The organism is Flavobacterium notoginsengisoli (assembly GCF_042686225.1).
Lineage (GTDB): Bacteria > Bacteroidota > Bacteroidia > Flavobacteriales > Flavobacteriaceae > Flavobacterium > Flavobacterium notoginsengisoli.
Genome location: NZ_JBHUOT010000014.1, coordinates 57,672 through 115,342, shown reverse-complemented (window position 1 = coordinate 115,342; position 57,671 = coordinate 57,672). Strand labels below are relative to the sequence as shown.

The 57,671-nt window shown below is 33.6% G+C and carries 46 protein-coding genes and 1 tRNA gene (2 of these 47 cut by a window edge); 21 read left to right on the top strand and 26 right to left on the bottom strand.

The features are described from left to right. The 12 genes from ACFS3A_RS24455 to ACFS3A_RS24400 form a co-directional block, all read right to left on the bottom strand. Positions 1–164, bottom strand: partial view of an HAD family hydrolase gene (locus tag ACFS3A_RS24455; RefSeq protein WP_379828175.1) — the 5' end (the start) only. Its footprint begins 484 nt before the window's first position; 164 of the gene's 648 nt are visible here — the first part of the coding sequence; it begins with the start codon at positions 162–164; the stop codon falls past the left edge of the window. Positions 165–170: 6 nt separating this feature from the next. Further along, a complete protein-coding gene (locus ACFS3A_RS24450; protein WP_379828174.1) occupies positions 171–1,379 on the bottom strand; it encodes a BaiN/RdsA family NAD(P)/FAD-dependent oxidoreductase in 1,209 nt (402 codons plus the stop codon). A gap of 84 nt (positions 1,380–1,463) precedes the next feature. Continuing rightward, complete coding sequence (locus ACFS3A_RS24445) at positions 1,464–2,141, bottom strand: glycerophosphodiester phosphodiesterase (RefSeq protein ID WP_379828173.1); 678 nt, start codon at positions 2,139–2,141, stop codon at positions 1,464–1,466. A gap of 190 nt (positions 2,142–2,331) precedes the next feature. Continuing rightward, positions 2,332–3,993 carry an alpha-amylase family glycosyl hydrolase gene (locus ACFS3A_RS24440; protein WP_379828172.1) on the bottom strand — a complete coding sequence of 554 codons (1,662 nt, stop codon included), beginning with the start codon at positions 3,991–3,993 and terminating at the stop codon, positions 2,332–2,334. A 96-nt stretch (positions 3,994–4,089) separates the two neighbouring features. After that, positions 4,090–4,593: a hypothetical protein gene (locus tag ACFS3A_RS24435; RefSeq protein ID WP_379828171.1), complete on the bottom strand. Its 504-nt coding sequence runs from the start codon at positions 4,591–4,593 to the stop codon at positions 4,090–4,092. A gap of 154 nt (positions 4,594–4,747) precedes the next feature. Further along, positions 4,748–6,607, bottom strand: coding sequence for a glycoside hydrolase family 13 protein (locus tag ACFS3A_RS24430; RefSeq protein WP_379828170.1), 1,860 nt, complete (start codon positions 6,605–6,607; stop codon positions 4,748–4,750). Positions 6,608–6,619: 12 nt separating this feature from the next. After that, positions 6,620–7,315, bottom strand: coding sequence for a carboxylesterase family protein (locus tag ACFS3A_RS24425; RefSeq protein ID WP_379828169.1), 696 nt, complete (start codon positions 7,313–7,315; stop codon positions 6,620–6,622). Positions 7,316–7,532: 217 nt separating this feature from the next. Next, the gene (locus ACFS3A_RS24420) at positions 7,533–9,647 is read right to left on the bottom strand and encodes a glycoside hydrolase family 97 protein (protein WP_379828168.1); all 2,115 of its coding nucleotides are present in this window, start codon (positions 9,645–9,647) and stop codon (positions 7,533–7,535) included. A 26-nt stretch (positions 9,648–9,673) separates the two neighbouring features. Then, positions 9,674–11,977 (bottom strand): glycoside hydrolase family 65 protein, encoded by a 2,304-nt coding sequence (locus ACFS3A_RS24415; protein ID WP_379828167.1) that lies wholly within the window; start codon positions 11,975–11,977, stop codon positions 9,674–9,676. Between the two features lie 76 nt (positions 11,978–12,053). After that, positions 12,054–12,710 (bottom strand): beta-phosphoglucomutase, encoded by a 657-nt coding sequence (pgmB, locus tag ACFS3A_RS24410; protein ID WP_379828166.1) that lies wholly within the window; start codon positions 12,708–12,710, stop codon positions 12,054–12,056. 18 nt (positions 12,711–12,728) lie between these two features. After that, the gene (locus ACFS3A_RS24405) at positions 12,729–14,084 is read right to left on the bottom strand and encodes an MFS transporter (RefSeq protein ID WP_379828165.1); all 1,356 of its coding nucleotides are present in this window, start codon (positions 14,082–14,084) and stop codon (positions 12,729–12,731) included. A 177-nt stretch (positions 14,085–14,261) separates the two neighbouring features. Continuing rightward, a complete protein-coding gene (locus tag ACFS3A_RS24400) occupies positions 14,262–15,293 on the bottom strand; it encodes a LacI family DNA-binding transcriptional regulator (protein WP_379828164.1) in 1,032 nt (343 codons plus the stop codon). A gap of 235 nt (positions 15,294–15,528) precedes the next feature. Between ACFS3A_RS24400 and ACFS3A_RS24395 the strand changes: the two genes are divergently transcribed. The 4 genes from ACFS3A_RS24395 (at position 15,529) to ACFS3A_RS24380 (ending at position 23,942) form a co-directional block, all read left to right on the top strand. Next, positions 15,529–18,510: a SusC/RagA family TonB-linked outer membrane protein gene (locus ACFS3A_RS24395; protein ID WP_379828163.1), complete on the top strand. Its 2,982-nt coding sequence runs from the start codon at positions 15,529–15,531 to the stop codon at positions 18,508–18,510. A gap of 37 nt (positions 18,511–18,547) precedes the next feature. Next, positions 18,548–20,155: a RagB/SusD family nutrient uptake outer membrane protein gene (locus ACFS3A_RS24390; RefSeq protein WP_379828162.1), complete on the top strand. Its 1,608-nt coding sequence runs from the start codon at positions 18,548–18,550 to the stop codon at positions 20,153–20,155. 23 nt (positions 20,156–20,178) lie between these two features. Further along, the gene (locus ACFS3A_RS24385) at positions 20,179–20,994 is read left to right on the top strand and encodes a SusE domain-containing protein (RefSeq protein WP_379828161.1); all 816 of its coding nucleotides are present in this window, start codon (positions 20,179–20,181) and stop codon (positions 20,992–20,994) included. 80 nt (positions 20,995–21,074) lie between these two features. Then, positions 21,075–23,942 (top strand): alpha-amylase family glycosyl hydrolase, encoded by a 2,868-nt coding sequence (locus ACFS3A_RS24380; protein ID WP_379828160.1) that lies wholly within the window; start codon positions 21,075–21,077, stop codon positions 23,940–23,942. Positions 23,943–24,047: 105 nt separating this feature from the next. On the opposite strand, the gene ACFS3A_RS24375 is transcribed toward ACFS3A_RS24380, so the two are convergent. Both ACFS3A_RS24375 and ACFS3A_RS24370 read right to left on the bottom strand, forming a co-directional pair. Next, positions 24,048–24,272: a DUF6814 family protein gene (locus ACFS3A_RS24375; RefSeq protein WP_109191574.1), complete on the bottom strand. Its 225-nt coding sequence runs from the start codon at positions 24,270–24,272 to the stop codon at positions 24,048–24,050. A 10-nt stretch (positions 24,273–24,282) separates the two neighbouring features. Beyond that, positions 24,283–25,776, bottom strand: a complete 1,494-nt coding sequence (locus ACFS3A_RS24370; protein ID WP_379828159.1) for an MFS transporter — start codon at positions 25,774–25,776, stop codon at positions 24,283–24,285. A gap of 201 nt (positions 25,777–25,977) precedes the next feature. Between ACFS3A_RS24370 and ACFS3A_RS24365 the strand changes: the two genes are divergently transcribed. Beyond that, positions 25,978–26,577: a hypothetical protein gene (locus tag ACFS3A_RS24365; RefSeq protein ID WP_379828158.1), complete on the top strand. Its 600-nt coding sequence runs from the start codon at positions 25,978–25,980 to the stop codon at positions 26,575–26,577. Positions 26,578–26,685: 108 nt separating this feature from the next. On the opposite strand, the gene ACFS3A_RS24360 is transcribed toward ACFS3A_RS24365, so the two are convergent. Further along, positions 26,686–26,758 (bottom strand) — tRNA-Phe (locus tag ACFS3A_RS24360). Positions 26,759–26,862: 104 nt separating this feature from the next. Between ACFS3A_RS24360 and ACFS3A_RS24355 the strand changes: the two genes are divergently transcribed. From ACFS3A_RS24355 to ACFS3A_RS24325, 7 genes are all read left to right on the top strand, one after another. After that, positions 26,863–27,597 carry a type III pantothenate kinase gene (locus ACFS3A_RS24355; protein WP_379828157.1) on the top strand — a complete coding sequence of 245 codons (735 nt, stop codon included), beginning with the start codon at positions 26,863–26,865 and terminating at the stop codon, positions 27,595–27,597. Further along, complete coding sequence (locus tag ACFS3A_RS24350) at positions 27,590–28,819, top strand: hypothetical protein (protein ID WP_379828156.1); 1,230 nt, start codon at positions 27,590–27,592, stop codon at positions 28,817–28,819. Before ACFS3A_RS24355 ends, ACFS3A_RS24350 begins: the two co-directional genes overlap by 8 nt. 51 nt (positions 28,820–28,870) lie before the next feature. Then, a complete protein-coding gene (gene lptC / locus ACFS3A_RS24345) occupies positions 28,871–29,425 on the top strand; it encodes an LPS export ABC transporter periplasmic protein LptC (protein WP_379828155.1) in 555 nt (184 codons plus the stop codon). A gap of 8 nt (positions 29,426–29,433) precedes the next feature. Beyond that, entirely contained in the window at positions 29,434–29,628 is a 195-nt protein-coding gene (locus ACFS3A_RS24340) for a hypothetical protein (protein WP_379828154.1), read from the top strand. 2 nt (positions 29,629–29,630) lie between these two features. Beyond that, the gene (locus tag ACFS3A_RS24335) at positions 29,631–30,887 is read left to right on the top strand and encodes a hemolysin family protein (RefSeq protein ID WP_379828153.1); all 1,257 of its coding nucleotides are present in this window, start codon (positions 29,631–29,633) and stop codon (positions 30,885–30,887) included. Between the two features lie 107 nt (positions 30,888–30,994). Further along, a complete protein-coding gene (locus tag ACFS3A_RS24330; protein ID WP_379828152.1) occupies positions 30,995–33,094 on the top strand; it encodes a peptidylprolyl isomerase in 2,100 nt (699 codons plus the stop codon). 267 nt (positions 33,095–33,361) lie between these two features. Further along, a complete protein-coding gene (locus ACFS3A_RS24325; protein ID WP_379828151.1) occupies positions 33,362–33,808 on the top strand; it encodes a hypothetical protein in 447 nt (148 codons plus the stop codon). A gap of 27 nt (positions 33,809–33,835) precedes the next feature. Here ACFS3A_RS24325 and ACFS3A_RS24320 read toward each other — a convergent pair whose 3' ends face one another. Together ACFS3A_RS24320 and ACFS3A_RS24315 are read right to left on the bottom strand one after the other, a co-directional pair. Next, positions 33,836–34,744: a GYDIA family GHMP kinase gene (locus ACFS3A_RS24320; RefSeq protein WP_379828150.1), complete on the bottom strand. Its 909-nt coding sequence runs from the start codon at positions 34,742–34,744 to the stop codon at positions 33,836–33,838. Between the two features lie 124 nt (positions 34,745–34,868). Beyond that, positions 34,869–36,182, bottom strand: a complete 1,314-nt coding sequence (locus ACFS3A_RS24315; protein WP_379828149.1) for a hydroxymethylglutaryl-CoA reductase, degradative — start codon at positions 36,180–36,182, stop codon at positions 34,869–34,871. A 182-nt stretch (positions 36,183–36,364) separates the two neighbouring features. Between ACFS3A_RS24315 and ACFS3A_RS24310 the strand changes: the two genes are divergently transcribed. The 6 genes from ACFS3A_RS24310 to ACFS3A_RS24285 all read left to right on the top strand — a co-directional run bounded on the left by ACFS3A_RS24310 (position 36,365) and on the right by ACFS3A_RS24285 (position 43,629). Next, positions 36,365–38,536, top strand: coding sequence for a S9 family peptidase (locus ACFS3A_RS24310; RefSeq protein WP_379828148.1), 2,172 nt, complete (start codon positions 36,365–36,367; stop codon positions 38,534–38,536). Positions 38,537–38,573: 37 nt separating this feature from the next. Beyond that, complete coding sequence (locus tag ACFS3A_RS24305) at positions 38,574–40,250, top strand: peptide MFS transporter (RefSeq protein ID WP_379828147.1); 1,677 nt, start codon at positions 38,574–38,576, stop codon at positions 40,248–40,250. Position 40,251: 1 nt separating this feature from the next. Then, positions 40,252–41,736: a peptide MFS transporter gene (locus ACFS3A_RS24300; protein WP_379828146.1), complete on the top strand. Its 1,485-nt coding sequence runs from the start codon at positions 40,252–40,254 to the stop codon at positions 41,734–41,736. Positions 41,737–41,783: 47 nt separating this feature from the next. Beyond that, positions 41,784–42,251, top strand: a complete 468-nt coding sequence (locus tag ACFS3A_RS24295; RefSeq protein ID WP_379828145.1) for a thioredoxin family protein — start codon at positions 41,784–41,786, stop codon at positions 42,249–42,251. Between the two features lie 216 nt (positions 42,252–42,467). Beyond that, the gene (locus ACFS3A_RS24290; RefSeq protein ID WP_379828144.1) at positions 42,468–42,920 is read left to right on the top strand and encodes a thioredoxin family protein; all 453 of its coding nucleotides are present in this window, start codon (positions 42,468–42,470) and stop codon (positions 42,918–42,920) included. Between the two features lie 259 nt (positions 42,921–43,179). Further along, complete coding sequence (locus tag ACFS3A_RS24285) at positions 43,180–43,629, top strand: thioredoxin family protein (RefSeq protein WP_379828143.1); 450 nt, start codon at positions 43,180–43,182, stop codon at positions 43,627–43,629. 3 nt (positions 43,630–43,632) lie between these two features. On the opposite strand, the gene ACFS3A_RS24280 is transcribed toward ACFS3A_RS24285, so the two are convergent. Genes ACFS3A_RS24280 through surE form a run of 5 tightly spaced genes read right to left on the bottom strand, consistent with a single transcriptional unit; the run spans position 43,633 to position 48,427 of the window. Then, positions 43,633–45,666: a ComEC/Rec2 family competence protein gene (locus ACFS3A_RS24280; protein WP_379828142.1), complete on the bottom strand. Its 2,034-nt coding sequence runs from the start codon at positions 45,664–45,666 to the stop codon at positions 43,633–43,635. 53 nt (positions 45,667–45,719) lie between these two features. Beyond that, positions 45,720–46,205 carry a C40 family peptidase gene (locus ACFS3A_RS24275; RefSeq protein WP_379828141.1) on the bottom strand — a complete coding sequence of 162 codons (486 nt, stop codon included), beginning with the start codon at positions 46,203–46,205 and terminating at the stop codon, positions 45,720–45,722. Positions 46,206–46,215: 10 nt separating this feature from the next. Then, positions 46,216–47,334 (bottom strand): lipid-A-disaccharide synthase, encoded by a 1,119-nt coding sequence (lpxB, locus tag ACFS3A_RS24270; protein WP_379828140.1) that lies wholly within the window; start codon positions 47,332–47,334, stop codon positions 46,216–46,218. Positions 47,335–47,385: 51 nt separating this feature from the next. Then, complete coding sequence (locus ACFS3A_RS24265) at positions 47,386–47,655, bottom strand: hypothetical protein (protein WP_379828139.1); 270 nt, start codon at positions 47,653–47,655, stop codon at positions 47,386–47,388. Further along, positions 47,648–48,427: a 5'/3'-nucleotidase SurE gene (gene surE, locus ACFS3A_RS24260; protein WP_379828138.1), complete on the bottom strand. Its 780-nt coding sequence runs from the start codon at positions 48,425–48,427 to the stop codon at positions 47,648–47,650. The genes ACFS3A_RS24265 and surE overlap by 8 nt, the downstream gene beginning before the upstream one ends. A 213-nt stretch (positions 48,428–48,640) precedes the next feature. Here surE and ACFS3A_RS24255 point away from each other — a divergent pair, with 213 nt between their 5' ends. Continuing rightward, positions 48,641–50,827, top strand: a complete 2,187-nt coding sequence (locus tag ACFS3A_RS24255; RefSeq protein ID WP_379828137.1) for a carboxy terminal-processing peptidase — start codon at positions 48,641–48,643, stop codon at positions 50,825–50,827. A gap of 50 nt (positions 50,828–50,877) precedes the next feature. Continuing rightward, positions 50,878–51,702, top strand: a complete 825-nt coding sequence (locus ACFS3A_RS24250; RefSeq protein WP_379828136.1) for a DNA/RNA non-specific endonuclease — start codon at positions 50,878–50,880, stop codon at positions 51,700–51,702. A 1-nt stretch (position 51,703) separates the two neighbouring features. Here ACFS3A_RS24250 and ACFS3A_RS24245 read toward each other — a convergent pair whose 3' ends face one another. Beyond that, positions 51,704–53,239, bottom strand: coding sequence for an MFS transporter (locus ACFS3A_RS24245; RefSeq protein ID WP_379828135.1), 1,536 nt, complete (start codon positions 53,237–53,239; stop codon positions 51,704–51,706). An 81-nt stretch (positions 53,240–53,320) separates the two neighbouring features. On the opposite strand from ACFS3A_RS24245, the gene ACFS3A_RS24240 reads away from it, so the two are divergent. Then, positions 53,321–54,160 (top strand): helix-turn-helix domain-containing protein, encoded by an 840-nt coding sequence (locus ACFS3A_RS24240; protein ID WP_379828134.1) that lies wholly within the window; start codon positions 53,321–53,323, stop codon positions 54,158–54,160. A 61-nt stretch (positions 54,161–54,221) separates the two neighbouring features. Here ACFS3A_RS24240 and rpe read toward each other — a convergent pair whose 3' ends face one another. The 3 genes from rpe to ACFS3A_RS24225 form a co-directional block, all read right to left on the bottom strand. Beyond that, positions 54,222–54,884, bottom strand: a complete 663-nt coding sequence (gene rpe, locus ACFS3A_RS24235) for a ribulose-phosphate 3-epimerase (protein ID WP_379828133.1) — start codon at positions 54,882–54,884, stop codon at positions 54,222–54,224. A gap of 425 nt (positions 54,885–55,309) precedes the next feature. Then, complete coding sequence (locus ACFS3A_RS24230; protein ID WP_007804760.1) at positions 55,310–56,173, bottom strand: sigma-70 family RNA polymerase sigma factor; 864 nt, start codon at positions 56,171–56,173, stop codon at positions 55,310–55,312. Positions 56,174–56,257: 84 nt separating this feature from the next. After that, on the bottom strand, positions 56,258–57,671 hold the 3' portion of the coding sequence (locus ACFS3A_RS24225; RefSeq protein ID WP_379828132.1) for a hypothetical protein. 128 nt of this gene lie beyond the right edge of the window; 1,414 of the gene's 1,542 nt are visible here — the last part of the coding sequence; its start codon lies beyond the right edge, outside the window; the stop codon is at positions 56,258–56,260.

The following is a 57,671-nucleotide window of genomic DNA, read 5'->3' as shown; positions in this document are numbered from 1 at the left end:
CTTACCAAATTTCGTAAACCACTTCCGATAAAATATTGGTAAGTATCGTAATCATGTGTTGGGTAACTTAGAGCGGTAAGTACTTTGTTCATCGCATCTGAAATGTCGTGTAATGAATCTACTAGCGTTCCGTCTAAATCAAAAATAATTCCTTTAAATTTCATTTTGTATTAAATATTTTGAGCCAGAATAAACCCGCTTGTCCAGGCATTCTGAAAATTAAATCCGCCAGTTATAGCGTCTATGTTTACAATTTCGCCAGCAAAATAAAGATTTTCGTGAATTTTGCTTTCCATGGTTTTGAAGTTGATTTCCTTTAAATCGATTCCGCCAGCGGTTACAAATTCTTCTTTAAAAGTACTTTTTCCGTTGACTTTAAATTCGGCTTTTGTTAATTGTGAAGTTAGATTCTGTAACTGAATTTTCGACAAATCGGCCCATTTCGTTTCAGAATCAATTCCTGAAGCCAAAACTAGACTTTCCCATAAACGATTTGGAAAGTCAAAAGGAGATTTTTTAGAAACCGCTTTTTTAGCGTGCTCTTGTTTTAAGTCTTTTAGAATTTTTTCGGCATCTTCGTAATCGACATCATTCAACCAATTGACAAAAATCGTAAATTGATAATTTTTATCATGTAAAATACGAGCACCCCAAGCCGAAAGTTTTAAGATTGCTGGGCCACTCATTCCCCAATGTGTAATCAACAAAGGTCCAATAGATTCTAGTTTAGTGTCTTTGACTTTTACCGAAACTTGTGCTGCAACACCAGGTAATTCTTTTATTCTCGAATCTTTAATGTTGAAAGTAAATAGGGAAGGAACGGGACTTACAATTGCATGTCCATGCTCTTGAAGCATTTCCCATATTTTTGGGTTGCTTCCTGTCGCCATTACTAATTTTTCGGCAACGTAATTATCAGTTTGTGTATCAATTTTCCAATGATTTTCTTTTTTGAAAATCGATTGTACGCTTTGTCCTGTCAAGACTTTTATGCCTAATTTTTCGGTTGCTTTTAAGAAACAGTCGATAATAGTTTGTGATGAATTAGAAACAGGAAACATTCTGCCATCCTCTTCAATTTTAAGTTCTACGCCATGTTTTTCAAACCATTCGATAGTATCACCTGAACAAAATTGATGAAAAGGCCCTCGAAGTTCCTTTTCTCCGCGAGGATAAAATTTTACTAATTCGTTAGGCTCAAAACAAGCGTGCGTAACGTTGCATCGTCCGCCACCAGAAACACGAACTTTGGAAAGTACTTCTTTTCCTCTTTCTAATATGGCGATTTTCAGTTTCGGTTTTTTCTCTGCAATATTAATTGCTGTAAAAAAACCGGCAGCGCCTCCGCCAACGATGATGATGTCGAAATTTTTAATCATATTTTTTTGTTAGCCACGAATTCACGAATTATTTTTTTACAATCTTTGAGAATAAAAATTCGTGAATTCGTGGCTATTTAAACTTTATATTTTATCTGGATTATCGGAGATAATTCCGTTTACTTGATAGCTTTTTACTTTTTGAATGTCTTCTTCGGTGTTTACTGTCCAAGGTAAAACTAGAAAACCTTTTCTTTGCATTTCGCTTACGTTATCTGTATTTAATAACTGGAAATCGGGATGAATGGCTTTTGCTTTTATTTTTTCGGCGAAAGCCAAAGCAGTAGCTATATTTTCTTCTGTTAAAACACCAATCGGAATATTTGAGTTTAGTTTTGATGTTCCCTCCAACATATTCCAATCAAAACTTGAAATGATGAAATTCTCGTATTTCCAGTTTTTGACTGAAACATACTCTTCTATTAAAGACACAACTTTGTTTGGAGTGTTTAAACCTTTTAATTCTATATTGATTAGACATTTTTTATCAACCAAATCAAAAACTTCATTCAGCGTTGGGATTTGGTATTTTCCCTCAATCAAAAATGATTTTAATTCTGCTAAAGTAAAAGTGTTTACTTCTCCTTTTCCATTAGTTGTTCTATCGATGGTTTCGTCATGAATTACGACTATATATCCGTCAGAGCTCAAATGAACATCAAGTTCAATTCCGTCTGAATTTAAGTCTAAGGCTTTTTGAAAAGCTTGTAAAGTATTTTCAGGTTCGTAGGCTTTGGCGCCTCGATGTGCAATCTTCAGCATCTGTTGTGTGTTTAACCGCAAAGGTCGCAAAGTTTTACGCAAAGCACGCAATGATTTGTGAAAATTAAATAGCCACGAATTCACGAATTATTTTTTTATAATCTTTGAGAATAAATAATTCGTGAATTCGTGGCTAAAAAAACTTTGTGAATCTCTGTAGAAATCTTTGTGTTTCTTTGTGGAAAAACCTTTAAATCTCTTCTAGTAAAACAATGTCAAAATCATTGTCGATAATTACTTTTCCATCAATAACTTCAACTTCCTGATTTGAATAAGTGTCTTTAAGTTTTGTTCTGTTTGGGAAGACGTCACCAACAGGAAGTTCTTTTCTACCTTTTGGTAAATCTACTCCCATAACGACTTTGTCTGTAAAATTACCTTGAGTAAATGTTCTAGAAAAAGTATAAGGATATGGATTAATCAATTTATGAACGCCTGCTCCAACAGCAGGATGATTCCGTCTAAACTGACCTAATTTCTGCCAATGCAAAAGTGTTTTCTGCGTTTCAGGATTGTTCTGAATATCGTCCCAATTCATATTAGAACGTAAAGTGGCATCGCCCTGAGTGCCTTCAATAACTAAAGATCTTGCCGATTCGTCTCCGTAATACACCTGAGACATTCCTGGAGATAATAATAGTTTATTGGCTGTTTCGATACTTTTTGTTCTATTGGCATCAAAAGGTTGTCCATCGTCGTGAGAAGACATATAATTAAGGACAGAATAGCCTTTTAAATCATTATTCAAAGCATTCGAATATTTCGAAAATAAACCTTCATAATCATTTTGTCCAGCATTCCATTTAAACTCAAAATTGATCATACTGTTGAAGCCATTTTGGAAATAATTGACTTTTCGATCTCCAAAATCATAATCCTGCCCACCGCTGATTCCGTAACCGTAAACTTCTGCAATGGTATAAAATGGATTTTGATCTAGAACCTGCATTGGATGATGTTTTTTCCAAGTTTCGAATGCATATTCGCATTCTGTTTTGAAATCGGCCCAAACACCTTCTTCGGTATGTTTTACAGTGTCAGCGCGATAACCGTCAATTCCGAACTCTAAAATATAATCAGTAAGCCATTTTATGATGTAATATTTTGGTGTTCTTGAGTAGCCTGTTCTTTTGAAGAAAGCATCTAATGAAGCAATTTCTTTTTCATAACGGCCTTCTTTTTTCCATTTTTCGATTAAGAAAGGAGGTAATTCCACTTCTTGAACACTTTCTGTTCTTACGTCTGGAAGATTCTCAACCAAAGTACACATTGTGGTGTTTTCAAACGATTTGTAATCGCAGACTACGCCAGTTCTAACCCAGTCAGAGGGCCAAACAGGATCTTCTGGCGTTACTGGGCCGGTATGATTAATTACACCATCGAGAATGATTCTGATGCCTTTTTCATGTGCTTTTTTTACCAGATTAGCTAAATCTTCTTTGGTTCCGAAATTCGGATCTAAAGCCGTCCAGTCTTTTGCCCAATAACCGTGAAAACCGTAACTCAATCCAGTTCCTTCATCAACGCCATCGTGGATTTGCTCAACAATCGGCGTAAGCCAAATGGCATTGATTCCTAGTTTTTCAAAATATCCTGATTCGATTTTTTTAGTGATTCCGATGATGTCACCGCCTTCAAATCCGCGTAGTTTTCCGGGAGTTTTGGTTCGGTTAAAGTTGATGTCGTTGGAAGTATCTCCGTTGTAAAAACGATCTGTAAGTAAAAAATAAACATTTGCCCCTTCCCAAACGAAAGGTGTTTTTGAAGTATTATTCATTGTAACTGATTTTGAGCCAGAACAACTCATTGTTAAATATACTAAAGATAAAAAAAGGAAAGTGTATTTTTTCATTTATTTCAAATTTAACGAAGATTTATAATAAAGGTTCCGCCACGAATTCACGAATTATTTTTTGATAATCTTTGAAGATAAAAATGACAAAATTTGCTAAGATTCATAATGTCCTTCAAAAAGGTAGTAGTTGTATTTATCGGTTGCCAAATATATGTCTGTTGTATTGATATAATGTCTGGGAGAAAGTGTTTCGTTTATAAGTAAACATTCTTCATATTCCTTTGATGTATCAAGAAAAATAGCTTCAAGAGTGTTTTCAACTATCCAATATTTAAGATTTTCTTGTATTTCTGTTTTTGATGCTTCTATAAATTGAACAATAACTTCTTTTTTTACTTCAGATATTTTCAAATTATTTGCCCATTCTTTTAAATCTGTTCTTTCAGACCAGATAGGTCCTCCTAGGGGTCCAGATGTCATATTTTGGTCTGAATTTAATGTGCTAAAGAAAAAGTGTTCTATATTTTCAAATTTGCTTTTTAAGCCAATAGTTAATCTTACGTAGCTTACGCCCCAAGTCATACCAATGCCATCCGTTTCAAAGTCAAGGTTGTAATTGTTTTGACTAATATATTTTACTAGTTGTTCTATATTCATATTGCTTATAATGGTAAAGAACTAAATGTAAAAAATATAAAGTTGATTTTTCCGATTTATTTCTAATTATAATGTTTTCCGCCACGAATTTTTATTCTCAAAGATTATCAAAAAATAATTCGTGAATTCGTGGCGGAAAAACTTTGCAGTAGTATTATTCCAATTCTAAAACCAAAGCTGATTTTGGTTCTAAAGTAATTTCAGTAGCTAAATCGAATGTTTTTCCTGTGATAACATCTTTTCCTGATTTATAGTTTTTGATGCTTTCTTTGAAACGGTTGGTTTTTACAACCTGTTCTTTTGCATTGTTATTGAAAACTACCATTACCGTTTTAGCATCTGTATATCTGAAATATACATACGTGTTGTTTTCTGGAATGTAATGCGTCATTTTTCCGAAATGAACGGCTTCGTTTGATTTTCTCCAGTTGAATAATTTTGAAGAGAAATCAAAGAAAGCAGCTTGGTCGACAGTTCTTCCTTCTTTGGTAAAAGCGTTGTTTTTATCGCCAGCCCATCCGCCTGGAAAATCCTGACGAATATCGGCATCACCACCTTTACCTTTATCTCCGCCCATTCCAATTTCTGAACCGTAATAAATCTGTGGAATTCCGCGAACTGTCGCCAATAAAGTCATGGCCAGTTTGTATTTAGGTAAATCATATTTGAATTTATCGTTCATACGATCGGTGTCATGATTTTCGGCAAAAACCAAAATGTTATTCGTGTTTGGATATAAAAAATCCATTGCAAAATTGTTGTAGAATTTAATCAATCCGTTATCCCAGTTCGGTTCGTTTTCGTTGAAAGCAGAAGTAATCTGGCTTTGAAGCGTAAAATCCATTACACTTGGAAGATTCGAATTGTAGTTTTCAATTGCTCCAATTTTGCTGTCTTTTTGCCAAAAAGCCAAATTCGCTTGATTGTGCATCCAGATTTCGCCCACAATATTGAAATTTGGGTATTCATTTGTAATAGATTTTGCCCAATTTGCCATGGCAGTTTTATCAGAGTAATTATAAGTGTCTACTCTGAATCCGTCAAGATTGGCAAATTCAATCCACCAAATAGCATTCTGAGTTAAATATTTTGCAACTAATGGATTTCTAAGATTCAAGTCTGGCATAGAAGGTACAAACCAACCATCGATACAAACTTCCTGATCGATTTTTGAAGCATGAATATCTGTAATGACTTCACGTCTGTGATGCGTTTGTGTGAAAGTTTCAAATTGATTGAACCAGGTTTTGGTTGGAATATCACTCATCATCCAGTGGGTAATTCCCCAGTGATTCGTCACATAATCCATAACCAGTTTCATGTTCTTTTTGTGCATTTCTGCAGAAAGACGAGCGTAATCATCATTCGTTCCGTAACGCGGATCAATTTTGTAAACATCAGATTGTCCGTAAGTATGATACGAATGCTGTTTGTCGTTGTCCTCGCATAAAGGCGTGCTCCAGATTGTAGTTGCACCAAGAGACGAAATATAATCTAAGTTTTTGATGATTCCTTCAATATCTCCTCCGTGGCGTCCGCTTGGATCTTGGCGATTTCCTTTTTCAGTTAGAGAAGCATCGCTATCATTTTTCGGATTTCCGTTTGCAAAACGATCCGGCATAATTAGGTAAATTAGATCAGATGCATCATAACTTTTTCTTTCTGCTGAATTGGCTCTTCTTTCTTTCAGAACATATTTTTGTTTGAAGGCTACTTTATTATTGTTTTTGAAAGAGAAAAACAATTCAGAAGCTTTTACATCTTTTGTATCGATTGTAACGAAAAGGTAATTCGGGTTTTCTGTTTTTTCTACATTTTTAATCACAACATTATTTGAAACAGAAGCTTCATATTGTGCGATATTTTTTCCGTAGAACATAATCTGCAGTTCCGAATTTTTCATTCCTGCGTACCAAAATGGAGGTTCTACTTTTTGGATTTGCGCTTTCGCGGAAGCGGAAAACAACAAAACCAAGAGGATTAATTTATATATAAATGGTTTTTGGTTTTTCATAGTTTGTATTTTTTATTTTTTCTGTTCAAGCATCCATTTATAGATTTCAGGTTTTGTTTCGTATAAATACTGAATTTCATGACCTTCATTCTCTAAACGGGTAAACTTAAAGTTGTTTTTGATTTTACAAGTTTCAAGAGCTTTTGCAATTCTCTCCGTTTCACTAAACGAGATTTTATCATCGACAGTTCCGTGAAAAGCCCAAATCGGAATTTTACTGAGATTGCAAATTCTTTTTAAATCGCTATCGTTAATACCGCCACAAAGGGCTACAACTGCTGCGAATTTATCAGGGAAATCTAAAGCTGTTATATATGCTCCATAACCGCCCATGCTAATTCCTGTTATGTAAATTCTGCTTTTGTCAATTCTATATTTTGCTTCTAAATCGGCATATAAGGTTTCGAACCAATTTTCTGTTGACCAATATTTATTGTCTGGACATTGAGGCGAAGCAATTATAAAATCGAAATTTTGTCCTTTTTCAACCAGATAAGGCAAGCCGTATGTTTTGAGTTTATTTAAATCATTGCCTTTCTGGCCTCCACCATGAAGGTAAATTACAAGCGGATATTTCTTAGTTTCTTTTGAATACTCTTTTGGCAGATATAATAGGTAATCATATTTAGCGACTACTTTCTGTTGAGAATAAATGTTTATGCCAAAAAATATTAGTAAAATTGTCCAAAATGTTAGTCTGTAATTCATTCTCTTTTTTTGGTTCTGATTTCCTGCAAGGTTTCCAAAACCTTGTAGGTATAAATTGAGTAAAACTTTAGAAAACCTACAATGTTTTGGAAACCTTGCAGGACTGTTGCCTTCATATAATATACCTAACAGGTTTTTAAAACCTGTTAGGATAAGCTTTTTGCAATTTAAAAAAAAGACAAGTAATCTAGGGGGAAATTACTTGTCTTTGAAAAAATTACTTAGTTTCAATAATGCTTATCGCATAACCTCCGCCCGGAGCAGAAAACTGAGATAATTTTGATTTATTAGTTACAGCAATTTTCTTGATGGTGTAAGCCTGCGGATTTGTTTTGTAATGCGCATCTTTTGCATCAGCATAAATTGTTGCGGTGTATTTTTTTCCTTTTTCAAGGAAACTGAAATCTATGTTTGAGGTACGAGGCGTTTCTCCGTTTACGTTTCCAACGAACCAGTTGTTTGTTCCTTTTGCTTTACGGGCAACTGTGATAAAATCTCCTGGTTCAGCTTCAATATATTTACTTTCTGACCAATCTACAGCCACATCTTTAATAAATTGGAATGCATCTGGAAAACGGTTGTAGTTTTCCGGAGTATCAGCTGCCATTTGCAATGGGCTATACATGGTAACGTATAATGCTAATTGATTTGCCAATGTACTGTTTACATGCGATTTGTTCTCAGGATTCATTTTGCTGATATCCATTTCGAAGATTCCAGGAGTGTAATCCATTGGACCACCAATTAAACGTGTAAATGGTAATACCGTAACGTGATTTGGTTTAGAGCCTCCAAAAGCTTGGTATTCTGTTCCTCTTGCAGCCTCGTTACCAATTAAGTTAGGATAGGTTCTAGCAATTCCTGTTGGACGAACCGCTTCGTGAGCGTTTACCATAATTTTATAATCAGCTGCTTTTTCGATAGCGTATTGATAGTGGTTTACAATCCATTGGCTGTAATGATTTTCGCCTCTTGGCAAAATATCTCCAACATAACCGCTTTTTACAGCATTGTATCCGTTATCGTTCATAAATTTGTAAGCAGCATCCATGTGACGCTCGTAGTTACGAACAGATCCAGAAGTTTCGTGGTGCATGATGATTTTTACACCTTTCGATTTAGCATATTCATGTAGCCCTTTTACATCGAAATCAGGGTAAGGAGTCAAGAAATCAAAAACATAATCTTTTGAATGTCCAAACCAATCTTCCCAACCTTCGTTCCATCCTTCCACCAAAACAGCATCAAAACCATTTGCAGCGGCGAAGTCAATGTATTTTTTTACGTTAGCATTGTTAGCTCCGTGTGTTCCGTTTGGTTTTGCTTTTGCGAAATCTGTAACACCCAATTGAACTGTTGGATAATCATTTGTGTACGACCAAGAGCTTTTTCCTGTAATCATTTCCCACCAAACACCAACATATTTTACAGGTTTGATCCAAGAAGTTTCCTCAATCTTCGATGGATCGTTTAAGTTATAAGTCATTTTTGATGAAAGAATTTCTCTTGCATCATCGCTTACAATAATCGTTCTCCAAGGAGAGTGATTAGGAGCCTGCATGTGGCCTTTATCTCCTTTTGCATCTGGCGTTAACCAAGATTCAAAAATTAAGTTTTTATCATCTAAATTTAAGTGCATACAAGAATAGTCAATCAAAGCAGCTTCGTGTAAGTTGATGTAGATTCCATCATTTGTTTTTAACATCAAAGAAGTCTGAACTCCTGTTGGAGAAAAGGATTTTTGAGAAACGTTTGCTGTATATGCTTTTTCAGATAAACCTCTAATTTCAGATAATTTCGATTTCGTATAATCGTATTCCTGAGTGTCGTAATCTCCCGGAATCCAGAAAGCGGTGTGATCTCCAGTCATTGCAAATTGAGATCTTTCTTCTTTAATTACAAAGTAAGTAAGGTTCTTTTGCGCTGGAAATTCATATCTGAATCCTAAGCCGTCATCGAATAAACGAAAACGGATAACGATTTGTCTGTCTGTACTTTTTTGGTTTAAAGTTACAGCCAATTCATTATAATGATTTCTGATGTGATCTACTTCTCCCCAAACTGGTTTCCAAGTTTCATCAAAAGTGGAAGTTTTAGTATCAGCAATTGTAAAGTCGTTCAATAAAGATTTTTTATCATCTTTAAGTTCAAGACCCAATTTACTGGTTTTTACAACTTCTTTGTTTTTGTATTTTAAATTGTACGTTGGAGTTCCATCGTTTTGAAGAGAAAATTCCATTACGAACTTTCCTTCGGGTGATTTTAACTGCTGCGCTTTTGCAACGGTGCTGAACGCAAACAAAATTAAACTTGCGAAAAATAAGTTTTTCATGTTTTTGATTTTTAGAGTATTGTAATTTAATTAATTTGAGCGAGTTTCCCAGCTGTTATGGTTTCTCCATTTACTACGATATTTAAATCTTGATCGCTATCTACAGTAAAAGTGGTTTCATTATGATTTACAGAAACTTTTAAAATTTGGTTTCTGAAATTGATTTTAAACGAATAACCTTTCCATTCTTTTGGAATTTTTGGCGAGAAATGAAGTTGGTCATTTTTAACACGCATTCCTCCAAAGCCTTCCACGATACTCATCCATGTACCGGCCATTGACGTGATATGACAACCTTCTTCTACTTCTTTGTTATAATCATCCAAATCCAAACGTGAAGTTCTTAAATAAAATGTATATGCCATGTCCATTTTATCTAAAGCTGCAGCCTGAATTGAGTGAACGCAAGGCGAAAGTGAACTTTCATGAACCGTGAATGATTCATAGAATTCGAAATTGCGTTTCAATTCTTCTTTCGAAAAATGATCTTCAAAGAAATAAAAACCTTGTAATACATCAGCCTGTTTGATATATGGCGAACGCAATACACGATCCCAAGACCATTTTTGGTTAATCGGGCGCTGTGATTTGTCTAAATCTTTTACCGGAACTAAATCTTTGTCTAAGAAACCGTCTTGTTGTAAGTAGATTCCAAGTTCTTCAGAAATAGGGAAGTACATATCTTCTGCCACTTTTTTCCATTCTTTGATTTCTTCTGTAGAGAGACTTACTTTATCCATCACTCTTTTGTGATCTGCAGGATATTCTGAAGCTACTTTTTCGATTTGTTCAGCAGCAAAATCGATACACCATTTTGCAATATAATTGGTGTAGAAATTGTTGTTGATGTTGTTTTCGTATTCGTTTGGACCTGTAACTCCCAAAATCACATATTGATTTTTAGCTTTAGAGAAAGAAGCTCTCTGGTGCCAGAAACGGGCAATTCCGATTAAAACTTCTAAACCTTTTTCTGGTATATAAGAGTAATCGCCCGTGTAACGGTTATAGTTGTAAATTGCAAAAGCAATCGCTCCATTTCTGTGAATTTCTTCGTGCGTGATTTCCCATTCGTTGTGACATTCTTCACCGTTCATAGTTACCATTGGGTACAAAGCCGCACCGTTTTTGAAACCTAAATTATCCTTAGCGTTTTCAATCGCTTTGTCTAATTGATTGTAACGATATGTCAATAAGTTTCTTGCAACCTGCTGATCTTTTGTCGCCATATAAAATGGAATACAATACGCCTCAGTATCCCAATAAGTTGATCCGCCGTATTTTTCTCCAGTAAAACCTTTTGGTCCAATATTTAATCGGCTGTCTTTTCCTGAATAGGTTTGGTTTAATTGAAAGATGTTGAAACGAATTCCTTGTTGCGCTTTTACATCGCCTTCAATAGTAATATCGGACATTTCCCAGATTTTTGCCCAAGCTTCAATTTGATTTTGAAGTAAAGCATCATATCCTAAAGCAACAGCTGATTTGATTGCTTTTTCGGCTCCAGCCAAAGTATTTTCATGGTTTAGAGAAACCGTGTAACCTCCAATTTTTTGAATGGATGAGGTTTGTCCTTTAGCAATAATAGTCCCGTAAGTGTACTGAACTTTATCGATTGTTGAATCGATTGTAGATGGAGAAATATGAGCATCTTCTCCATTGGCCAAAATCGTATTGTGCATGAAAGTCGTAACTTTAAAATGCGTTTTAAAAGTCTGCGCCGTTACAAAAGCTTCATTTGTTCCTTTTTTAACTTCAAGAGGTTCCCAGAATTTTTCTTCCCAGTTCGCATCTTCATTGGTTACACCAGCATCAACGTAAGGTTTGTAAACGATTTTAGCATCTTTGTTTAAAGGCGTAATATCGTATTTAATGATTCCGGCTTCGTCTAAATCTAAAGAAAGAAAACGACGAACATTAACTGAAATTTCAGTTCCGTTTTTCAATGTAGCTTCAAAAGAACGATTGTACCATCCTTCTTTCATATTCAATTCTCTGCGGAAGTTTCTAACTTCGGTACAAGAGTTTAAATCAAGATTTTCTTCGTTGATTTCAATGTCAATTCCGATCCAGTTTGGAGCATTTAAAACTTTGGCAAAATATTTTGGATAACCGTTTTTCCACCAGCCCACTTTTGTTTTGTCCGGATAATAGATTCCTGCAATATAACTTCCCTGGAAAGTTTCTGCCGAATAAGTTTCTTCAAAATTGGCACGTTGTCCCATAGCACCGTTCCCGATACTAAAAAGACTTTCAGACGATTTTACTCTCTCTGCATCAAATCCTTCTTCAATGATGGACCAATTGTCTGGTTTTATATAATCTTGATTCATTTGTTTAAGTTTTAAGAACCAAAATGCAATATTGCTTTTGTGTTCTTGGTGGTTGATTGATTATGATTGATTGATTTTATTTTTTGATTAATGATTCAATAAAGGTTTCATCTATGAAAGTGAAATCTTTAAAGATATAATCAGCTTCATGTAAAATTGTTTCCTCACCAATTCCCACACTTACCATTTCTCCTATGTTTGCTGCCTGAATTCCGGCAACAGAATCTTCAAACACAATTGAGTCTTTTGGATCAATATGTAATAATTGAGCCGCTTTTAAGAACACTTCAGGATCTGGTTTTGCATTGGTAACGTCGTTTCCGTCAACAATAACATCGAAGTAAGACAGAACCCCTGTTTTTTCTAAAATGGGTCTTGCATTTTTGCTGGCAGAGCCCAATGCAATTCCTTGATTTTTTTCTTTTAATAGTTTTAGAATTTTTAAAACTCCTGGAAGAACCTCACTTTCATCCATGTCAACTAAATAAGATAAATAATCTTCGTTTTTTTGAATCAGCCATTTGTCTTTGTCTTCCTGCGAAGCCTGAACATTTCCTAATCCAAGTATAATATCCAAAGAACGAACACGGCTCACACCTTTTAAAAGTTCGTTATCTTCGAGCGTAAAATTTATATTTAATGATTGGGCAATTTTCTGCCAGGCCAAAAAGTGGTATTTAGCGGTATCAACGATCACGCCGTCAAGATCGAATATGAAAGCTTTTTTGTTCATTATAATTGAAATTCTTCTTTATGATTTTTGAATAGTGTCATCTACGTCTTTTACTTTGTAGACTAAAAGAGCGGCAATTAAAAAGCTTACTCCGCTGGTAATTAAGGCATAAATTGCGTCGCCATTATAAAGGTATTTTACAATTGGACCGCCAATTAATGCGTTTACAATTTGTGGAATAACAACAAAAAAGTTGAAGATTCCCATGTAAACTCCCATCTTTTTTGGAGCAATAGATCCTGCAAGAATTGCGTAAGGCATTGCCAGAATACTGGCCCAGGCAACTCCAATTAAAATCATGGGTAGCACAACCCAGTCTTCATTTGGCATAAAGTAAATAGAGATTAAACCTATTCCTCCAATGATTAATGAAATGGCATGAGTTGATTTTCGCCCAATTTTTTTTGCGATGTATGGTAAGAAAAACAAAGCGACAATCGCAGAAACTAAGTTGTAAACGCCAAATAGAATTCCAACCCAATCACCAGCATCTTGATATTGCTGGCTTGAAGTGTCTTCCAGAGGCAATCCGTAAATGTGATGTGCGATTGCAGGCGTTGTAAAAACCCACATTCCGAATAATCCGAACCAAGAAAAAAACTGCACCCAGCTAAGCTGACGCATTGTAGTTGGCATTTTTGCAAAATCAGTAAAAATGTCTGTGATTTTTGATTTTTCTTCAGAATCAGAAATCGAATCATTTTGAGGGTCTTCGAATTTTGCCAATTCTTCTGGTGAATATTCTTTCGTTGTGAATAATGTAACTAAAATGGAACCAATTAAAACTGCCGCACCAATGATAAATGACAACGTTAAGTTTAATGGAACACTTCCAGGAACTGTACTGTTAGAAACTCCAAAATACTTGGTCAGAATGTATGGCAATGCAGAACCAATTACGGCTCCAAAACCAATTAAAGAAGTTTGAATACTAAATCCTGCAGTACGCTGATCTGTTCTTAAATTGTCTCCAACAAGCGCACGAAAAGGCTCCATGGCGATGTTGAAAGAAGCGTCCATAATCATTAACATTCCAGCTCCAACCCATAAAGCAGGTAAAACAGAAATGAAAATATTAGCTTGCGGCATTAAAATTAATCCCACCGAAGCTAAAACGGCTCCCACTAAAAAGAAAGGTTTTCGTCTGCCGAATCTTCCCCAGGTTTTGTCACTGTAATGACCAATGATTGGCTGGACTATCAGTCCCATAAGAGGAGCAATAATCCAGAACCACGAAAGTTCATGTACGTCGGCACCAAAAATTTGAAGAATTCTGCTGGCATTTGCATTTTGAAGTGCAAACCCCATTTGGATTCCCAAGAAACCGAAACTCATATTCCAGATTTCCCAGAAACTTAATTTACGCTTTTCCATTATCGTAATTTGAAAAAATTATACGATAAGCGCTTTGCTTATCAAAACTTACTGTTTTTTTCGAAGTAAAAGTAAAAGCCTTGACGGGCGTAAAATTATAAATTATTTTTTTATATATGCTAATAAAAAAGCCATAAATATTTTTTACGGCTTTAGAAAGTATTGATTTTTAGAAAATTAGTCAGTAGATTCTCGTTTTATAAGATGAGTTTCTATGACTTCTGTGGTATAATTTTCTGTATGTTCTTCATCTTCATCCTCTTCTGCTTCTAATCTTTCGATAAGCATTTTAGCTGCTTTGTTCCCCATTTTTTCTCCACTTTGGCTTACGGTTGTAATGCTTGGAGTAGAATATTTGGAGATGATTCCGTCAGTAAAAGCTATTACAGCTAAATCTTCAGGAACTTTTAATCCCATTTTTGATGCTGTTTTAATAATTGTTACAGCAAAAAGTTCATTTACAGCAAAAACAGCATCAAAAGCACGATCGTGCAAAAGTTGGCTTATTGTAATTTCGCAGGTATCTACATCTTCAATTTTGATAATTAAATCTTCGTTGAAAGGTAATCCATTATCTAATAGTGCTTTTTCGTAACCGTCGGTTCTTAGTTTTCCAACACTTACATAATCGACAGTTGTTACTAGAGCAATTTTTTTTCTTCCATTATCAATTAAACTCTGAACCGCTTCGTATGCAGCGGCTTTATCATCAATAATAACTTTATCGCATAAAATATCATTAGTAACGCGGTCAAACATCACAACCGGCATTCCCTGGTTTATCACTTCTGTAATGTGGTGGAAGTCACCTTTAAACTGTGTTTCCTTAGAAAGAGACATGATAAAACCATCGATACTTCCGTTGGCTAACATTTCCATATTTACAACTTCTTTGTCAAAAGAATCATCAGAAACACAGATAACAACACTGTAGCCATATTCGTTCGCAACTTGTTCAATTCCGTTGATTACAGTAGAGAAAAAATAGTGTACAATTTCGGGAATAATGATGCCGATACTTTTGGTTTTTCGGTTTTTTAAACTAAGGGCAATATTGTTGGGTTTATAGTTGTAAAACTTTGCAAAAGCCTGAACTTTTAGTCTCGTTTCTTCTCCAATTTCAAGACTGTTTCTGAGTGATTTTGAGACAGTTGATATGGACACATCAAGTTCCTTTGCAATCTGTTTTAGGGTTATTTTACGTTTCATAATGAGAATTGAAAAAAATCTAATTAATAATAAAGGTATCTGAAATTTTTATAATTGACAATTTTTGACTTAAAAGATTACAAAAAATAGAAAGTTTTCAACACTACCACGTTTTCGTAACGCAATAAAAATTGGCTGTGGTTGAGCATGTTAATAAATTCATAATTTTGAAATTCGAAGTAAAATTAAAAACTTAACTAACAGTCAAAAACTCAAACTAATTTAAACAAAAAGTATGAAAACAATTTACAAAAAGTTGTTATTTTTATTCCTTCTGCTTCCGTTTTCAGTGTTAGCTCAAAGCACTTTAAGCGGAACAGTAACTGACTTTGCCACGGGTCAGCCAATACCAGGAGTAAATGTAAATGTACAAGGTGCCACAACTGGTACTTCTACTGATTTTGATGGTAAATTTCAGTTGCCAAATCTAAAAAATGGAGACAAAATTCTGGTTTCATTTATTGGATACAAAACATCGACTATTGTATTTAATGGTCAAAAAAACTTAACCGTATCTTTGGAAGAAGATACTAATCAACTTAAAGAAGTTGTGGTACAGGTTGGTTACGGAACTGTTAAGAAAAAAGACGCAACAGGATCTGTATCTCAAATTGCAGCAAAAGATTTTAATAAAGGAATTAACGTTACGCCAGAAAGTTTAATAAGCGGACGTATTTCGGGTGTAAATGTAGTTGGGGGAGGAGCACCAGGAGCAAAAGCTGATATTAGAATTCGTGGAGGATCTTCTTTAAGTGCTTCAAATGAACCTTTAATTGTAATTGATGGATTACCGATGAGTAATGCTGTTCCAAATGGTTCAACAAGTATTTTGTCTACTATCGATCCTAACGATATTGAATCTTTTACTGTTCTTAAAGATGCATCTGCGGCAGCTATTTATGGTTCTCGTGCAGCAAATGGTGTAATTGTAATTACAACTAAAAAAGGATCTAAAGGCGGTGTTAAAGTAAACTTTAGTTCTCAGATTGGTATCAACACTGTTGCTAATACAGTTGATGTAATGAGTGCAGATCAATTTCGTGCATTTGTAAACGAAAAAGGAACAGCTGCACAAAAAGCTTTGTTGGGTACAGCAAATACTAATTGGCAGGATGAAATTTTTCATACAGCTCTAACAACAAACAATAATATATCTGTAAGTGGTTCTTTATTTAATAAATTACCAGTGCGTTTATCTGTCGGAAATGTTGATAATCCTGGAATTTTAAGAAATACTTCTTTTGAAAGAACTACGACATCGATATCGTTAAATCCGGTTTTATTTGATAATCACTTAAAAATTGATATTAATGGTAACATTGCATTTGGTAAAAATCAATTCCAGGATGAAGGTGGCGTAATTGGTAGTGCAATTGGATTTGATCCAACACAACCAGTTTATGATACAAACTCTCGTTATGGAGGATATTTCGAATGGTTAGAGCCTAGTGGTAATCTGCCATTATTACCGGCAAGAAATCCTGTTGCAAGATTAAATCAGGATAATAGAAGATCTACTTCTACAAGAAAATGGGGTAATATTAGATTAGATTATAAACTTCATTTCTTTGAAGATTTAAGAGCTGTTGTAGAAGCAGGTATAGATAAATTTAATAGTGATGGTTTTACTGAAGTTAGTACACTAAGTGCTTTAGGATATCAGCCAAATTTATTTGATAAAGGAAACTGGGTAAATTATGGAGGGTATACACATTATACAGATAGCCGTCAGAATAAAAACCTGAATGCTTATTTTAATTACACTAAAGATGTAGGTAAATTTAAAATTGACGCAACAGCAGGATATAACTACCAAATGTTTGAAAGAGAAGGTTACGATTCTGGCCAAACCAGAGAACCTAATCCTAAAGAAGACGTTACTACAGATCCGGATGTTAATTTGCAATCGTTTTTTGGACGTGTAAATTTAGGATATGATAGCAGATATTTGATTACAGTAAATTACAGAAGAGACGGAACTTCCAGATTTTCTGAGGAAAACCGTTGGGGTAATTTTGCAGGAGCTGCTTTAGCATGGAATGTTGCTGAAGAATCATTCTTAAAAGATAATGAAACTCTTTCAAGCTTGAAATTGAGAGCTGGTTACGGTACAACAGGGCAGCAGGATATTGGACCACAATATGATTACTTACGAAGAGTAACTTTAGGTACTATCAACACACAATACATGTTTGATGGTGTAATTTACAGAGCAGCAAGACCAGAAGGATATAATCCTGATATTAAATGGGAAGAATTGGCTGAGGCAAACTTTGGTATTGATTTTGGCTTCCTTAATGATCGAATTACAGGTACTGTAAACTATTTTGATAAAAAATCAAGCGACCTTTTAGCAGAGATTCCGGTTCCGGATGGAGCTAATATCAGAAATAAAGGATTTAATAACGTAGGTAGCGTAAGAACTAAAGGTGTCGAATTTAATCTGCAGTCTGATATTATTAAGAATGATAAATTAACTTGGAATCTTGCAGTTAATGCGACTTACATCGATCAGAAAATATCGAATTTGGGAGTTTCTGTTCCTGGGTTTCAGGGTTATATTACAGGAGATGTAATTGCCGGAGGATCAGGAAATCAGGTTTTGATTCATTCAGAAGGGTATGCACCAAATTCATTCTTTGTATTTGAGCAATTATACGATGCTAACAAAAGACCAATTCAGGGAGCTTTTGCTGATAGAAATGGTGACGGAGTTATAACTGATGCAGATCGTTACAAATTCCACAAACCTACTGCAGATTATACTTTCGGATTATTCTCTACTTTAAACTACAAAAAGTTTGATTTTACAATGAACTGGAGAGCTAGTTTGAACAACTATATCTACGACAACGTAAGTTCTAATTTAGGTTATGCTGAAGCAGGTTTAAGAAGACAGTCTGATTTGTCAAATGTTAGTTCAGATTACTATAATACAGGTTTTACTACAGAAAGTAATTCAAACGGTACACAGCGTAACTATTCAGATTATTATGTAAAAGATGCTTCTTTTATCAAGTTGGATAATATTGTATTTGGGTACACTTTTGATAAAACATTATTAAAAGCTGCTTCGCTGAGATTTACTGCCGGAGTTCAAAATGTTTTTGTTCTTACAAAATATAATGGTTTGGATCCTGAGAAATTTAATGGTATAGACAATAATGTTTATCCAAGACCGAGAACATTTTTGTTTGGGGTAAACGCGAATTTCTAATAAGTAGATTGAAAAAATAAATTTAAAAATAAACAAAATGAAAATATCATTTAAATATATATCTTACTTCCTCCTATTTATTTTAGGATTAAGTATGACGCTTACCTCGTGTACAGACGATCTAAATGTTACGCCAAAGGATGATGATGAATTTCTTTCTGATGACTTTTTCAAAGATCCTACATCTTACAAGCAAGTTTTGGCAAAATTATATGCAGGATTGTATGTAGGAGGGAATGATGGAGATGGGATGCCTGATATCTCTGGACTAGGTGGTGATTTTAGCAGTTACTTAAGACTTATGTTTGTTACGCAGGAATTTCCAACTGATGAGGCTATTGTAGCTTGGAATGACGATGGTTTACCAGCATTAAATATGCAAAGATGGAGCCCGAGCAATCAATTTTTGTACGGAATTTTTTCAAGAGCTTTTTATGAAATTAGTGTTGCAAATGAATTTTTGCGACAAACTACTGACGAAAAGTTAACTGAAAGAGGTTTTGATTCAAATTTGAAAGCTGAAGTAGCAACTTTTAGAGCTGAAGCCCGTTTTTTAAGAGCTTTTTCATACTATAACTTAATGGATTTGTTCGGAAATGTGCCAATTACTACAGAAAAAGATCCTGTTGGTTTATTTTACCCAGAACAAAAAACGAGAGCAGAAGTTTTTGCTTATATAGAATCGGAATTGAAAGATATTGATGCTGGCTTAGCAGCTTCAAAAACAAATGAGTATGGAAGAGTAGATAAAACCGCAGCAAAATTTTTATTGGCGCAAATTTATCTTAACTCAAAAGTGTATACCGGAACAGAAAGATTTAATGACGCAGCAATTGTCTGTAATGATATTATAACTGGATCTGGCTATACTTTTGCAAATGTTCCTTACAGCTATTTATTTGCGGCGAATAATGATAGAAATGGAGCTCAGACAGAAGTTATCTTCCCTGTTATTGGAGATGGTAATGCAATTAGAGCTACAGGTGGTGGTATGAGTTTTATTCTTCACGCTTCTATTGGAGGTAGTATGGATGCTGGAAAACAAGGAATGAATGGAGGTTGGGCAGGTATAAGAACCAGACCAGAGTTTGTTAAGTTGTTTCCGGATGTAGATGCTTCTGGAGATAAAAGAGGTACTTTTTACACAAACGGCCAAACTTTAGATGTTACCGATGCAAGTGTTTTTACAAACGGATATGCAGTTACTAAATATTCTAATTTAAATTCTGACGGCACTGCAGCTCAAAGAACTGATATTCCGGATACAGATTTCCCAATGTACAGACTTTCAGATGTGTATTTGATGTATGCTGAAGCCACACTTAGAGGAGCTTCATCTGGTAATGTTGCGACAGCATTAGGATATGTAAATAAAATTAGATTAAGAGCTGGGGCCGGAATTATTTCAACTTCAGATTTGACACTTGATTTTATTTTAGATGAAAGAGCAAGAGAATTGTTTTGGGAATGTCACAGAAGAACAGATTTGATTCGTTTTGGTAAATTCACAGGAGGATCTAAAATCTGGCAGTGGAAAGGTGGGGTAAAAAATGGTAGTTCTACAGATTCTTTCAGAGATCTAATGCCAATTCCATCAACAGCCATTCAGGCTAATCCAACTTTAAAACAAAATCCAGGATACTAACTAACCATATAAAAATTAAGAAAATGAAAAATACATATAAAATTTTAGTTGCATTCATTAGCGTTTTAGCTGTGTCGTGTAATGCAGATGATGTGGAGAACAGACCAGTAATTAATCCGGTTACAGAACCGGTTTTATTAACGCCTCAGAATGATTTTAATATTGTTCTTACTAAAGAAACAGAAAATAACGTAGCTACAACTGTAGTATGGGATGATGCTAAATACGATGGTACACAAACTGTTGTGAATTACACTATCGAAATTGCAAAAGCAGGAACAAAATTTGCTACACCAGTTGCTGTGACTACTACTACTGCTCGTTACAAAGCTTTAACAGTTGCAGAGTTAAATTCTGCTTTAGTTAATGGTGGTTTTATTGAAAAAGAAGAAAACAGTGTTGATATTCGTATTAAATCTACTGTAGGTATTGGTGCAGAAGCTCAATATTCTAATTCTTATACATTTAAAGCAACTCCTTATCATACACCATTAGCAACTTCGCACTGGTTAGTTGGTGCTGCTACTCCAGGTGGATGGTCTTGGGATGGTGATGCAGAAACAGAATTTCCTTTAGTTGTTGGTAAAACAGATGTTTACCGAGTAACAATTGTTCTAAAAAGTGGAGAAGCATTCAGAGAGTTTTTAGGAAACAATTTTACAAGTAACGGAAACTGGGATAAGAGTAATAACTATACACATTATTCAGGTTTAGGTTATACAATAGATGATGAATTGGTAAATGCAAATGATGGCGATAGTAATTTCAAATATACAGGACCAACCGGGCCAAGAGTTTTAACCATTGATAATGGTGCGAAAAAAATAACATTAGACTAGTTTTAATGTGATGTTCAAAAAGGGCTATCAGCAGATAGCCCTTTTTTAATCAAACTAACTAACCGCAAACCAATATTATTATGAAAAAAACTTTACTATCATTTTTTTTGTTGCTAACTGCATTTTCGTTTGCTCAAATACAGACGGCAACTTATTCTATAAGTCCTTCAACATTTGAAGATACCACGCCAATAACCATTACAATAAATGGGAACAGTATCAACGAAGCAACTTGGGGTGTGACAGGAAATGCACTTTACCTTTGGTCATGGTCCTATGATATAAATGATGCTAATCAAATGGATTCTCCTTCAAACGGATCTTGGACAAATTCGACCGAAGCTAGTAAATTTACATACAATGCAGGAACTGATACTTATACAAAATCCTTTACACCATCGGTATATTTTAATAGAAATGGAATAGGAAGGATAGGTTTTCTTATAAAAGCTAAAGATGGTACAGGTACTAAACAATCGCAAGATATTGTTGTAGAAGTTGGTTCTTTTCAGGTAACATTAACAGCTCCTTTCGAGAACAGTACTACAATTGTTAACTCAGGGTCAAATTTTACAATTACTGCAACAAATACAGGAGGAGCAGGAAGTTATACCTTAAAGGCGAATGGGGCAACGATTAATACAAACGCAAGCACTTCCAGTTATTCTTACACACATACAAACATTACCGGAAATCAAACTTATGAATTGATTGCAACACAAGGGACTACTAGTGTTTCTAAGAAATTTGCGGTTGTGGTAAATCCGAACACTGTTTCTGAGGCTATGCCAACGGGGTTAGTGGACGGAATTAATTATAATGCTTCAGATGTGACAAAAGCAACTTTGGTTTTAGACGCTCCTTTAAAAGACTTTGTTTATGTTGCAGGAAGTTTCAATAACTGGCAGCCAACATCGGCTTATGCCATGAAAAAAGATCCAATTTCAGGAAAATTTTGGCTGGAATTGACTGGATTGGTTTCAGGTGTAAATAATACGTATCAATATTGGGTTGTAGATACAACGCCGCTTGCTAATTCTCCATCAATGGTAAAAACAGCAGACCCTTATTCTACTTTAGTTTTATCTCCTTATGATGATGCTTCAATTCCTGCAACAAAATATCCCAATATGCCAGTTTATCCCGCAGGGCAAAATTTTGAGGTTACCGTTTTAAAAACGGGGCAGATTCCTTATAATTGGCAAGTGACTAATTTCGTAAAACCTGAAAAAGAAAAACTGGTTGTTTATGAAGTTTTGGTTCGTGATTTTGATGCGGGTAAAAGCTATCAAAATTTAATAGACAGAATAGACTATTTTAAGAATCTTAAAATAAATGCTATCGAGTTGATGCCGGTAATGGAATTTGAAGGTAATGAAAGCTGGGGTTACAATACTTCATTTCATATGGCACTGGATAAGTTTTATGGAACCTCGGATAAGTTAAAAGAGTTTATCGATTTGTGTCATCAAAACGGAATTGCAGTAATTCTGGATGTAGCATTAAATCACGCTTTTGGAAGAAATCCTATGGTAAGAATGTGGATGAACGATCCTGACGGAGATGGTTTCGGTTCTCCAACTACCGAAAATCCTTATTTTAATACAGTGGCCAAACATAGTTATAGTGTGGGGGAAGATTTTAATCATCAGTTGGTAAAAACACAATATTATGTAGAAAGAGTAATTAAACAATGGATTCAGGAATACAAAATTGATGGCTTTCGCTGGGATTTAACGAAAGGATTTACGCAAAACTGTACTGCGTCAGATGAGTCTTGTACAAATGCGTATCAACAGGACAGAGTAGATATTCTGAAAAAATATGCAGATTATTCCTGGAGTTTAGATCCTGCTCATTATACTATTTTTGAGCATTTGGGAACAGATGCAGAAGAAAAAGAATGGGCGAATTATAAAGTTTCAGAAACGCCAAGCAAAGGAGTCATGATGTGGGGAAAAATGACAGATCCTTATAATGAATTGTCAATGGGATATACCAGTAATATTACCCGAATGTCAAGTGTAAGCAGAGGATTTACAGCCAACCGTTTGATGGGCTATGCAGAAAGTCATGATGAAGAACGTTTAATGTATAAAAATGTACAGTATGGTGCAGTAAATGGTACTTATAATGTAAAAACATTAAATACAGCGTTATCCAGAATGTCTGCTATTGGAGCGGTTTCATTATTAGTTCCGGGACCAAAAATGATCTGGCACTTTGGTGAGTTAGGTATGGATGATTCTATTTATACGTGCAATAACGGAACAGTAAATGATGCTTCAACTACAACTCCGGGTGATTGTAAATTAGATACAAAGCCTCAGCCTCAGTGGACAGAAAACTGGCTTGGAGATTCGAATCGTAATAAAATTTATTATGATTGGGCAAAAATGATCACACTTAAGAAAACAGAGCCGGTTTTCTCAGGAACAGCAACGATTACGAATGCAAATTCTAAAATTGTAAATATCAAAATAACCGATGTTAATTTGTCTTCGTCTCAGTTAAAAGATGTTTTGATTCTAGCCAATTTTGATACAACAGCTCAAAACGTTGCAACAGGTTTTCCTTATACAGGAACCTGGTACAATTTGATGGACAACACTACTATAAATGTAACAGATGTAAATGCTCCTGTAAATCTGCCTGCGGGAGATTATAGAATTTACGGAAACAAAGTTGCAAATTTAGCTATAGATGATTTTGAAAAAGGAAATTCGGTGAGTTTATACCCAAATCCGGTTACGGATTATTTTACGCTGAATGCCGGATTTACAAAGGTTCAGATTTATTCAGTTTCGGGTCAATTAGTAAAAAGTTTTACTTCCAATGGAGCTGCTGATTCTCAATTTGGTGTTGGTGAATTACAAACAGGATTGTATATTGTAAAAGCGTCTGACGAAAATAATAAAGCTCAGGTAATGAAGTTTATTAAAAAATAAACTTAAAAATAGATCTTACAGATTAAAAAATTGGTTAGGTTAGTAACGAAAAGGGCTGTTCTGCTTATTTGCAGACAGCCCTTTTCTAATTCTTCAAATTGTTTCTTATTTCTTTTTATTGTATTCTCCTATTAGAGAATAATATCCAAAAGTTCCTAATCCCATAACAATAAGCGGAGTCAGTATAAAGAGAATAATTGCGCCAAATACTAAATCATCCTGTTGTTCTGAAAGTAATTTTGGTAAACCAAATTCAAATACACAGAAATAAGCTGCTGCAGCCGCTAAAGCAATCCATAAAGCCCCTAAAACTTGTTTAATAGCGTTCATTTTTTAAATTTTAAAGGTGAGTAGTTTCGTTTTTGTTGTCAATATAAATCATTCCAATAACAAAGCAGATTCCTGCAATAATAATAGGATACCATAATCCGTCAAGATAAAAATCTGTTTTGCCGGCCGTTTTGGCGTGAGATACAAAATAAGTAGAAATAGCAGGAAGTAAACCTCCAAAAATTCCGTTTCCAACATGGTAAGGTAAAGACATAGAAGTATATCTGATTTTAGTTGGAAACATTTCGACTAAGAATGCGGCAATAGGACCATAAACCATTGTGACAAAGAGTACCTGAATAAAAACTAAAAGAATTAATGTCCATTTATCGCTTGAATTAATTGTAATTGAAATGCTGGTTTGAGCATCTTTTTTGCCTATGTACGTTTTTTTCTCCACTACGGATGTACCATCGGTATATTTTTTTTGAGTTGTACTTACAGAACCTCCGTTAGCAGTATTTTCAGTTAATACAGTGGGATTTTCAACAATCTCGGTTTTCTTATTTAAATCTGTTGTATCATACATTGTTTTATAAATAGGTCTGTAGGATACTATAGCCAACAACATTCCGAACATCATAATATATTTACGTCCGATTTTATCACTCAGCCATCCGAAAATAATAAAAAAAGGAGTTCCAATCAAAAGGGCAATTCCTAGTAATTCATCTACCTGAGAAGAATCAACATTCATGACCGTTTTCATAAAACTCATCGCATAAAATTGTCCCGTATACCAGACAACTCCCTGACCCATTGTAGCACCGAATAAAGCTAATAAGACAAACTTTAAATTGTATCGGTTTCCAAAGCTTTCTTTCAACGGATTTGTACTGGTTGTTCCTTCTTTTTTAGCTTTGGCAAAAACCGGAGATTCATCCATGTTTTTTCTGATTAAATAGGAGACCCCAACCATAGCAACCGAAACCCAGAAAGGAACACGCCACCCCCATAGATCAAAATCTTCAGGAGAGAGTACGCTTTTTGTGGCCAGAATAACCATCAAAGAAATAAATAAACCGACAGTGGCAGTAGTTTGGATCCAGGAAGTCCAATATCCTTTTTGACCCGCCGGCGCATGTTCTGCTACATAAGTGGCTGCGCCGCCATATTCTCCTCCAAGAGCAAGACCTTGTAATAAACGTAAAATCAGCACCAGTAAAGGAGCAAGAAAACCAATTGTCTCATAACTCGGAATACAGCCAATTAAAAATGTAGAACCTCCCATTAATAATAAAGTAGCCATAAAAGTATATTTACGGCCAATAATATCTCCAAGCCTTCCAAAGAATAAAGCTCCGAACGGACGAACAACAAATCCTGCAGCAAATGTGGCTAAAGTCGATAAAAATGCTGCGGTTGGATTATCACTGGGAAAAAATTTTGTTGAAATAACAACGGCTAAACTGCCAAAAATGTAGAAATCGTACCATTCAATCATGGTTCCCATAGAAGAGGCAGAAATTACTTTCCAAATGCCCTTAGTAGAAGTTTTGCTCATAAAACTGCTTTGAAATCTTATTAGTAAATGAAAGATAAAATTATAGTTTTACGAATATAGAAGATATTTTTTTATTCACTTAATACTTTTTTAACAAAAACTAATTATTTGTTGACATTTAAGGCGAATGTATTTCGTTAAGTTTAAAAAAGAGGAATTGTGTTTATATTTGAAATATATTTTTTTATCATACACAGTTATATGAAGCAGATTTTTGGATTAATTCTTTTTTTAAGTTTTGGGGTCTGCAAAAGCCAGAAAATTGATGTTTCTGATGAAAATAAATGTTTAGCAGTTACGGTTGCTTCAGAAGTTTTACAATGGCAGTATATTGGTCTTAGGGGAGATTTTGCCTCTTATAAAAGTGAATTTGCCAATTTCGCTAAAGTAAAAAATGGAGCTTTGTTGTATAAATGGCAGGAAGGACATGAAAATGGTCGGTTTTTAATCGTTGATTTTGATGAAAATTTTAGAGCTGTATTGAAAACGGAAAAATTAAGTGAAGAAATAAATTTTTCAGTAGGAGATAAAAAGAAATTAAAGTTTACTTCAGAAATTTTAGAGAAGAAAAGTTACTATCAGAGTTGTAAGAAAGATCATGGTCATGATAATTTATATATATTAGTTGTAAGGTGTAATAATGAAATGAAAGCGCAGTATTATTCTCCAATCAATCATCCTTACGAAATAAAATCATCTGATATTAATGTATATTTAATTCAGGAAATTTTTAGAATAATGGACCAGAGTTTCTACAAAGATTTGAAAACAAAGAATAACGCAAAGGTTCGCAAAGTTTAATTTTAAAAAACTTTGCGAACCTTTGCGTAAATCTTAGCGTCCTTAGCGGTTTAAAAAAACAGAAAAGTATAAAAAACAAAAAACCCGAATATTTCTATTCGGGTTTTGTGGTACCTCCAGGGATCGAACCAGGGACACATGGATTTTCAGTCCATTGCTCTACCATCTGAGCTAAGGTACCGTCTTGTGCGTATTGCGGGTGCAAAGATAGAATCATTTTCCGTTTCTCCAAAATATTTTAGAAAAAAAAATCAATTCGTATCTTCGCAAAAACAAAAAAGAAAAATGGTTTTAACTATTGATGTCGGAAACACCCGAATTAAAGCAGCTGTCTTTGAGGAGGATACTACTTTGGAGCGTTTTATTTTTGATAAAAAAGAACTGGTAGAAAAAATTAAAAAAATTTTAGAAAAGTTTCCAAAATGTTCTGATTTGGTTGTTGCTTCGGTTGGAAATGTCGAAAAACAAGCTTTTTTAACTTTCGAAAAACAACTCAAAGTCCATTTTTTTACACACGACGATGTTTTTCCTTTTCTCAATAAATATGCGACTCCAAAAACTTTAGGGATAGACCGAATGATTTTGGCAGCAGGAGCTACGTTAAAATTTCCAAAACAAAACAGATTAGTAATCGATGCCGGAACTTGTATTACCTACGATTTTATCGACGAAAAAGACAATTATTTAGGAGGAGCGATCTCTCCGGGACTTCGTTTACGATACGAAGCCATGCATAATTTTACAGCCAGACTGCCTTTGCTGACTTTAGAAGCTCCCGATTCTTATATAGGAAATTCGACCACACAGGCTATGCATTCTGGCGTTGTCAATGGTTTCGTCTATGAGATTGACGGTTTTATCGATGATTATCGCAGGGACTTTTCAAATTTTATCATAATTTTAACGGGAGGCGATGCAGATTTTTTGGCTAAACGATTAAAAAATACCATATTTGCCAATTCAAATTTCCTTCTGGAGAGTTTGAACCAAACATATCAATATAAAATCGACAATGATTAAAAAAGTAATACTAAGCGCTTGTTTGCTTATATCGTTCGTTTCATTCGCGCAGCAAGGTACAGCTTCCCCTTATTCTTTTTTCGGAATAGGAGATGCAAGATTCAAGGGAACTCTTGAAAACAGATCGATGGCCGGAGTTGCAGTGGAGCAGGATACGATTCACTTAAATTTAGAAAATCCTGCCAGTTATGCGAGTTTGATACAAACAACTTTTACCATTGGAGGAACTTTTGCAACTTCTAATTTAAAAACAAGCACGCAATCAGAAAAAGCGCAGCGCAGTACTTTTGATTATTTAGCATTAGGAATTCCGATGGGTAAATTTGGAGCTTCTTTTGGTTTAATTCCTGTAAGTTCTGTAGGATATAAAATTCTTAGTGATAACTCAACTACTGAGGGAGCAACCAGTTCACAACTTGATGGAAAAGGAGGTGTAAATAAAGTATACTTTGGTTTAGGATATAAAATTGCAAAAGGCTGGAATATTGGAGCAGATGCACAATATAATTTTGGTAAAATTACGACAACCAGTGTTGAAGCAGTTACAGGAATTCAAAATGGTACAGCAGAAGTAAATACATCTGAGATATCTGGTATGGCTTTTAGTTTTGGTACTATGTATCAAAGAAAAATCTATAAAAAAGTTAGTTTGTTTTCTAGTTTAAGCTATTCATTTGCCAGTAATTTAAATTCGGATAACACCAGAGTGATATCAGTTCAGGGGGATCCTGATCCTTATGTGGCAGACGTAAAGCCTACAGAGTTAAAATTGCCTAATAAGTTGAGTATTGGCCTAGGTATTGGAGAAGCCAGAAAATGGTTGGTTGGAGCTAATATGACTTTTCAGGGAGACGGACAATTAAGAAATTTCTATAATTCGGCTGATAATATTGATTATGAAAATTATTCAAAATTTGCCGTTGGAGGATATTATCTTCCAAATTATAACTCTTTTACAAGTTATATGAGCAGAATTACTTACAGAGCAGGTTTGAAATATGAAAAAATCGGTTTGATAGTGAATAACGAATCAATCAAAGATATTGGAATGACACTTGGAGTTGGGATTCCTATTCCGCAATCTTTTTCAAATTTAAATTTTGGAATTGAATTTGGTAAACGCGGTACAGTTTCTTCTAATTTAGTTCAGGAAAACTACGTGAATTTTAGTTTAAGTTTCTCTTTCAACGACAAATGGTTTGTGAAGAGTAAATTCCAATAAACATAATATTTTATCTTTTCTAAGCTCATTACAATTTACTACATTTGGCAAATGAATTTACCAAAGAGATATAGTCTGCTAGTTGTCACAGTTTTTACTGTGACACTATTTTTTGGATGCGAAAGTAATTTTAAAGAAGTTCAGAAAATTAACTTCTCAGAATTTGTTCCCGGAAGTGATGCGGATACAATTAATATTAAGTATACAGATTCCGGACGTATTACAGGTGTTTTGATAAGTCCAAAAATGCTTGATTATTCCAATCTTGAATTTCCTTTTACGGAATTTCCAAAAGGAATAGATGTTACTCTGTATGATAAAAAACAAAAACGTACTTTTATAAAAGCAAATTATGCGGTTTCTTATAAACCGACACAAATAATCGATTTGATCGGAAAAGTAAAAATCACCTCGGAAGCAGGACAGGTTTTGGAAACAGAACAATTATACTTTGATCAGAAAAACGAATGGTTTTATACAGAAAGGAAATTTAAACTGACCGATACTAAAGGTGTTTCTCATGGTCAGGGAATAGATTTTAGTAAAGATTTTAAAGTGATCAATTCTCAGCGAATAAACGGTGAAATTGAATCAGATGAAGAATAAATAAGATTATGGGTTATTTAAAATACACACAATACGTTTACATTATTATAGCACTTTTTTTTGCTTACGATGCGATTATGAAATTAAATGAAGGCGATGAAAGTTATCCCTTTTATTTTGTAATTGCGGGAATGTCGGCTTTTATGTTTTTCTTTAGAAGAAGATTTATTAATAAGCATAATGATCGTAACAAAAAACAATAAAAATGGAAATTAGTATTATAATCATATGTTTAATACTAGCAGCCTTTTTTTCCGGAATGGAAATCGCTTTTGTTTCGGCTAATAAAATTTACCTTGAAATAGAAAAGAAACAAGACGATTTTTTGTCTCGAATCTTAACTAAACTTACCGAAAATCCATCCAAATTTATTGCAGCCATGCTTATTGGTAATAATGTGGCGCTGGTTATTTACGGGTTTTTTATGGGCGATCTGATTTTAAATTGGATGACTCATTTTGGATTGGTGCTTCCGGATTGGTGGGATATCCTAATTCAGACGCTTCTGGCAACCTTTATAGTTTTATTGACTTCGGAGTTTTTTCCAAAAGTTTTTTTTCAGATTTATGCCAATTCTTTAATAAAAATTCTGGCGCTTCCGGCTTATTTATTTTATAGATTGTTTTATTATATCTCATCTTTCTTTATATGGATTGCTGATTTTGTTTTGAGTAAATTTTTTAAAACAGAGGGAAATCAGATTCAGTTGTTTAGCAGAATTGAACTTGGTAATTATATTACAGAACAGATGAGTTCTGTTGAAGAAGATGAAGAAGTCGATTCTGAAATTCAGATTTTTCAGAATGCATTAGAGTTTTCCGGCGTTAAGGCGCGCGATATCATGACGCCCCGAACAGAAATTGTCGATATCGATCTTTTTGATACTATTGATGATTTAAAAGCATTATTCATTGAAACAGGATATTCTAAAATCATTATAAGTCAGAATTCTTTAGATGATATTGTGGGCTATGTGCATTCATTCGATTTGTTTAAAAAGCCAACGACAATAAAATCTGTTTTGATGACGGTTGAATTTGTTCCGGAAACTATTTTGATAAAAGATGTGCTGAACTTATTGATTAAAAAACGTAAAAATGTTGCAGTTGTTCTGGATGAATACGGAGGAACTTCCGGAATTATCACAATTGAAGATATTGTAGAAGAACTTTTTGGAGAAATCGAAGATGAACATGATTTAGACGAGGAATTAATTGAAGAAGTGATAAGCGAAGGGAAGTATTTGTTCTCTACCCGATTAGACGTAGAGTATCTGAATGAAACCTATAAACTAATGATTCCCGAAGAAGATTCTTACGGTACTCTGGGAGGTTTTATTGTGAATCATACAAAAGAAATCCCGCAAAAAGGAGATAAAATTGTGATTGATAAGTATCATTTTTTAATAAAAGAGGCTTCAAATAAGAAAATAGAACTAGTCAAATTGACAATTAAAGATTGATTTTTTAAATTAATGAAAAAAAATGTGTAAAATAAAACGCTAGTTGTATTGTTATTAACTAGATAATTGTATTTTCGCAAACTGAATATAAAATTAACGATAATAAAATGGCAGTTTTAGCAAAAATTAGACAGCGTTCCGCTTTATTGATAGGGGTTATTGCACTTGCATTATTTGCATTTATAATACAAGACTTAATCGGTAAGGGAACATTTAGTCAAAGTTCAAAAGATGTAGGAAGCATCGACGGAAAAGATATTTCATTTGAAGACTTTAGAATTAAAGTTAGTAATGTTGAAAAAAGTGGGCAGGGTATTACTTCCACTGAAGCTGCAAACAGAGTTTGGGATCAAGAAGTTTCAATCGCTTTATTGTCATCTCAATTTGAGAAATTAGGATTGAGAGTAGGTCAAAAACACTTACTTGAGGTTTTAAAATCAGATCCAAATATTGGTAAAAACCCAATGTTTTTAAATGCAGCAGGAATTTTTGACGAAGCTAAATTTAAAGATTATTTCAGCTCAAATCCGGAAGCAAAAGAATACATCGCTCAAAAAGAGAAAGATGCTGAATTGAATGCTAAATTTCAAATCTATAATACTTTAATTAAGTCAGGACTTTACACAACTGCTAGTGAAGGGAAATTGAAGTATGAAATGGAGGCAAACAAAGTAAATTTTTCTTATGTAGCAGCTCCTTATTCTTCTATCAAGGACAGTGAAGTAAAAATTTCTGATTCTGATATCGTAGATTATATGAAGAAAAACGAGAAAAAATTCAAAGCGGATGCAACTCGTGAAATTCAATACGTTTTAGTTGAAGATAAAGCTTCTAAAGAAGATGAGGCTGAAATTAAAGCTAAATTGACTGCATTATTATCAGGAAGTGTTGTTTACAACGCAAAAACAGGTAAAAATGATACATTGCCAGGATTTAGAAATGCTACAAACATTGCTGAATTTGTAAATGCAAATTCTGATGTTCCTTACGATTCAACTTATGTGGCTAAAAATAACCTTCCGGCTGTAGATGCTGATAAATTATTCAGTTTACCTGCAGGAGCAATTTACGGGCCATATGTTTACGGAAGATATTATGCAATCTCTAAATCTTTAGGATTTAAAGCTGGCGTTAATGCAAAAGCTAGTCATATCTTAATTGGTTATGAAGGATCTCAAACTCCAAACCAAAAAGAAAAAAGAACTAAAGAAGAAGCAAAAGCTAAAGCTGAAGAAATTTTAGCTCAGGTTCAGGCAAATCCGGATAGTTTTATGATGTTGGCTTTCACAAGTTCTGATGATTCATCTGCTCAACAAGGTGGAGATTTAGGATATTTTGGTCAGGGACAAATGGTAAAGCCATTCAATGATTTTGTATTCAGCAACGGAATTGGAAAAGTTGGTTTAGTAGAAACTCCTTTTGGATTTCACGTAATCAAAATTACAGACAAACAAGACGGAATTCGTTTAGCTACAATCGCTCAGAAAATCGAGCCTTCTGAAGCTACTTCTGATAAAGTATTTACTTTAGCAACTAAATTTGAAATGGATGCCGCTGATAAAGATTTTGCAGCTTCTGCTAAAGAGTTAGGTTTAAAAGTAGCTCCTGTAGTAAATGCTAAAGCTATGGATGAAGCATTTGGTCCATTAGGAAATCAACGTAACATCGTAAGATGGGCTTTTGATAAAGAAACAGGTAAAGGAGATGTTAAACGTTTCGAAATTGCTAATATCGGACACGTTATTGCGCAATATAAAGGAGAAAATAAATCTGGTTTAGTTTCTGTTGATATGGCAAGACCTTACGTTGAGCCAATCTTGAAAAACAAGAAAAAAGCAGAATTATTAAAAGCTAAAATGACTGGATCAAGCATTGATGCTATTGCTAAGGCTGCCGGAGTTGCTGTTCAGCAAGCTGCAGATGTGACTCTTGATAATCCGGTTTTACCAGGTGGAGTTGGACAAGAGCCAAGAGTTGTGGGTAATGCATTTGCTTTAGCAGCAAATAAAATCTCTGCTCCAATTGAAGGAAATACCGGAGTTTATGTGGTACAAAATACTAAAACAGTAAAAGCTCCTGCAATTGCTAATCACGCTGCTTATGTTGAGAAAGTAAAAGCGCAAAGCGCAAATGATGCAAGCAGAGTATTACCGGCATTGAAAAACAATGCAAAAATTGAAGATAACAGATTACAGTTCAATTACTAAAAACAAGTAGTTTAAGCTATAAAAACCCGAAACATCTTTTGATGTTTCGGGTTTTCTTTTTTATTTGAAATTCCGTAATTCTATTTTGTACTATTTTTTGTTAATTTTCTAAAGGTATATAGGAATAATCGAAATTTGATATTAAAAACTTGTGATATTCAAATTATTACAGTTAATTTGTCCGAATTTTTATTTTAACATATTTTTTGCATTTTCAGCACAATAAAAAAAGGACCCAAATCAAATACTTTAATATCAAACATTTAAATGTTTTTTACTTTAAAAATTTTTAGAAAAAAGCCAAGAGTTTATACCAAAATTGAAAGTCATATTTTTGGAATTATTACAGAGCTTTTAAAAGTTGCCAGCACCGACATCAATGTAGATGAATTGGGTGGAAAGTATTATTTGAGTAACGAAGAACAGCATTTTAAAGTTACAATTCTGAGTAATGATTATGTAATTCGATTAACCAATACCCATGATTCTGTAGCGGAGAAATATGATAAAATGTTCGTTGAAGATGTATTGCGAGCTGTAAAAGAGGAAAAACATCGTAGAATGGAAGTTGTATATGATTCTATTACAAACAGTATAGAAAAAATGGCTGAACGTCTACATAATAGACTTATCGAGTCCAACGAACAGGATAATAAATCTGTTCGCAGACTGGAAACAAAATCGGATAGAAATAATAAAAAGGTAAACCATTAATTATTCTTCTGATCTACTTTATAAATATTATAAAATCATTTCGTTGTAAGTCAGAATTGTTTCGTAACCCTTGTTGGTAAAGTATTCTTTAGGATTTTCTTTGGAAACCACCATTACAAAATCACCACCCCAGGCTCCAAGACTTTTAATTACACCATTAAAATCAGGGAAAACAGCTTCTTTAATGGTTTGCATTTCCAAAATATTGCTCAGGTGAATTTCATGTTTTTGTACAGCTGATGCAAATTCTTTCAATGTTTTAGCATGAAGAATAGCATTGGTAATTCTGTTATTTTCTGCAACACTCTGCGCTAAATGATGATTCTTATTGTTGTTATAGGCATAAATGGCAGATTTACTGTTTTGTTTTTTATTTAAATAAACAAAGTAAATATGTTCTTTATAATCAGGATTAAATTTAACAGATTTTACAATGTTGTTTTTAATTTGATAAATAACCGGAGTGTTGTTTTGTGCGCAAGCAATGTCGTAGCCACTTCCGCCAAAACTATTGTTAAGAAGGGTAAAAGCATTAACATCTGCCCATTGTGCAATATTGTTTATGAGTGTTGACGAAGTTCCTAGTCCCCAATTTCTGGGAAAAGACAAATGAGTGTTGATTTTAAATCCGTTAGAGTTATCTATAAATTTTGGGTTTAAAACGTAAGCTTCATGAAGAATGTCAATTAAAGTAGATTTTACGGTTTCAATTTTTACTTCCGGTTTATTGACAAACTCATCAAATGAAATGGTTTCTTCAAACCATAAATGTTTATCGTAGTCGTAGCTTTTCCATTCGATTTCGTTATTAGTGCCATTTTGGATTATCAAATCCTGACCAAATTTTGTTGGCAGTGCAAAGGCATCAGCCCCATCCAAAACGAGATATTCTCCTGCAATAAAAAGTTTTCCGTTACTGTAAAAAGTTTTTGACATACTTTGTCTTTAATTATTTATATAAATTTCAATATTTTTAAATTGCTTTGCCTGTTCACTATCACATGAGTCCAATCAAAAGATTGGAGTATGGAATTTAAAATATTGGAATTTATGAATTAGGTTATTTTCGTAAGTTTTCAATAAAATCTACCACAGCGCTGTGAGAAACAGCTGTTTTCTTAAAATGTGTCTTAATTAAATGACGCTCTTCTTCGGTAGCTTCAAATTGATTGATGATATTGTTCAGGTGCATTTTCATGTGCCCTTCCTGAATTCCTGTAGTGGTTAATGATCTTAATGCAGCAAAATTTTGTGCTAATCCTGCAACAGCTACAATTTCCATTAATTCTTGTGCAGATGGTTTTTCCAGAATGTCTAAACACAACTTTACTAAAGGGTGTAAAGAAGTTAAACCGCCAACTGTTCCTAAAGCTAATGGGATTTCAAGCCAGAAAGTAAAGATGCCGTTTTCAATTTTGGCATGAGATAAGCTTGCATATTGTCCGTTTTTAGAAGCATAAGCGTGAACACCGGCTTCAACGGCTCTAAAATCATTTCCGGTTGCCAGAATCACGGCGTCAACGCCATTCATTATACCTTTGTTATGCGTAACCGCTCTAAAAGGTTCAACTTCAGCAATCTGTACTGCTTGTACAAAACGTTCAGCAAATTCCTGTGGATTTGTAATGTGTTTTTCAGTTAATTCATCAACAGGACAGGAAACTTCGGCTCTTACCAGACAGTTTGGAACATAATTAGATAAAATGCTCATGATGACTTCCAGTTTTTCATCATTTTTAAATAAATCAGAATTTTGAGCTTCTTCTTTTAATGTTGAAGCAAACTGTTCCAAACAAGAATTGATAAAATTAGCTCCCATACTATCTTTGGTTTCGAAAGTAGCATGAAGCTGATAATAGTTTTCCAGTAAACTTCTTTTGTCTTTTAATTTAACATCCAAAATACCGCCGCCACGCTGTTGCATATTTTTGGTAATATTTTGAGTTTCTGAGAAGAATTTAGGTTTTATTTCGTCAAAAAAAGTCTTTAATTTTTCCGCATCACCATTATAAGTAAAATGAACTTGTCCAATCTTTTCGGTATTGATGATAGTAGTTTTAAAACCGCCTCGGGTAGACCAGTATTTGGCTGCTTTAGAAGCTGCTGCTACAACAGAACTTTCTTCAATAGCCATTGGAATGGTTTTGTATTTTCCGTTGATTAAAAAGTTCGGAGCAACTCCAAGTGGAATATAGAGGTTTGTAATGGTGTTTTCGATAAATTCATCATGCAGTTGCTGAAGCTTTTCGTCTGAATTCCAGTAATTTCTTATAATATTTTTCGCCTCATCAGGGTTCGAAAAATATTCATTTGCAATCCAGTTAATTTTTTCTTTTTTGGATAATTTAGAAAATCCGGCAACAGCGTTGTTCATTCTCAGTATATTAAATAATAATGTTGCTGCAAATATACCATTTTAAGAGTTTTGTTTAAAATGTATTTTGAAAATGAGAACTACGCAATCGTTATTTTTTTTAACATTTAACAGTTGAAATGTGTATTATGTTTAATTTTTTTACTAAAATTGGGCTCTTTTTTATATTTAAATTAATTGTAATGAGTACAAGTAAAATTACTGTTATACTTTTATTTCTGGTTGCGACCGTTTTTGGTCAACAAAAAATCACTATAGAAAACATATATGGCGGGGCATTCCGGGCTAAAGGAATGGATGAGTTGCAATCTCTGAAAAATACAGATCAATATACTGTATTGAATGTTGACAGAGCAAGTAGAAGTATGCAAATAGATTTATATGATTTTGCAACTTTAAAAAAGGTTTCTAACTTAATCGATACTAAAGATCATGCAGCTCTTTCAGAAGGTATTGACAGTTATATTTTTGATTCAGCAGAAAAGAAAATTTTAATTGCCTGCAATACCAACCAGATTTTCCGTCACTCATTTACTGCGGATTATTATTTATATGATATTGCTTCAAAATCTTTGGCGAAGCTTTTTGATTTTCAGATTCAGGAACCTACTTTTTCTCCTGACGGATCAAAAATAGCTTATGCAAAAGAGAATAACTTATATGTATATGATGTTGCTTCAAAAAAATCTACTCCAATTACAACTGATGGAAAAAAGAATGCTGTAATAAATGGTATTACGGACTGGGTTTATGAAGAAGAATTTGCTTTTGTTCGTGCTTTTGACTGGAGTAAAGACAGTAAGAAAGTAGCTTATATACGTTTTGACGAAAGTCAGGTTCCTGAGTTTTCAATGTCAATGTTCCACAAAGACTTATATCCGACAATTGAAACTTTTAAATACCCTAAAGCTGGTGAAAAAAACTCAGAAGTTTCATTACATATCTACGATGTAGCTGCAGGAGCAACAAAAAAAGTAGATTTAGGAAATTATAGCGATTTTTATATTGCGAGATTACAATGGACGAATGATGCAAATGTGCTTTCTGCTCAGGTTTTAAACCGTCACCAGGACAATTTGGATTTATTGTTTGTTGATGGAAATACGGCAGCGGCAAAAGTTGTTCTAAATGAAAAAGACAAAGCTTATGTAGATGTAACAGATAATTTAACTTTCTTAAAAGATAACAGTTTTATCTGGACAAGCGAAAAAGACGGTTTCAATCATATCTACTTATATGATAAGACCGGAAAGCTTAAAAATCAGGTAACAAAAGGAAAATGGGAAGTGGTTTCGTACTATGGTTTTGACGAAAAAACAAAAACTATTTTCTATCAATCTACAGAAAATGGTTCAATCAACAGAGATCTTTACAGAATTGGATTAGACGGAAAAAATAAATTGCGTTTATCTAAAAAAACAGGAACAAGTGCGGCAACTTTCAGTCCGAACTTCCAATATTTTATTACTACTTTTTCAAGTAATTTAGTGCCTACGACTTATACTTTAAATGAGGCAAAAACAGGAAAAGAACTTCAGGTTATAGAAAGCAATCAGGCACTTGCTGATAAATTGAAAGGCTATAACTTACCAGCAAAAGAATTCATTGTTTTAAAAACAGCTAAAGGAAACGAATTAAACGCTTGGATTTTAAAACCAAAAGATTTTGATCCTTCAAAAAAATATCCGGTTTTCATGTACCAGTATTCTGGTCCGGGATCACAGCAAGTAAATAACGATTGGAATAACTCTGATGATTATTGGTTCTTATCGCTTACACAGCAAGGTTATATTGTAGCTTGTGTTGACGGAAGAGGAACAGGTTTTAAAGGAGCTGATTTCAAAAAAGTGACTCAGAAAGAATTAGGAAAATATGAAGTGGAAGATCAAATCGATGCAGCTAAAGTAATTGGTTCTTATCCTTATGTTGATGCTTCAAGAATTGGGATTTTCGGATGGAGCTATGGTGGTTTTATGGCTTCTAACTGTATTTTTCAGGGGAATGATGTTTTCAAAATGGCGATCGCTGTTGCTCCTGTAACCAACTGGAGATTTTATGATAGTGTTTATACAGAAAGATACATGCAAACCCCACAGGAAAATGCAAGCGGATACGATCAGAATTCTCCAATAAACCACGTTGATAAATTAAAAGGTAAATTTTTATTGATTCACGGTTCTGGTGACGATAATGTTCATGTTCAGAATTCAATGCAGATGATGGAGGCTTTGATTCAGGCTAATAAACAATTTGATTCTCAAATTTATCCAGATAAAAATCACGGTATTTATGGCGGAGCTACAAGAATTCAGCTGTATAATAAAATGACTAACTTTATCAAACAAAATCTATAATCTAAATCTTTTAAACTTAATTAAATAAGCGAATAATATGGGAGAAAATCAAGTAAAAACTGCGCATCCAAAAGGGCTTTGGGTATTGTTTGGAACGGAGATGTGGGAGCGGTTCAATTTTTATGGAATGCGGGCTTTATTGACTTTATTTCTTGTAAATTCATTATTAATGAAAGAAGAGGAAGCGTCATTGATTTATGGAGGTTTTCTTGGACTTTGTTATTTGACTCCAATGTTGGGAGGTTTTGTAGCCGACCGTTATTTAGGAAACAGAAATTGTATCTTATTAGGGGGATTGTTAATGGCTATCGGGCAAATGCTTTTGTTTACAAGTGGAAGTGTTTTTGAATCTAATTTAGGTTTAGCCAAAATTATTATGTACTCTGCTTTAGGAGTTATTGTTTTTGGTAACGGATTCTTCAAGCCGAATATTTCAAGTATGGTTGGAAGTTTGTATCCAAAACAAGAAAAAACAAAATTAGATAGTGCTTTTACTATTTTCTATATGGGAATTAACATTGGAGCTTTTTTAGGTCAGTCAATCTGTCCTTTATTGGGAGATGTTAAAGATGCAGGCGGAATTAGAGATATTCACGCTTTTAGATGGGGATTCATGGCAGCTTCTGTTGCAATGTTATTAGGTACAGTTCTTTTTTACTTCTTAAAAAATAAATATGTAGTTTCTCCGGAAGGAAAACCATTAGGAGGATTGCCTTCTAAAAACGATGCTTCAGATTTTGAAGAAGGAGAAGCGCAACAAGCAAACTTCTCTGGTAAAGCTTTAACAATTGCAGGAGTTGCATTTATTGTATTAGGATTCTTTTTTCATTATGTTGTAGGTCAAAATTTAATTTATACTTTGATTTATTCAAGTGGTTTGGCATTAGCAGGATTAATTATTTCTGATACTTCTTTAACGAAAATAGAAAGAGACAGAATTATTGTAATCTACATCGTCTCATTCTTTATTATTTTCTTCTGGGCTGCATTTGAGCAAGCTGGTTCATCTTTGACATTTATTGCGGATAACCAAACAGACAGACATTTCTTTGGTTGGGCAATGCCGCCATCTATGGTTCAGATTTTCAACGGATTGTTCGTTGTAATTTTAGCAGTTCCTTTTAGTGTTCTTTGGGATACTTTAAGAGCTAAAGGAAAAGAACCAATTTCTCCGGTAAAATTAGCTGTTGGTTTGGTTGTGATTTCTATCAGTTTCTTTATGATTGCTACTCAGGTTTCCTACATTGGAACTACTGGACTTTTATTGGTAAAATGGCTGATCTTATTATATTTCTTAAATACATGTGCTGAGTTATGTTTGTCTCCAATTGGTTTGTCATTGGTAGGTAAATTATCTCCAAAACGTTTTGCTTCGTTATTATACGGAGTATTCTTCTTGTCTAATGCATCAGGTTATGCTTTAGGAGGAACTTTAGGTTCGATCTTGCCGGCAACTGGAGATAAATTTGCAAAAGCAAAAGAATTAGGAATCGATCTTCAGGCAGTTTTAGATAAAAAAATAACGCCAACGGCAGAGCAATTGGCTTTACTGGATCACCATCAAATTAGTGCTCAAAATCCAATTTTTGCGGGATTTGAAATCCATAACTTATATGAATTCTTCATGGTATTTGTTGTTCTGACAGGTATTGCAGCGATTTTGTTATTTGCTTTAACACCAGTGTTGAAGAAATTAATGCATGGTGTTAGATAAAATGGAAAAGAAAATTACTTTAGAAGAAATTCAAAATTTTGAAGGCAAGTACCCAAAGCAATTGTGGTACTTGTTTTTTGTTGAAATGTGGGAGCGTTTTTGTTTCTACGGAATGCGCGGTGTGCTTACAATTTTTATGGTAGATCAGCTTTTTCTAAAAGAAGATCACGCTAATTTACAGTATGGAGCTATTCAGGCTTTTGTATATGCTTTTACTTTTGTTGGTGGAATTTTTGCAGACAAAGTATTAGGGTTTAAAAAATCATTGTTCTTTGGTGCAATTGTAATGATCCTTGGGAATCTTTTGATTGCGGTTTCTCCTCATGATTTATTTTATTACGGAATCGCTTTCTCTATTATTGGAACGGGTTTCTTTAAACCAAACGTTTCTTCAATGGTGGGAGAATTATATAAAGAAGATGATGGAAGAAGAGATGCAGGCTACGGAATGTTTTATGCAGGAATTAATGTTGGGGGGCTTTTTGGAGGTGCTTTATGTGTTTATTTAGGTAAATATTATTCCTGGCAATTGTGTTTCCTGTCTGCAGCTGTAGTAATGCTTTTGGGATTGATTACTTTTTTAATGACTAAAAAGTATTTAGGTCCAATTGGAGATTCTCCATTGCTGGATTTAAAACCATCTACAAGAAAAATTCGTGAAATTGCAGTTTATGTATTATCTCTGTTAAGTATTCCATTTATTTTTATAATGGTAAAAAATACGGATTATACAGATTATTTTATGTATACAATTGGTATTGTTGCTGTTCTGTATTTTACTTATGAGTTAATAAAACTTGGAGATGCTAAGTTGCAGAAAAAACTTTTCGCAGCATTTCTCTTTGTGTTTTTCTATCTTCTGTTTAATACAATTTATGAGCAGAGCGGCGGATCTTTATCTCTTTTTGCAAAAGATAATCTAGATAACAGCTTGTTGTTCTTTAATATTGACCCAAATATTATAAACAACAGTTCAAATACTTTCTTTGTGGTTGTTTTAAGCCCGTTGATTGGTTTGTTGTGGATCTGGATGGGAAAAAGAAAAATTGAGCCTAATACCTTGATTAAATTTGGAATCGGATTTCTGTTTTTAGCGGCTTCATTTTATATTTTCTATTTGACTAAGTTTTTTGCAAATGCTCAGGGAATAGCGTCATTAAATGTATTTACTTTTGCTTATTTAGTGACAACAATTGGTGAGCTTTGCCTTGGCCCAATCGGAATGTCTATCATTACTAAACTTTCACCAAAAAGATTATTTGGAATGATGATGGGATTATGGTTTTTAGCGGCTGCATTTGGACAATTGTTTGCAGGAAAATTAGGTGCTGAAATTTCAAGATCGAATACGGGAGATACATTGTTGTCAAAGTTGCAATCTTATACAGAAGGTTATTATCAATTGGCTATTTATTCGCTTGTGGCTGGAGTTATTTTAATTGCGATTTCTCCTTTAATTAGAAAATTAATGCAAGAAGTTAAATAATTATATTGTAATTAGTTTTTGCATAAATTTGTGAAAATTTCCCCATTATGAAAAAAATACTACTTATCGCTTTGTTTTTAATTGGTGCCGGCAATATTCAGGCACAGGATTTAAAATGGTATACAGATGTTAGAGAGGCTATTACAGTAAGCAACAAAGAGCAAAAACCAATGTTAATGTTTTTTACAGGAAGTGATTGGTGTGGCTGGTGTATTCGTTTGCAAAATGAAGTCTTGAAGACGGAAGAGTTCAAAAAATGGGCATCTACAAATGTAGTATTGGTAGAATTAGATTATCCAAGAGCTGTTCCTCAAACTCCTGAACTTAAAAATCAGAATAATGAACTACAGCAGGCTTTTGGAATTCAGGGTTTTCCGACTGTTTTTTTTACAAGTGCCGAGTCTAAAGACGGAAAAGTGAATTTTAAAGGACTTGGTAAAACAGGTTATGTTGCCGGTGGACCATCTGCCTGGTTAACGGTTGCAGAAGGAATAGTGCATCCAAAGAAATCATAATAAAAAGTTTAAAAAGATATACAAAGCCTTTCACATTTGTGAAAGGCTTTTTTTTGTTTAGTAGGAAAAGGTTTTCAATGTCTATAGGTGTTTTTACGTATTTTGTATTTTAATATGAATAAAAAAACATATAATGTATTTTTATAGCCAATAAAAATTGGAAAATTAAAATATAATGTTAATTTCGTCGTGCTAATCTAACCAAAACCAATTAATATGACTAAAAAACTACTTATCCTACTGTTTTTTTTAGGTTCATTTATGATGCAAGCGCAAAATTTAGCCTGGCGAACTAATATGACAGATGCCATCGCTATAAGTAATGACCAGAAAAAACCAATGTTGATTTTATTCACTGCCTCAGGTGTACCAGAGAATCTTCAAAATGAAATTTTTAAAACCCCGGATTTTGCTGTTTGGTCACGTGATAACGTGGTTTTAGTAAAACTGGATTTATCAGATATGAATGCATCTGATAGTGATCGTGAACAAAATGTGAAATTAAAGAATGCATTTGGCGTTCAGGAGCTTCCGGAAGTGTGTTTTGCAATGGCATCGGTCAGAAAAAATAAAACCACATTCAGTGCTTTAGGGAAAATTGCCTATAAACCCGGAGGAGCAAAAGCCTGGATTGCAGAATCAAATTCTATTTTGCATCCGGTGGAATAAGAAGAGTACATTCAACTTTTATTTTAATTTTTTTTTTTTAATCCCTTTGTGCTTTGCAGAAAGGGATTTTTTATTGTGAAATTGACTTAAAGAATTTCAATTTTTTACAAGTGTTTTTTTAACATTTATTAAAAAATATATCTAATAATTATTAATTTGATTTTAATGCTAAGAGTTAGTTTATTAATTGGTTAAATAATTCGTTGGATTCTGTTTTTGTACTATTTTAGTTTTATTAACATAACCAAAACCAAATAATATGCCTCAAAAATTACTTATCCTACTATTTTTTTTTAGTTCGTTTTTTGCCAGTGCGCAAAGTATAACCTGGAGAACTGACATTAATGATGCGGTTGCTGCAAGTGCGGAAAAAAGAAAGCCATTATTGATTTTCTTTACGGGTCAGGGAGTAAATCCTCAGCTTCAGAACGAAATTTTTTCTACTCGTGATTTTGAAGAATGGTCTCGTAAGAATGTTATTTTAGTAAAATTGGATCTTTCTGATCTTTCAATTCCGGATCAGACAAAAGAACAGAATTTAAGATTGAAAAATGCTTTTGGAATTGAAGAAATTCCTCAGGTATGTTTTTCAGAAGTAACCGTTAGAAAAGGAAAGACAAATTTTAATAAGCTTGGACTTATATCTTACAGGTCTTCAGGTGTTAAATCCTGGATTTCTGAATCAAATCTGATTTTAAATCCGGAGTAAAAATTACAATTTATAATATCCCTTTTCTGGTGTAGAATGAAAAGGGATATTTTTTTTGAAACAGCTCTTTTTCCAGGATTTTTGAGTCGAATTTGAATTTGATCCGTCAGCAATTATAATTTTTGGAAGATGGTTTTCCAACAATCTGTCCAGATTTATTTTGGGAGTTTGCGTCAGAATCAAAATATCTGGTTTTAAGTTCGGAGGACAAATTCCGCTGCTGTCAATTATTAAAATCTTTGTGTTCTTGAAATAAAGTAAGTTTTTAATTTCTTTAATATTCTTTAGTTTAATTGAATTTCCCACGAGATACGAATTAAGATTTCTATTCCGAGAGTTTTTTTCAATTACAGTGTCTCTGGTATACAAAAGTATTTCGCTTCCCGTGCGTTCAGAAATGAGTGTGTTTTTCTTTTCATTGTAAACAATTAATTCTTTTTCACTTTCCCTTTTCATTTTTGTTAGAATAAAAGAAAACTGTACTGAAATTATAGTACAGAATACAAAAACTATTTTAGTATAACTAGGCTTCTTTAGCCAGATAATTGAAGAAATTATGAAAAGATAAAAGGTAAATAGATAATAAGAGTTAAAGCTTATATCCCGAATAACAAACGATTCCATTGAAGCTACAGCATGTATCATTAGATTTAACAGATAAATGCTTTTTTCAAAAATTGCAGTTATAAATAATGGTGGATTGGTAAAGATGGCAATAATCATTACAATAATTCCGGCAATCATTATGAAGGACAGAACGGGAAGAATTATAATATTGGTTACAAAGAATAATCCCGGAAATTGATGGAAGTAATATAAGCACAAAGGAAGAGTGCCTATTTGTGCGGCAAAAGAAACGGTTAAGGCTTCCCAAACATAATTGATTATTCTATTTTTGGGTTTATAGATATTCTTGAAAATGGGCTGGAGCCACAAAATAAAAAACAGCGCTATATAACTTAATTGAAATCCAACATCAAACAAAAAGTAAGGCTCGAAAAGTAAAATAAGAAGAATTGAAACCAATAAGGTGTGATAGATATTTCCGTTTTGGCGTAAATGATTTCCGATTGCCAGAAAAGAAAACATAACGACAGATCTCAGAACAGATGGAGATAGACCCGAAATAATGGCAAATCCAGCTAAAGAAATAAGAATGGATGAAAGTTTAATAAAGGAGCCTCTCTTGGTGTTTGGAATTGGTTTTAAAATAAAAGTAATAAACAGCATGATAAAACCAACATGCAGGCCAGAAACAGATAAAATATGTGTAGCTCCAGAATATTGATAATCCTGAATAATGTCTTGTGAAATTTCCTGTTGTTGCCCTAGAATTAATGCCAATGCAACATTCATTTCTGATTTACTGAAATTTGATTTTTCGAGATTCGAAATTATTCTGGAATGTAATTTGGCACAATAATACCAAATGTCTTTTTGAACAATCGTACGGACTAAAATATCTTTTTTCTGGCAATAGATTTGCGCATAAATTTGCTTGTTAGCCAAATAAGTGCCGTAATCAAATTGATTCGGATTTTTACTTGATTTGTTGTGCTGTAAAGTAGTTTGAATTTTAATCGTATTTCCAATTATTAAATTGTTTTTACTGCTGTCTTTTTGAACGTTGATTATTATTTTTCCTTTATAATTTTTGTCAGAAATGCTATTTAGATGAGCAATATACCGATCACTGTAATCATTGCTTTTTAGTTTTTCGCGCAGCAATAAAACGATAGATTGTGGTTTCTCAAATGCCGTTTTGCAATGTGTATAATTGTCCTTCTGCAGGTTTTCAGTATGGCTTAAAAGTGTAAATGAACCAAGAGCAAAAGATAAGAAATAAGCAGAAATCCCAAATAAAAGAAACTTTTTCGGGTTCTTAAAGCTCCAGAAATAACTGAAGCAAAATAGAATAGAAAATATTGACAGTGTGTAACTGATCAATGAGATGGAGAAATGCAAATAATACCATGCAATAACTCCTAATATAAATGCAATTGTGATTTTAACTAATGGGAAATCTAATACTTTCATGCACTAAAAGTATTAAAAATTTGTAAGAAAAATAATAAAATCAATTAAATTGTTTAATTGAGGATTCTATTGACTTGCTCAAAAGAATTTTTGTAATATGGTTCTTTAGTAGATGAAATTATTACGCCTTTAGAAGTAGAAGAATGCACAAATTTCACTTCATCAGAATTGACTTCTGTGATTAAACCAACATGATTAATTTGTCTGCTTTTATTGGTTTTAAAGAAAATTAAATCGCCTTTTCTCGCATCATTTAAGGAAATTACTTTTCCAATTTTTGCCTGTTCGTAAGAAGCCCTTGGCAATGATATGTTTTCACTTTGAAAAGTGGTGTAAACTAATCCGGAACAATCAAAACCGCTTTTTGTAGTACCTCCGGCTTTGTAGCGAACGCCAATATTATCTGTTGCTTTTTCTATTAAATTATTAACCAGATTCCTGTTTTCTTTTTTGGATTCGTTTTTGCTCACGGCATTTGAAGTCGATTTACAAGAAGTAAAAGCAACAGTCAAAAGCAGAAAAAGAAGTACTTTTTTCAAAATAGATTATTTAAGCATTTTTTAAATCGGCAACTATGAGTTTTGCAGTGTTTTTGCTTGCACCAACTCCGCCAAGTTTTTGTTCTAATATATCGTAATTTTGTAGCACTTTATTGCGATGACTAGGCTCTAATAATTTTTGAAGTTCTTCTTTGATTCGTTTTTTATTGCAATCTCCCTGAATCAATTCAGTTACGACTTCCTGATCCATAATTAAATTTACCAGAGAAATGTATTTTAAAGTAATAATACGTTTCGCAATTTGGTATGAAATTTCACTTCCCTTATAGCAAACTACTTCAGGTACTTTGAAAAGAGCTGTTTCGAGAGTAGCGGTTCCTGAAGTTACCAAAGCTGCAGTTGAAGAACGCAATAAATCGTAAGTCTTATTAGAAACAAATGCTATATTCTTATTTTTTAAGAACTGCTGATAGAATTCGTATTCCTGACTAGGAGCGCCTGCAATTACAAATTCGTAATCCTGAAAATCATCAACCACGCTAAGCATTACGCTAAGCATTTTGGTAATTTCCTGTTTACGGCTTCCTGGTAAAACGGCGATTATTGGTTTTTCGCCTAAATTGTTTTCTTTTCTAAATAAATTTTCATCAAATGCAGGCTGATTTTGAATAGCATCTATTAAAGGATGTCCAACAAAATCTACAGGAAAATGATGTTTGTCTTCGTAGAAACTTTTTTCAAAAGGAAGAATTACATACATTTTATCGACATCTTGTTTGATGGCTTTGATGCGGTTTTCTTTCCAAGCCCAAATTTGAGGAGAAATATAATAATGCGTTTTGTATCCTAATTCTTTTGCCCATTTCGCAATTCGCATATTAAAACCAGGATAATCAATAAAAATGATGACATCAGGTTTAAATTCTGAAATGTCTTTTTTGCAGATTTTAATATTATTTAAAATGGTTTTTAAATTGAAAACCACTTCAATAAAGCCCATAAAAGCCAAATCACGGTAATGTTTTACAAGAGTTCCGCCGGCTTTTTGCATTAAATCGCCACCCCAAAATCGAATTTCTGCCTGTGGATCTTCGACATATAATGCTTTCATTAAGTTAGAACCGTGTAAATCTCCGGAGGCTTCACCTGCAATTATGTAATACTTCATGTTGGTTTTTTTGAAAATAGTGCTAAAATTGTAACAGAACAAAGATAAGGTTTATAAAACTAATGTAGAAATGGCCAATACAATCACGGCTAAAATTACGCCTCGAGCCATAAATTCTTTATTTCTTTTTAAAAGAATAGCGAAAACGGCAAGATCTAAAAGTGTTCCTAAAGTGATGATTTTTCCAAGATATCCTTTTTGTTTAATGATATGTATTCCAGACGAAAGATCAAATGTTGTGAAAAAAGTAATAAACAAATAACTGCCTAAAAGCGCAGTAAAAATGCCAATTAAAAATCCAATAAGTATTTCTTTAGCCATTTAATTTCCAGGTGTTAAGTTGTTGAATTGTGTGGTGTGCCGTTAAATCAAATTGTACAGGAACTACTGAAATATAGCCATTTGCCAATGCCCATTCATCTGTATCTTCGCCTTGATCTTCATTGACAAATTTTCCGGCAAGCCAGTAATAATCTTTTCCAAAAGGGGTTTGTCTTTTATCAAATTTTTGTGCGTAATAGGCTTTCGCTTGACGACAGACTTTAATGCCTTTAATTTCAGACTCCTTTAGTTTTGGAAAGTTTACGTTTAAAACAACTCCTGGTGGTAATTTATTTTCCAGAGTTTCTAAAGTTATTCTTTTAACAAAGGATTTTATAGGTTCGAAATCGGCATTCCAATCAAAGTCTAAAAGGGAAAAACCAATGGCCTGAATGCCTTCTATTCCAGCCTCGACAGCGGCACTCATGGTTCCGGAATAAATGACATTGATAGAAGAATTGGATCCATGATTAATGCCAGAGACACATAAATCTGGTTTGCGTTTCAGGATTTCGTTTACTGCCAGTTTTACACAATCTACAGGAGTTCCGGAACAGCTGTATTCTGCAATTGCGTCGTCATCTTTAGAAATTTTATCTAGAAATAAAGTGTTATTGATGGTTATGGCATGTCCCATTGCGCTTTGCGGTTTGTCTGGAGCAACAACGATTACTTCTCCAATTGTTTCCATGACGCTGATAAGGGCTCGTATTCCGGGTGCTAAAATACCGTCGTCGTTGGTTACCAATATTAAAGGTTTTTGGATTTTCATTTTGTGGATTTTATGTGTAATTTTAACAATTGTAAGATTTTAAAAACAAATTTAGTGGTGTATTTCCTGAGATAAGTCACAAATATTGTAAAATTTGTCAACTAAGGTAAAGAACTTTTTTGCGAATTAAACATTTTTATATCTTTAACAAAAAATTATCGTGACGTTAGCTCTCGTGGCATAGTTTTTAACGTAACTTAGATAAAAAAATTGATGAATGCTATTATAAAGTTTATGAAAAGAAATTATAAGATACTCATAGCCGTATTGTGCTTATCGCTTACATTATTTGCATTTAAGATGAATGCTGATAGGACAATCGACCCTGATCCGAACAGAGATAAAACACTTTTAGAATTATTAGCATTTGTTATTGAAAAAGGACATTACAGCCCAGCCGAAATAAATGATGAATTCTCAAAAGGTATTTTTAAAGATTATATTGATGCATTAGATCCTTCAAAAAGATTCTTTATGCAGTCTGATATTGATGAGTTTAAGCAGTATGAATTAATGCTTGACGATCAGTTTTTGAATAAGGATATTACTTTTTTCAACCTGACTTATACAAGGTTGATGAAGCGTATGGAAGAAAGTAAAAAACGTTATAAAACGATTTTGGCACAGCCTTTTAATTATAATGTTGATGAAACTTTTAATGCAGATTATGAGAACATTCCGTATGCAAAAAACTTAACAGAGCTTAATGAAAGATGGAGAAAACAAATCAAATTATCTACGCTTTCTTCTTTGGTAACGAAACAAAAAATTGAAGAAGAAAAGAAGAAAAAAGATGCAGCTTACAAAGAAAAATCTTTTGAAACTTTAGAAAAAGAAACTCGTGAAAGTTCATTAAAATCTTTAGATGATAATTTCAGCGTGATTAAAGATTTGAATAGAGAATATTGGTTCTCTGTTTATTTGAACTCTATCATGGCACGTTTTGACCCGCATACAAGTTATTTTGCACCTGAAGAAAAAGACCGTTTTGATGTCAACATCAGTGGTAAATTGGAAGGTATCGGAGCTCGTTTGACGAAGAAAAACGACTTTACTCAAATTGACGAGTTGATTTCTGGAGGTCCAGCATGGAAAGGAAAACAATTAGAAGCTGGAGATTTAATCTTGAAAGTAGCCCAAGGAAATGAAGAGCCTGTTGATGTTGTTGGAATGCGTTTGGATGATGTTGTTAAAAAAATCAAAGGTCATAAAGGAACTGAAGTGAAACTTACTGTGAAAAAAGTGGACGGTTCAATCAAAGTGATTTCAATTATTCGTGATGTTGTTGAGATTGAAGAAACGTATGCTAAATCTAGTATTGTGGAGAAAAACGGTTTAAAATATGGAGTAATTTATCTTCCTAAATTTTACATCGATTTTGAAAATAAAGACGGACGTGATGCTGGAAAAGATATCGCGCTTGAAGTAGAAAGACTGAAAAAAGAAAACATCAACGGAATTGTTTTAGACGTTCGTGATGATGGTGGAGGATCTCTTTCGACAGTAGTTGATATTGCTGGTTTATTTATTGAAGAAGGACCAATTGTTCAGGTTAAATCGGCTGGTAAAAAGAAAGAAGTTTTATACGACAAAGATAAAAAAATCGAATGGGATGGTCCATTGGTTATCATGGTAAACAGTTTTTCTGCTTCGGCATCTGAGATTTTGGCAGCTGCAATTCAGGATTACAAACGTGGTGTAATTATTGGAAGTAAACAAACTTATGGTAAAGGAACTGTACAAAATGTATTAGATTTGAATCAATTTGTTCGTAACGCAAATTACGGAGATCTTGGAGCTTTGAAAATTACAGGGCAAAAATTCTATAGAATTAATGGAGGTTCTACCCAATTAGAAGGTGTTCATAGTGATGTTGTGATGCCAGATCGTTATGCTTACTTGAAAATGGGTGAGAGAGATATTGACAATGCGATGCCTTGGGATAAAATTGATCCGGCTGATTACAGTACGTGGACTTCTAGCGAGAATTTTTCGAGAGCAATTAATAATAGTAAAAACAGAATTGCTCAAAATGCTCAATTCAAATTGATTGATGATAATGCAAAATGGATTGATGTTAAGAATAAAGAGAATACTTATAGCCTGAACATCCAGAGCTTTAAAGCAACTCAGGAGCAGGTTGAAAATGAAGGTAAAAAATACAAACCAATCTTAGATTATAAAAATGATCTGGTTTTCAAATCACTTCCTTATGAAGATGCTGAAACTAAGGCTGATGCTTCTTTAAAAGAAAAAAGAGATGCATGGCACCAAGCTTTAGCGAAAGATATTTATGTTGAAGAAGCTTTAAATGTTTTGGATGATTTACAACCAAAAGGTTTGGTTAAAAATAATAATGTTTCTCCTAAAATGAAAAAGGATAAACTAGTGAAGTCTTAAGTTCTAAAAGAATTTAATTTGTTTAAAAACGCTCTATAAATTTTGAATTTATGGAGCGTTTTTTTGTAAGTTTAGCTTCTAAAATTATAATTATGAAAGGCTGTTTAAGTTTAATTTTTGCGTGTTTTGTATTGCTTTCTTGTAAAAAGGAAATTGTAGAAAAAGAAAGTATAGATACTTCTGAAGTAGTTTCTTTTAAAGGAAATTCAAGTAGTACAGATTCTTTGTACAACATTGCCTATCTTCCTACTTCAACCACAAAACAAATTGTAAAACACCAATATTATACACTTTCATACAATGAGAAGTTTGAGCAGGCAGAATGGGTGGCTTATGAATTGAAAAAAGAGTATTTGAAAAACAACGATTTTAAAAGGCCCTATTTTATTGAAGATCCGAAAGTAACCACAGGTTCTGCAGACTGGAGAAATTATAAAAAATCGGGTTATGATAAAGGACATCTTTGTCCGGCCGGAGATATGGAATTCAGTAAAGATGCTTATACTGATACTTTTTATACTTCGAATATTTCACCTCAGAAAAAAGAATTTAATTCCGGAATCTGGAACAGGCTAGAGCAGAAAACACGTTACTGGGCTGAAAAATACAGTGATATTTATGTGGTGACTGGAGGGATTCCAAAAGATTCAGACAAAAAAATAGGAACAGAAAAAGTTGCTGTTCCTAAATATTTTTATAAAATTGTTTTAGCTAAATCTGATAAAGAGCACAAAGCTATTGCCTTTTTAGTTCCAAATGAAAAAAGCGACAAATCGATTTATGACTTTGTAGTTCCGATTGAGACTTTAGAAAAAATGACTGGAATTGACTTCTTTCCAAATTTGAAAAATTTAAAAAGTAGTAAAGACTTTTAAGTTAAAAATGCTTTTGCTTGCTTTTAAGGTTGAATGTCATAAAACTGATAATTGCCAAAATCCAGACACCTAATCCGCCATATAAAAGTACAATCTCAAAACCATGAGAAAGTGCATTGTGTACAATAATTCCAGACGAATCTAATTGGGCAAGCTCAGGAAAATCCTGATGAAGAGACGAGAAGTTTCCTGCAGCTATTTTTTCTGCAATAGAACGTAATGTCTTTGTGTTGATAGATCCAGCAAAAGCAGTGTTTAAATAAAAAGAAATTCCTTCGACTAATAAAAATCCCATTACAGCAATATTGATCGATAGAGTAATTAATCTGGCGCTCATATCTATTCCCGAAGCAATTCCTGCGCGATTACTAGAAACAGAGCCAGTTGTTGTGTTGGTTACAGGTGTATTGGTTAAACCTAATCCAATTCCGGCTAGTAAAGAACCGGGAAGCATTGTCAGCCAGCTCGCGTGTTCTGCCATTGCGCCAAATCTCATAAAAATAAAACCTAGTCCAATCACAAATAAACCTAAAGGAATAACAATTCCTGAACGATATCGAACCGAAAGATATTCTGCTAAAGGAGGAATCACTAGAGTAGGGAGAGTGTAGGCTAATAAAGAAAGACCAACCGTGACCACATCATATCCTAAATAGCTTTGAAAATAAATAGGTAAATAAATAATAAAAGGCCAAAAGCTGAAATTCATACCAATCGAGCCAAAAATTGCTCCGGAAAAATTCCGTATTTTGAATATTAAAAAGTCAAACATTGGATGCGAAATTCTTTTTTCGATCCATAAAAACAGGATGAAACTTATTATAGTAATAATTATACTGCTCAACGCTATTGGACTTGTAAAACCGAGATCTGGACCTTGTGTAATAAAATAGGTTAATCCAAAAACAGAGACAGATAAAGTAAGCATTCCCCAGATGTCTAATTTTTTAATATCAGGATCTTTAGATTCATCAACATATCCGTAAACAAGAATTACAGCCAAAACAGCTATTGGTACATGTATTAAAAAGACCCATTGCCAGGATAGAAGTGCTACGATTGTACCACCTATAATTGGACCAAATCCCAAGCCAATGCCAAGAATAACTCCCCAAATGCTGAAAGCTTTACTTCGCTCTTTTCCTTCCTGGAATTGATGTGAAAGGGCTGCGACTTGGCAAATTAACATTGCTCCTCCGCTAATTCCTTGAAAAAATCGGCTGATGATTAAAACGGACACATTTTCTGCAATACCACAAACTAAAGAGGAAATGGCAAATAAAATCAAGGTAATAATTAAAATTCGTTTTCGGCCATATCGATCTGCTAGAGTTCCTGTTGCCATTAAAACACTGGTGCAGCCTATGGTATAGATGTTCATAATCCACTGCATGTCTTTTAGATTAGCATTTAGTATTTTTTCAAGCGTAGGAAGTATTACAGGTACACTGGAAATTTCGAGAGAAAACATTAATGTGGCGAGACAAATGGCGGTTAAGACTATTGTGTTTTTTCGGGTGTAAAATTTTTGTTTCATTTTTGAATGTTTTTGTCAAAAATAAACTGAATTAATTCTTTTTATCAGTATAAAAAAAGGGTAAAAAAGTACTTTTGCGATATGAAAAAAGAAAATATGCATCAATCGGTTGAAGTGATTTATGAAAAGGTGGATGAATGTCCGCTGGTAAAATCGCATCTTAGTTTTTTTCAGATGGTTTATGTTATTTCTGGAACAGGATTTCTTCGGATTAACGGAAATGCAATATCCTATCAAAAAGGAAATTTAATGCTTCTAACGCCAAATGACCATTATTCATTTGAAATTACTACAACAACAGAGTTTTTATTGGTAAAGCTTAATAGTGAATATGTAAGAGAGTACAGATCTAAAAGTATTGATCATATGGAGTGTTTGTTATATTATGCAACGCACTTATCAGGTTGTATCTTGAAACGAAAAGAAGATGAGTTTTTGGTTAAATCAATCTCAGATTCATTACTTCATGCTGCAAAAAATAAGGATATTTATGATGAAGATTTAATTACGCATTATGTGAATGCTCTTATCGTAATTGCTGCCAGAAATATTGCCAAAATAAAACCGTCTGGTGTAAAAGAGAATGCCGATAAACGAATTTTGGAAATCATTAACTATATTCAGGCGAATATTTTCTTGCCTCAAAAAATAAAAGTTTCAGTAATTGCATCCGAATTTGATATATCTGATACATATTTGGGAAGTTATTTTAAAAATCATTGTGGAGAAACGATTCAGTCATTTATTTCAAATTATAAAATTCGATTGATCGAACATCGCTTAAGTTTTAGTGATATGAGAATAAATGAAATTGCTGCAGAATTTGGTTTTTCTGATGAAAGTCATCTCAATAAATTTTTCAAAAAACACAACACTATTAGTTTGACAGCATATAGAAGGAGTAAGGTTTTTGAAAATTAATCTGATTTGCAGAAAGTAAAAAAAAGCCGAAGATTTCTTCGGCTTGTCATTTTATATAGAATTAAAAAGCAGTAAGAGCTTTTAATTCAGCAATCGTTTCAATTTGATTTTCGGCTTTAAAAACAAAGCTTCCTGCAACTAAAACATCTGCACCGGCTTCTACTAATTGCTTGGCGTTTTTGCTGGTCACTCCGCCATCAATTTCAATTAGAGTTGAAGCATTTTTGCGTGTAATTAATGCTTTCAGTTTTTTTACTTTGTCGTAAGTATTCTCGATAAATGATTGTCCGCCAAATCCAGGATTCACACTCATAATGCAAACAACATCAATATCGTTTATAACGTCTTCTAAGAGATCAACATTAGTGTGAGGGTTCATTGCTACTCCAGCTTTCATTCCTTCCGCTTTAATAGCCTGAAGTGTTCTGTGTAAGTGCGTGCAGGCTTCGTAGTGAACCGTTAATCCGTTTGCTCCTAAATCGGCGAAAGTTTTGATGTAACGATCTGGATCGACAATCATTAAATGAACATCAATATATTTTTTGGCATGTTTTGAAATGGCTTCTAAAACAGGCATTCCAAAAGAGATATTCGGAACAAAAACTCCATCCATAATATCGATATGAAACCAATCAGCTTGGCTGATATTAATCATTTCTATATCACGCTGTAAATTAGCAAAATCGGCTGCAAGTACAGAAGGAGCAATAAATGTATTTTTCATTGTAGTGTAGTGTGTTGTTTTTTTACAAAGATAAAGTTTAACCGCAAAGTTCGCTAAGATTTGCGCAAAGTTCGCAAGGTTTTTTGTTTAATAAATAACGCAAAGTTCGCAAAGTTTTTTCGCAAAGTTCACGAAGTACGTGTTAGTAAGTAACCAAAAGTTCACAAAGCTTTGAGATCTTCGAATGCTTCTATGAAAAGTTTCATGTTGCTTTTCTTTACAAACTTTGCGTTATCCTTTGCTTCTTTGCGGTAAAAAGCTTTTCAGTAAAAAATAAAAAACTCCGGTAATCAGCCGGAGTTTCAATCATCAATCAAAAAACGAACAGTCAATCAAACTGTTGTTTGCGTTACAAAGGTTTCAATGTTTTCCTGTTTCAAGTTACGAGAAGCAACCTGAAACCTTAAACTTGAAACAAATATTGTTTATCCTAAATAAGTTTTAAGGATTTTACTTCTGGAAGTGTGTTTCAATCTACGGATTGCTTTTTCTTTAATCTGACGAACACGCTCACGAGTTAGGTCGAAAGTTTCTCCAATTTCTTCTAGAGTCATTGGGTGCTGATCGCCAAGACCAAAATACAAACGAACTACATCAGCCTCTCTTGGTGTTAATGTTTCTAAAGAACGCTCGATTTCAGTACGAAGTGATTCGTGAATTAATTCTCTATCCGGATTTGGAGATTCACCAGAACGTAATACGTCATAAAGGTTAGAATCTTCACCTTCAACAAGAGGTGCATCCATAGATAGGTGACGTCCAGAGTTTTTCATAGACTCTTTTACGTCGTTTACAGTCATGTCAAGTTCTTTTGCAATTTCCTCAGCAGAAGGCGGACGCTCGTTAGATTGCTCTAATAAAGCATACATTTTGTTGATTTTATTGATAGAACCAATTTTATTTAATGGTAAACGTACAATACGGGATTGTTCAGCCAAAGCCTGAAGAATCGATTGACGAATCCACCATACAGCGTAAGAAATGAATTTAAAACCACGAGTCTCATCAAAACGTTGAGCCGCTTTAATTAAACCTAAGTTTCCTTCATTAATTAAATCCGGAAGAGTTAATCCTTGATTTTGATATTGTTTAGCCACCGATACTACGAAACGTAGGTTGGCTTTTGTTAGTTTTTCTAAAGCTCTTTGATCACCAGCCTTTATTCTTTGTGCTAATTCTACCTCTTCATCAGCGGTAATTAGGTCAACTTTTCCAATTTCTTGTAGATATTTATCTAACGATGCAGTTTCACGATTAGTTACCTGCTTGGTGATTTTAAGTTGTCTCATGTTGTTGTCTCCCTATTTTTAAAGTGTACAAATGGTTATACGTAAAGAGCATCAAAAAAGTTACAAAAAAGATTATTTTATTTTTTAAAATTTATAAGTTACACCAGACTGAATAGAAAAACTATACGGTTTTGGATCCTTATTGTCCTTAAATGTAGTAAGATAGTATTTAAATATCGGATTGAAATCCAATTGAAATTTTTCTGTTAATTTATAATTGAAACCTAATCCTAAATTAAAAGAGAGATTCATTTTGTTCAGATTTTTAGTTGAGCCAATTCTTTCACTTTTTAAATTATTGGAAGAAAGATATAATTGATTCGCTTCTGAAATCAATGCGCTAACCCCTGTAAAAGCTTCTATTCCATAAGGAGTATCATCTTTTTTTATGGCATAATTAAACTCCAGTGGAATTTCATAATACGATATTTTTTGGACTAATCGAATATCTTCGTCATTGGCCATAACACTATAGATATCATCATTTGTTAAAACCATATTGTCATAATTTATAGTGGACTGATTGTTAATATGATTTGAGATCTTTAAACTGATTTTAGAAATACCTGCTCTAAAACCGTATTTTCCATACATAGACTTAAAGTAAAATCCGTAATGAGAAGTTACAGGATGACTTTTGGAGATCTCATTAAAAGATTCATTAATTGTCGATTTTCCGGACAAAGAACCAAAAACAGCTGGTCCATAAAAAACAGAAACAGAGTATTCAGGTTCATTTTCGTTTGTCTGTTCCGGATATTCTCTTTTGATGTATTCTCTTTTAGGCGTTGTTTTTTTCTCCTGTTTGAGAATGTTAATAGTGTCTTTTTTGACTGTTTCTAAATTTTCCGGACTTTCTTTAGCTGTAATTTTAGGACTATTATTTTTTTTCGGATCTTTGGTTTTTAGAGGTTTGGTTTCTTCTGAAACACTAGGAATACTTTGTTTTTTTTGAGTTGAAACTTTCTTTGTTTTATTTTTTGAAACATTATTTTTTTGCTGCTTTTTTACAGTTTGAGATCTTGCTTTTTTTGAACTTTTATTTGATTTTTCAGCAATGATGTTTGATTTTGCTGCAAGAGAATTTGGTTTTTTTGAAACAAAACTGGACTTTTTAGTAGTGGTAACCGTTTTGTTTTTTCGAATAATCACCTTATACTTCTTTACTACTTCATATTCCTCATATTCGTCGGTTGTAGTAATGAGTTTTGAAGATTGATTTACAAGTTTTTCGGTTCTGCTTTTCCTGATTGTTGTTTTTGTTTCGCTTGAATTTCCAATTGTTTTTTTCGTAGTTATTTTGCCTGATGAAACAGATTCATGAACAGAATCTGCTACTGTTTTATTCTTAGTTAAAGACTCTTTTTGATTATCTGTTTTAGTGACAATACGGTTTTCGTGTTCAGTGTTTAATGATTTGTTTTGATTATTTTTTGATTCAAAAAGAAAAAAGGAACTTACAAGCCCCATTATTACAAACGATGGAATAAGCCAGAAC

What these genes read in the sequence shown, in the direction of transcription:
- ACFS3A_RS24315 (WP_379828149.1), bottom strand. Translation starts at nt 36,182, where the DNA reads ATGAACAACGCTGTTGCCGGATTTTCTAAATTATCCAAAAAAGAAAAA.
- ACFS3A_RS24375 (WP_109191574.1), bottom strand. Translation starts at nt 24,272, where the DNA reads ATGAACGCTATTAAACAAGTTTTAGGGGCTTTATGGATTGCTTTAGCG.
- ACFS3A_RS24280 (WP_379828142.1), bottom strand. Translation starts at nt 45,666, where the DNA reads ATGAAAGTATTAGATTTCCCATTAGTTAAAATCACAATTGCATTTATA.
- ACFS3A_RS24425 (WP_379828169.1), bottom strand. Translation starts at nt 7,315, where the DNA reads ATGAATTACAGACTAACATTTTGGACAATTTTACTAATATTTTTTGGC.
- ACFS3A_RS24395 (WP_379828163.1), top strand. Translation starts at nt 15,529, where the DNA reads ATGAAAACAATTTACAAAAAGTTGTTATTTTTATTCCTTCTGCTTCCG.
- ACFS3A_RS24300 (WP_379828146.1), top strand. Translation starts at nt 40,252, where the DNA reads ATGGAAAAGAAAATTACTTTAGAAGAAATTCAAAATTTTGAAGGCAAG.
- ACFS3A_RS24285 (WP_379828143.1), top strand. Translation starts at nt 43,180, where the DNA reads ATGCCTCAAAAATTACTTATCCTACTATTTTTTTTTAGTTCGTTTTTT.
- ACFS3A_RS24305 (WP_379828147.1), top strand. Translation starts at nt 38,574, where the DNA reads ATGGGAGAAAATCAAGTAAAAACTGCGCATCCAAAAGGGCTTTGGGTA.
- ACFS3A_RS24450 (WP_379828174.1), bottom strand. Translation starts at nt 1,379, where the DNA reads ATGATTAAAAATTTCGACATCATCATCGTTGGCGGAGGCGCTGCCGGT.
- ACFS3A_RS24295 (WP_379828145.1), top strand. Translation starts at nt 41,784, where the DNA reads ATGAAAAAAATACTACTTATCGCTTTGTTTTTAATTGGTGCCGGCAAT.
- ACFS3A_RS24265 (WP_379828139.1), bottom strand. Translation starts at nt 47,655, where the DNA reads ATGGCTAAAGAAATACTTATTGGATTTTTAATTGGCATTTTTACTGCG.
- lpxB (WP_379828140.1), bottom strand. Translation starts at nt 47,334, where the DNA reads ATGAAGTATTACATAATTGCAGGTGAAGCCTCCGGAGATTTACACGGT.
- ACFS3A_RS24435 (WP_379828171.1), bottom strand. Translation starts at nt 4,593, where the DNA reads ATGAATATAGAACAACTAGTAAAATATATTAGTCAAAACAATTACAAC.
- ACFS3A_RS24330 (WP_379828152.1), top strand. Translation starts at nt 30,995, where the DNA reads ATGGCAGTTTTAGCAAAAATTAGACAGCGTTCCGCTTTATTGATAGGG.
- ACFS3A_RS24440 (WP_379828172.1), bottom strand. Translation starts at nt 3,993, where the DNA reads ATGAAAAAATACACTTTCCTTTTTTTATCTTTAGTATATTTAACAATG.
- ACFS3A_RS24240 (WP_379828134.1), top strand. Translation starts at nt 53,321, where the DNA reads ATGAAAAAAGAAAATATGCATCAATCGGTTGAAGTGATTTATGAAAAG.
- ACFS3A_RS24340 (WP_379828154.1), top strand. Translation starts at nt 29,434, where the DNA reads ATGGGTTATTTAAAATACACACAATACGTTTACATTATTATAGCACTT.
- ACFS3A_RS24370 (WP_379828159.1), bottom strand. Translation starts at nt 25,776, where the DNA reads ATGAGCAAAACTTCTACTAAGGGCATTTGGAAAGTAATTTCTGCCTCT.
- ACFS3A_RS24400 (WP_379828164.1), bottom strand. Translation starts at nt 15,293, where the DNA reads ATGAAACGTAAAATAACCCTAAAACAGATTGCAAAGGAACTTGATGTG.
- ACFS3A_RS24390 (WP_379828162.1), top strand. Translation starts at nt 18,548, where the DNA reads ATGAAAATATCATTTAAATATATATCTTACTTCCTCCTATTTATTTTA.
- ACFS3A_RS24365 (WP_379828158.1), top strand. Translation starts at nt 25,978, where the DNA reads ATGAAGCAGATTTTTGGATTAATTCTTTTTTTAAGTTTTGGGGTCTGC.
- ACFS3A_RS24405 (WP_379828165.1), bottom strand. Translation starts at nt 14,084, where the DNA reads ATGGAAAAGCGTAAATTAAGTTTCTGGGAAATCTGGAATATGAGTTTC.
- ACFS3A_RS24250 (WP_379828136.1), top strand. Translation starts at nt 50,878, where the DNA reads ATGGAGCGTTTTTTTGTAAGTTTAGCTTCTAAAATTATAATTATGAAA.
- ACFS3A_RS24325 (WP_379828151.1), top strand. Translation starts at nt 33,362, where the DNA reads ATGTTTTTTACTTTAAAAATTTTTAGAAAAAAGCCAAGAGTTTATACC.
- ACFS3A_RS24355 (WP_379828157.1), top strand. Translation starts at nt 26,863, where the DNA reads ATGGTTTTAACTATTGATGTCGGAAACACCCGAATTAAAGCAGCTGTC.
- lptC (WP_379828155.1), top strand. Translation starts at nt 28,871, where the DNA reads ATGAATTTACCAAAGAGATATAGTCTGCTAGTTGTCACAGTTTTTACT.
- ACFS3A_RS24350 (WP_379828156.1), top strand. Translation starts at nt 27,590, where the DNA reads ATGATTAAAAAAGTAATACTAAGCGCTTGTTTGCTTATATCGTTCGTT.
- surE (WP_379828138.1), bottom strand. Translation starts at nt 48,427, where the DNA reads ATGAAAATCCAAAAACCTTTAATATTGGTAACCAACGACGACGGTATT.
- ACFS3A_RS24445 (WP_379828173.1), bottom strand. Translation starts at nt 2,141, where the DNA reads ATGCTGAAGATTGCACATCGAGGCGCCAAAGCCTACGAACCTGAAAAT.
- ACFS3A_RS24380 (WP_379828160.1), top strand. Translation starts at nt 21,075, where the DNA reads ATGAAAAAAACTTTACTATCATTTTTTTTGTTGCTAACTGCATTTTCG.
- ACFS3A_RS24335 (WP_379828153.1), top strand. Translation starts at nt 29,631, where the DNA reads ATGGAAATTAGTATTATAATCATATGTTTAATACTAGCAGCCTTTTTT.
- ACFS3A_RS24310 (WP_379828148.1), top strand. Translation starts at nt 36,365, where the DNA reads ATGAGTACAAGTAAAATTACTGTTATACTTTTATTTCTGGTTGCGACC.
- ACFS3A_RS24385 (WP_379828161.1), top strand. Translation starts at nt 20,179, where the DNA reads ATGAAAAATACATATAAAATTTTAGTTGCATTCATTAGCGTTTTAGCT.
- pgmB (WP_379828166.1), bottom strand. Translation starts at nt 12,710, where the DNA reads ATGAACAAAAAAGCTTTCATATTCGATCTTGACGGCGTGATCGTTGAT.
- ACFS3A_RS24255 (WP_379828137.1), top strand. Translation starts at nt 48,641, where the DNA reads ATGAATGCTATTATAAAGTTTATGAAAAGAAATTATAAGATACTCATA.
- ACFS3A_RS24420 (WP_379828168.1), bottom strand. Translation starts at nt 9,647, where the DNA reads ATGAAAAACTTATTTTTCGCAAGTTTAATTTTGTTTGCGTTCAGCACC.
- rpe (WP_379828133.1), bottom strand. Translation starts at nt 54,884, where the DNA reads ATGAAAAATACATTTATTGCTCCTTCTGTACTTGCAGCCGATTTTGCT.
- ACFS3A_RS24290 (WP_379828144.1), top strand. Translation starts at nt 42,468, where the DNA reads ATGACTAAAAAACTACTTATCCTACTGTTTTTTTTAGGTTCATTTATG.
- ACFS3A_RS24415 (WP_379828167.1), bottom strand. Translation starts at nt 11,977, where the DNA reads ATGAATCAAGATTATATAAAACCAGACAATTGGTCCATCATTGAAGAA.
- ACFS3A_RS24430 (WP_379828170.1), bottom strand. Translation starts at nt 6,607, where the DNA reads ATGAAAAACCAAAAACCATTTATATATAAATTAATCCTCTTGGTTTTG.
- ACFS3A_RS24230 (WP_007804760.1), bottom strand. Translation starts at nt 56,173, where the DNA reads ATGAGACAACTTAAAATCACCAAGCAGGTAACTAATCGTGAAACTGCA.
- ACFS3A_RS24245 (WP_379828135.1), bottom strand. Translation starts at nt 53,239, where the DNA reads ATGAAACAAAAATTTTACACCCGAAAAAACACAATAGTCTTAACCGCC.
- ACFS3A_RS24320 (WP_379828150.1), bottom strand. Translation starts at nt 34,744, where the DNA reads ATGTCAAAAACTTTTTACAGTAACGGAAAACTTTTTATTGCAGGAGAA.